Source organism: Mycobacterium sp. 852002-50816_SCH5313054-b (assembly GCF_001667185.1).
Lineage (GTDB): Bacteria > Actinomycetota > Actinomycetes > Mycobacteriales > Mycobacteriaceae > Mycobacterium.
In genome coordinates, this window is the sequence record NZ_LZIC01000011.1 from 1 (window position 1) to 57,671 (window position 57,671).

The 57,671-nt window shown below is 68.5% G+C and carries 46 protein-coding genes, 1 pseudogene and 3 riboswitches (1 of these 50 running past the window's edge); of the genes and pseudogenes, 35 read left to right on the forward strand and 12 right to left on the reverse strand.

The window, feature by feature from the left end; translation table 11 throughout:
* Window positions 1-55: 55 nt before the first annotated feature.
* The 9 genes and pseudogenes from A5787_RS01130 to A5787_RS01170 form a co-directional block, all read left to right on the forward strand.
* A pseudogene (locus A5787_RS01130) lies at window positions 56-1,060 on the forward strand (S8 family serine peptidase); the annotation flags it as partial.
* A gap of 19 nt (window positions 1,061-1,079) precedes the next feature.
* Window positions 1,080-2,285, forward strand: a complete 1,206-nt coding sequence (gene eccE / locus A5787_RS01135) for a type VII secretion protein EccE (RefSeq protein WP_066960395.1) — start codon at window positions 1,080-1,082, stop codon at window positions 2,283-2,285.
* A complete protein-coding gene (eccA, locus tag A5787_RS01140) occupies window positions 2,282-4,114 on the forward strand; it encodes a type VII secretion AAA-ATPase EccA (RefSeq protein ID WP_066960398.1) in 1,833 nt (610 codons plus the stop codon). The genes eccE and eccA overlap by 4 nt, the downstream gene beginning before the upstream one ends.
* 456 nt (window positions 4,115-4,570) lie before the next feature.
* A riboswitch (M-box (ykoK) riboswitch) is annotated at window positions 4,571-4,747 on the forward strand.
* 373 nt (window positions 4,748-5,120) lie between these two features.
* Complete coding sequence (locus A5787_RS01145; protein WP_066960401.1) at window positions 5,121-6,305, forward strand: PPE family protein; 1,185 nt, start codon at window positions 5,121-5,123, stop codon at window positions 6,303-6,305.
* A 944-nt stretch (window positions 6,306-7,249) separates the two neighbouring features.
* Window positions 7,250-8,431, forward strand: coding sequence for a PPE family protein (locus A5787_RS01150; RefSeq protein WP_066960405.1), 1,182 nt, complete (start codon window positions 7,250-7,252; stop codon window positions 8,429-8,431).
* A 944-nt stretch (window positions 8,432-9,375) separates the two neighbouring features.
* The gene (locus A5787_RS01155) at window positions 9,376-10,674 is read left to right on the forward strand and encodes a PPE family protein (RefSeq protein WP_066960408.1); all 1,299 of its coding nucleotides are present in this window, start codon (window positions 9,376-9,378) and stop codon (window positions 10,672-10,674) included.
* Window positions 10,675-10,739: 65 nt separating this feature from the next.
* Window positions 10,740-12,146 (forward strand): PPE family protein, encoded by a 1,407-nt coding sequence (locus A5787_RS01160; RefSeq protein WP_066960411.1) that lies wholly within the window; start codon window positions 10,740-10,742, stop codon window positions 12,144-12,146.
* 29 nt (window positions 12,147-12,175) lie between these two features.
* On the forward strand, window positions 12,176-12,499 hold the full coding sequence (locus A5787_RS01165) for a DUF732 domain-containing protein (RefSeq protein ID WP_066960414.1): 324 nt from the start codon (window positions 12,176-12,178) through the stop codon (window positions 12,497-12,499).
* Between the two features lie 118 nt (window positions 12,500-12,617).
* The gene (locus A5787_RS01170) at window positions 12,618-13,325 is read left to right on the forward strand and encodes an MgtC/SapB family protein (protein ID WP_066960417.1); all 708 of its coding nucleotides are present in this window, start codon (window positions 12,618-12,620) and stop codon (window positions 13,323-13,325) included.
* A 5-nt stretch (window positions 13,326-13,330) separates the two neighbouring features.
* Here A5787_RS01170 and A5787_RS01175 read toward each other — a convergent pair whose 3' ends face one another.
* Window positions 13,331-14,530 carry an NAD(P)/FAD-dependent oxidoreductase gene (locus A5787_RS01175; RefSeq protein ID WP_066960420.1) on the reverse strand — a complete coding sequence of 400 codons (1,200 nt, stop codon included), beginning with the start codon at window positions 14,528-14,530 and terminating at the stop codon, window positions 13,331-13,333.
* 63 nt (window positions 14,531-14,593) lie between these two features.
* Between A5787_RS01175 and A5787_RS01180 the strand changes: the two genes are divergently transcribed.
* Together A5787_RS01180 and A5787_RS01185 are read left to right on the forward strand one after the other, a co-directional pair.
* Window positions 14,594-15,538 carry a sterol desaturase family protein gene (locus A5787_RS01180; protein WP_066960423.1) on the forward strand — a complete coding sequence of 315 codons (945 nt, stop codon included), beginning with the start codon at window positions 14,594-14,596 and terminating at the stop codon, window positions 15,536-15,538.
* Window positions 15,539-15,635: 97 nt separating this feature from the next.
* Entirely contained in the window at window positions 15,636-16,310 is a 675-nt protein-coding gene (locus A5787_RS01185; RefSeq protein ID WP_066960425.1) for a hypothetical protein, read from the forward strand.
* A 6-nt stretch (window positions 16,311-16,316) separates the two neighbouring features.
* Here the strand turns inward: A5787_RS01185 and A5787_RS01190 are convergent, their stop codons facing one another.
* Window positions 16,317-16,763 (reverse strand): nitroreductase/quinone reductase family protein, encoded by a 447-nt coding sequence (locus A5787_RS01190; RefSeq protein ID WP_066960429.1) that lies wholly within the window; start codon window positions 16,761-16,763, stop codon window positions 16,317-16,319.
* A 110-nt stretch (window positions 16,764-16,873) separates the two neighbouring features.
* Between A5787_RS01190 and A5787_RS01195 the strand changes: the two genes are divergently transcribed.
* The 3 genes from A5787_RS01195 (at window position 16,874) to A5787_RS01205 (ending at window position 19,627) form a co-directional block, all read left to right on the forward strand.
* Window positions 16,874-17,557 carry a TetR/AcrR family transcriptional regulator gene (locus tag A5787_RS01195; RefSeq protein WP_197506935.1) on the forward strand — a complete coding sequence of 228 codons (684 nt, stop codon included), beginning with the start codon at window positions 16,874-16,876 and terminating at the stop codon, window positions 17,555-17,557.
* Between the two features lie 115 nt (window positions 17,558-17,672).
* Window positions 17,673-18,173 (forward strand): VOC family protein, encoded by a 501-nt coding sequence (locus A5787_RS01200; protein WP_066960435.1) that lies wholly within the window; start codon window positions 17,673-17,675, stop codon window positions 18,171-18,173.
* Window positions 18,170-19,627, forward strand: a complete 1,458-nt coding sequence (locus A5787_RS01205; RefSeq protein ID WP_066960438.1) for an FAD-binding protein — start codon at window positions 18,170-18,172, stop codon at window positions 19,625-19,627. The genes A5787_RS01200 and A5787_RS01205 overlap by 4 nt, the downstream gene beginning before the upstream one ends.
* On the opposite strand, the gene A5787_RS01210 is transcribed toward A5787_RS01205, so the two are convergent.
* Window positions 19,624-21,543, reverse strand: coding sequence for an ABC transporter ATP-binding protein/permease (locus A5787_RS01210; protein ID WP_066960441.1), 1,920 nt, complete (start codon window positions 21,541-21,543; stop codon window positions 19,624-19,626). The two genes, A5787_RS01205 and A5787_RS01210, sit on opposite strands and share 4 nt — an antisense overlap.
* Before the next feature lie 92 nt (window positions 21,544-21,635).
* Between A5787_RS01210 and A5787_RS01215 the strand changes: the two genes are divergently transcribed.
* From A5787_RS01215 to gcvP, 12 genes are all read left to right on the forward strand, one after another.
* Window positions 21,636-23,276, forward strand: coding sequence for an acetolactate synthase (locus tag A5787_RS01215; RefSeq protein WP_066960443.1), 1,641 nt, complete (start codon window positions 21,636-21,638; stop codon window positions 23,274-23,276).
* A 96-nt stretch (window positions 23,277-23,372) separates the two neighbouring features.
* Entirely contained in the window at window positions 23,373-25,697 is a 2,325-nt protein-coding gene (gene secA2, locus A5787_RS01220) for an accessory Sec system translocase SecA2 (protein WP_066960445.1), read from the forward strand.
* 124 nt (window positions 25,698-25,821) lie between these two features.
* On the forward strand, window positions 25,822-26,451 hold the full coding sequence (locus A5787_RS01225; protein ID WP_066960448.1) for a CDP-alcohol phosphatidyltransferase family protein: 630 nt from the start codon (window positions 25,822-25,824) through the stop codon (window positions 26,449-26,451).
* Window positions 26,444-27,367 carry a DUF881 domain-containing protein gene (locus tag A5787_RS01230; RefSeq protein ID WP_066960451.1) on the forward strand — a complete coding sequence of 308 codons (924 nt, stop codon included), beginning with the start codon at window positions 26,444-26,446 and terminating at the stop codon, window positions 27,365-27,367. The genes A5787_RS01225 and A5787_RS01230 overlap by 8 nt, the downstream gene beginning before the upstream one ends.
* Before the next feature lie 52 nt (window positions 27,368-27,419).
* On the forward strand, window positions 27,420-27,752 hold the full coding sequence (locus tag A5787_RS01235) for a small basic family protein (RefSeq protein ID WP_066960535.1): 333 nt from the start codon (window positions 27,420-27,422) through the stop codon (window positions 27,750-27,752).
* 100 nt (window positions 27,753-27,852) lie between these two features.
* On the forward strand, window positions 27,853-28,617 hold the full coding sequence (locus tag A5787_RS01240; protein ID WP_231993758.1) for a DUF881 domain-containing protein: 765 nt from the start codon (window positions 27,853-27,855) through the stop codon (window positions 28,615-28,617).
* Between the two features lie 37 nt (window positions 28,618-28,654).
* Complete coding sequence (gene gcvH / locus A5787_RS01245) at window positions 28,655-29,053, forward strand: glycine cleavage system protein GcvH (RefSeq protein WP_066960457.1); 399 nt, start codon at window positions 28,655-28,657, stop codon at window positions 29,051-29,053.
* A gap of 254 nt (window positions 29,054-29,307) precedes the next feature.
* The gene (garA, locus tag A5787_RS01250; protein ID WP_066912535.1) at window positions 29,308-29,793 is read left to right on the forward strand and encodes a glycogen accumulation regulator GarA; all 486 of its coding nucleotides are present in this window, start codon (window positions 29,308-29,310) and stop codon (window positions 29,791-29,793) included.
* A complete protein-coding gene (locus A5787_RS01255) occupies window positions 29,793-30,539 on the forward strand; it encodes a MerR family transcriptional regulator (protein WP_066960461.1) in 747 nt (248 codons plus the stop codon). The genes garA and A5787_RS01255 overlap by 1 nt, the downstream gene beginning before the upstream one ends.
* Window positions 30,540-30,603: 64 nt before the next feature.
* Window positions 30,604-31,098: a bifunctional nuclease family protein gene (locus tag A5787_RS01260; protein WP_066933175.1), complete on the forward strand. Its 495-nt coding sequence runs from the start codon at window positions 30,604-30,606 to the stop codon at window positions 31,096-31,098.
* Between the two features lie 240 nt (window positions 31,099-31,338).
* The gene (locus tag A5787_RS01265) at window positions 31,339-31,959 is read left to right on the forward strand and encodes a MerR family transcriptional regulator (RefSeq protein ID WP_066960464.1); all 621 of its coding nucleotides are present in this window, start codon (window positions 31,339-31,341) and stop codon (window positions 31,957-31,959) included.
* 113 nt (window positions 31,960-32,072) lie between these two features.
* Window positions 32,073-32,170, forward strand: a riboswitch (glycine riboswitch).
* 159 nt (window positions 32,171-32,329) lie between these two features.
* A complete protein-coding gene (gene gcvP / locus A5787_RS01270; RefSeq protein WP_066960467.1) occupies window positions 32,330-35,155 on the forward strand; it encodes an aminomethyl-transferring glycine dehydrogenase in 2,826 nt (941 codons plus the stop codon).
* A gap of 12 nt (window positions 35,156-35,167) precedes the next feature.
* Here gcvP and A5787_RS01275 read toward each other — a convergent pair whose 3' ends face one another.
* The 9 genes from A5787_RS01275 to A5787_RS01315 all read right to left on the reverse strand — a co-directional run bounded on the left by A5787_RS01275 (window position 35,168) and on the right by A5787_RS01315 (window position 47,797).
* On the reverse strand, window positions 35,168-36,028 hold the full coding sequence (locus A5787_RS01275) for a haloalkane dehalogenase (RefSeq protein WP_066960470.1): 861 nt from the start codon (window positions 36,026-36,028) through the stop codon (window positions 35,168-35,170).
* A gap of 52 nt (window positions 36,029-36,080) precedes the next feature.
* The gene (locus A5787_RS01280; RefSeq protein ID WP_066960472.1) at window positions 36,081-38,144 is read right to left on the reverse strand and encodes a substrate-binding domain-containing protein; all 2,064 of its coding nucleotides are present in this window, start codon (window positions 38,142-38,144) and stop codon (window positions 36,081-36,083) included.
* Window positions 38,145-38,248: 104 nt separating this feature from the next.
* Entirely contained in the window at window positions 38,249-40,456 is a 2,208-nt protein-coding gene (locus tag A5787_RS01285) for a malate synthase G (protein WP_066960474.1), read from the reverse strand.
* Between the two features lie 302 nt (window positions 40,457-40,758).
* Complete coding sequence (locus A5787_RS01290) at window positions 40,759-41,817, reverse strand: hemolysin family protein (RefSeq protein ID WP_066960477.1); 1,059 nt, start codon at window positions 41,815-41,817, stop codon at window positions 40,759-40,761.
* On the reverse strand, window positions 41,814-43,184 hold the full coding sequence (locus A5787_RS01295) for a hemolysin family protein (RefSeq protein WP_066960480.1): 1,371 nt from the start codon (window positions 43,182-43,184) through the stop codon (window positions 41,814-41,816). Before A5787_RS01295 ends, A5787_RS01290 begins: the two co-directional genes overlap by 4 nt.
* 174 nt (window positions 43,185-43,358) lie before the next feature.
* The gene (locus A5787_RS01300; protein WP_066960483.1) at window positions 43,359-44,807 is read right to left on the reverse strand and encodes a GuaB1 family IMP dehydrogenase-related protein; all 1,449 of its coding nucleotides are present in this window, start codon (window positions 44,805-44,807) and stop codon (window positions 43,359-43,361) included.
* A 42-nt stretch (window positions 44,808-44,849) separates the two neighbouring features.
* Window positions 44,850-46,316 (reverse strand): NADP-dependent phosphogluconate dehydrogenase, encoded by a 1,467-nt coding sequence (gene gndA / locus A5787_RS01305; protein WP_066960485.1) that lies wholly within the window; start codon window positions 46,314-46,316, stop codon window positions 44,850-44,852.
* Between the two features lie 99 nt (window positions 46,317-46,415).
* Window positions 46,416-47,366 (reverse strand): M56 family metallopeptidase, encoded by a 951-nt coding sequence (locus A5787_RS01310; RefSeq protein ID WP_066960489.1) that lies wholly within the window; start codon window positions 47,364-47,366, stop codon window positions 46,416-46,418.
* A 14-nt stretch (window positions 47,367-47,380) separates the two neighbouring features.
* Window positions 47,381-47,797, reverse strand: coding sequence for a BlaI/MecI/CopY family transcriptional regulator (locus tag A5787_RS01315; protein WP_066960492.1), 417 nt, complete (start codon window positions 47,795-47,797; stop codon window positions 47,381-47,383).
* A 294-nt stretch (window positions 47,798-48,091) separates the two neighbouring features.
* Here A5787_RS01315 and A5787_RS01320 point away from each other — a divergent pair, with 294 nt between their 5' ends.
* From A5787_RS01320 to A5787_RS01360, 9 genes are all read left to right on the forward strand, one after another.
* Complete coding sequence (locus A5787_RS01320; RefSeq protein WP_066960497.1) at window positions 48,092-48,508, forward strand: PaaI family thioesterase; 417 nt, start codon at window positions 48,092-48,094, stop codon at window positions 48,506-48,508.
* A gap of 354 nt (window positions 48,509-48,862) precedes the next feature.
* Window positions 48,863-48,930: riboswitch (guanidine-III (ykkC-III) riboswitch) on the forward strand.
* Between the two features lie 120 nt (window positions 48,931-49,050).
* The gene (locus tag A5787_RS01325; RefSeq protein ID WP_066960500.1) at window positions 49,051-50,214 is read left to right on the forward strand and encodes an agmatinase family protein; all 1,164 of its coding nucleotides are present in this window, start codon (window positions 49,051-49,053) and stop codon (window positions 50,212-50,214) included.
* Between the two features lie 625 nt (window positions 50,215-50,839).
* Window positions 50,840-52,204, forward strand: coding sequence for a PPE family protein (locus A5787_RS01330; protein WP_082977014.1), 1,365 nt, complete (start codon window positions 50,840-50,842; stop codon window positions 52,202-52,204).
* Entirely contained in the window at window positions 52,201-53,613 is a 1,413-nt protein-coding gene (locus A5787_RS01335; RefSeq protein WP_231993755.1) for a PPE family protein, read from the forward strand. Before A5787_RS01330 ends, A5787_RS01335 begins: the two co-directional genes overlap by 4 nt.
* Window positions 53,614-53,673: 60 nt before the next feature.
* Entirely contained in the window at window positions 53,674-55,263 is a 1,590-nt protein-coding gene (locus A5787_RS01340; protein ID WP_082977013.1) for an APC family permease, read from the forward strand.
* Between the two features lie 46 nt (window positions 55,264-55,309).
* Window positions 55,310-55,612 carry an urease subunit gamma gene (locus tag A5787_RS01345; protein ID WP_066912577.1) on the forward strand — a complete coding sequence of 101 codons (303 nt, stop codon included), beginning with the start codon at window positions 55,310-55,312 and terminating at the stop codon, window positions 55,610-55,612.
* Window positions 55,609-55,923: an urease subunit beta gene (locus A5787_RS01350; protein ID WP_066960507.1), complete on the forward strand. Its 315-nt coding sequence runs from the start codon at window positions 55,609-55,611 to the stop codon at window positions 55,921-55,923. Before A5787_RS01345 ends, A5787_RS01350 begins: the two co-directional genes overlap by 4 nt.
* Window positions 55,920-57,635, forward strand: a complete 1,716-nt coding sequence (locus A5787_RS01355; RefSeq protein ID WP_066960509.1) for an urease subunit alpha — start codon at window positions 55,920-55,922, stop codon at window positions 57,633-57,635. Before A5787_RS01350 ends, A5787_RS01355 begins: the two co-directional genes overlap by 4 nt.
* Window positions 57,635-57,671: the beginning of an urease accessory protein UreF gene (locus tag A5787_RS01360; protein ID WP_066960514.1), read on the forward strand. It continues 605 nt past the right edge of the window; the window shows 37 of its 642 coding nt (coding positions 1-37); it begins with the start codon at window positions 57,635-57,637; the stop codon falls past the right edge of the window. The genes A5787_RS01355 and A5787_RS01360 overlap by 1 nt, the downstream gene beginning before the upstream one ends.

Consider the following 57,671-nt stretch of genomic DNA (forward strand, 5'->3'; position numbering starts at 1 on the left):
GTCAACGCCGATCACCTGCCGGCCGCCGGAGTAGCTGGGAATCGTCACCGTGCCGCCGGGAGCCCCGTCGTCGCAGGCCCCCGACGCCTACAGCGGGATCGCCCCGGAGGTCGACATCATTTCGATCCGGCAGTCCAGCCAGGCGTTCGGCCTCAAGGACGCCTACACCGGTGACGAGGACCCGCAGACGCGGGCGAAGATCGACGACGTCGAGACCATGGCGCGGGCGATCGTGCACGCCGCGAACTTGGGCGCCACGGTGATCAACATTTCCGACGTGACCTGCATGAGCGCGCGCAACATCATCGACCAGCGCACGCTGGGCGCGGCCGTGCGCTACGCGGCGGTCGACAAAAACGTCGTCATCGTCGCCGCGGCCGGGGACACCAGCAAGAAGGACTGCAAACAAAATCCGGCCTTCGATCCCATGCAACCCAAGGACCCCCGCGGCTGGAGCGGTGTCAGCACGGTGGTGACGCCGTCCTGGTACAGCGACTACGTCCTGACGGTCGGCGCGGTCGACACCGAGGGCCGGCCGCTCACCCAGGGCGGCGGGCAGGGTTCGACGAGTGTCGCGGGACCGTGGGTTGGCATTGCCGCGCCGGGCACCGACGTCATCGGGCTCTCGCCCCGGGACGACGGTCTGATCAACGCGATCGACGGCCCGGACAACTCGCTGCTGGTCCCGGCCGGCACCAGCTTCTCGACCGCGATCGTGTCCGGCGTGGCCGCCCTCGTTCGCGCCAAATACCCGCAGCTGTCCGCGTACCAGATCATCAACCGGCTGGAGCGCACCGCCAGGGCACCGGCGCGCGGGGTGGACAACCAGGTCGGATACGGCGTGATCGACCCGGTGGCGGCGCTGACCTGGGATGTACCCGACGGTCCGGCAAAGCCGCCGCAGCAACTGTCGGCGCCACTGAACATCCCGAAGCCGGCCCCGCACCGAGATATGGTGCCAATATGGGTGGCAGCCGGAGGGTTGACCACGGCTCTGCTGATCGGCGGCGCCGTGTTCGGGATCGCGGTGTTCATCAAGCGAACACGCAAGCAGCAATGAGGTCGGAGCAGCGATAGTAATGAAGGCTCAACGCAGTTTTGGATTGTCCTTGTCGTGGCCGCGCGTCACCGCGGTGTTTCTCGTCGTCATCCTGATCCTGTTGGTGGCCAGCCACTGCCCGGCCTCCTGGCAGGGTGAACACCACATCGCGTTCTGGGTGGGTGTGGGCCTGGCGTCCATGGTGACGCTGCTCTCGCTCGTCACCCACCACGGGCTCACCGTGACCTCCGGCCTGGCCACGTGGCTGTGGGACTGGTCCGCCGACCCCGGCACCGCGCTGACGGCGGGATGCACGCCCGCGATCGACCACCAGCGCCGCTTCGGGCGTGACACGGTCGGCGTACGCCAGTACGAAGGACACCTGGTGAGCGTGATCGCTGTCGACGGCGGGGAGGAGGACGCCTCCGGGCGCCACCGGCACCGGACGACGGCCGGCATCCTGCCGGTGCAGGCCGTCGCTGATGGCTTGCGGCAGTTCGATATTCACCTCGACGGCATCGACATCGTCTCGATGAAGGTCCGCCGCGGCGGCCCCGAGGTCAGAGCCGCCGAGAAGTCGAAGCTGGATGACTGGGGGCCCGAAGAGTGGGGGCTGGTGAGCGACGAGCCCACCTCGTACGTGCGCCGCACCTGGCTGGTGTTGCGGATGAACCCGCAGCGCAACGTCGCCGCTGTGGCGGCCCGCGATTCGCTCGTGTCGACGTTGGCGGCGGCCACCGAGCGGCTTGCCCAGGATCTCGACGGACAATCGTGTGCGGCCAGGCCGTTGACGGCCGACGAGCTCGCCGAGGTCGACAGCGCCGTGCTGGCCGACCTGGAACCGACCTGGAGCCGCCCCGGATGGCGGCACCTCAAGCACTTCAACGGGTTCGCCACGAGCTTCTGGTTGACGCCGTCGGACATCTCCACCGAAACCCTCGAGAACTTGTTGCTGCCCGACGTCGGGGCCGCCGTGATCACGGTGCGGCTCGGCACCAGCGGCCGCCGGCCCCAGCTGGCGGCGTGGGTGCGCTACCACAGCGAAAGCCGGCTCTCCCGAAAGATTTCGTCCGGCCTCAACCGGCTCACCGGCCGCCAGCTGGCGGCCGTACGCGCCAGCTTGCCCGCCCCGGCGGCCCGCGCGCTCCTGGTCGTGCCCAGCCGTCCATTGCTCGATGACGAGGATCTCGTGCTGTCGCTCGGTCAGGTTCGGGAGAGCGCAGCGAGCGTATCCGCGGCGCAATGACGCGGTCTCAATCCACCGCCGAGGACGCCCGTAATGCAATGGTCGCCGGCCTTCTGGCGTCCGGAATATCGGTCAACGGGCTGCAGCCAAGCCACAACCCGCAGGTGGCTGCGCAGATGTTCACCACGGCGACCACGCTCGATCCGGGAATGTGCGACGGCTGGCTGGCGCGGATGCTGGCGGGGGACCAGAGCATCGATGTGCTTGCCGGCGCGTGGGCCTCGGTCCGGACGTTCGGCTGGGAAACCCGCCGTCTCGGCGTCACCGATCTGCAGTTCCGGCCAGAAGTGTCCGACGGGTTGTTTCTGCGCCTGGCCGTCACCAGTGTGGAGTCGCTGGCATGCGCCTATGCCGCCGTCCTCGCCGAGGCGAAACGGTACCAGGAGGCCGCGAAACTGCTCGACGGCGTCGAACCCCGGCACCCGTTTGACGAGGAAGTGGTCAACTACGTGCGGGGTGTGCTGTATTTCCGCACCGGGCGCTGGCCCGACGTGCTGGTGCAGTTCCCCGAGGGAAAGACCTGGCGGCACCCCGAGCTGAAGGCGGCGGGCGCGGCGATGGCGACCACCGCGCTGGCGTCCTTGGGCGTCTTCGAGGAGGCCTTCCGGCGCGGCGAGGCCGCAGTCGAGGGGGACCGGGTTCCCGGGGCGGCCAACATCGCCCTGTATACGCAGGGCATGTGCCTGCGGCACGTCGGCCGCGAGGAGGAGGCCGTCGAACTGTTGCGACGGGTGTACTCGCGGGATCCGAAGTTCGCCCCGGCCCGAGAAGCGCTCGACAACCCCAACTATCGGCTGGTGCTGACCGATCCGGAGACGATCGAGGCCCGCACCGACCCCTGGGACCCGGACAGCGCGCCGTCGCGCGCGGAGACGGAGGCCGCCCGCCACGCCCACGAGGCCGCCAAGTACCTGGCCGAAGGCGACGCCGAGCTCAACGCGATGCTGGGCATGGAACGGGCCAAGCGCGAGATCAAGCTCATCAAGTCCACCACCAAGGTGAACTTGGCGCGGGAAAAGATGGGCCTCCCGGTGCCGGTGACCTCGCGCCACACCTTGCTGCTGGGGCCCCCCGGGACCGGCAAGACGTCGGTGGCGCGCGCCTTCGCGAAGCAGCTGTGCGGGCTGACGGTGTTGCGCAAGCCGGTAGTGGTGGAGACGAGCCGCACCAAGCTGTTGGGCCGGTACATGGCCGACGCGGAAAAGAACACCGAGGAAATGCTCGAGGGCGCGTTGGGCGGCGCGGTGTTCTTCGACGAGATGCACACCCTGCACGAGACCGGGTATCACCAGGGCGACCCCTACGGCAACGCGATCATCAACACCCTCCTGCTCTACATGGAGAACCATCGCGACGAGTTGGTGGTTTTTGGTGCGGGCTATGCCAAGGCCATGGACAAGATGCTCGAGGTGAATCAGGGCCTGCGACGGCGCTTTTCGACCGTGATCGAGTTCTTCAGCTACACGCCGGACGAGCTGATCGCCCTGACCAAGCTGATGGCGCGCGATAACGAGGACATCGTCGCCGACTCCGAGGTCGAGGTGCTGTTGCCGTCGTACACCAAGTTCTACCTCGACGAGACCTTTTCGGAAGACGGGGACCTGATCCGCGGCATCGACACGCTTGGCAATGCCGGCTTCGTTCGCAACGTGGTGGAGAAGGCCCGCGATCACCGCAGCTTCCGCCTGGACGACGAGGACCTCGACGCGGTACTGGCGAGCGATCTCACCGACTTCAGCGAGGCCCAACTGCTCCGGTTCAAGGAACTGACCCGCGACGACCTGGCCGAGGGGCTGAAGGCGGCGGTGGCCGAGAAAAAAACCGGGTAATAGAAGCTTCTGCCCAGCCGCAGCAGTTAACCCGCACGGTTGTTCTTTATTCAATTTCTATGAGCTTTTTATTAATCGGCGACGGCTCAGCGCCTCGCGTTGCCGCCGGCCGACCCTGGTGCAAACATCAATTTGCGTGCTCATCGCCGAGTGCAGTTCCCCACGGAAATCGGTCTTGAGAAGGGGATTTAGGTAGATCGCCGCAAGCCGCCCGAGGCCAGGACGGCCCCTGCCCTCCGATGGGCTTCACCCGACCTCGTCGGTCACGCCTTTTCGCTCGCGCCCAGGTCGCCGAGGTGAGCAACCGCCATGGGCCATGGCCCTCGCTACGGGTTCCGCGTGACCGTCATGCCGCGCCCGCCGGCGGCCGGATGACCAGGGAAGGAAGCTGAATTCGTCCGAGTGGGTGGCAGCTAGCTTGACTGCCCTTGCGCTCGGATGCCACGATGGCCTCTGCAAGCACCTCGCTAGGTGAGGCGTCTGCACGGACACAGGCCACTGACCTCGAACGTCGAAAGACGCCCAGGGTCAGGACAGCTCCTCCCGGATTAAGGGTTGAGCCCAAGTGGCTTTCAGCTCGACTCGAGCCGGATACGCCGTGCGGTGCCGAAGCTCTGACGAGAGGGGTGCGGTGTCCGGGAGTTCTACCCTGGCCCCTCTCCGCTTGTGCAACAACGGCATCCCCGTGTGCCAAGGCCGTGAGGAGGTGAGAGCGAAATGAGTCCCGACGATAGTCCGTATTCCAGATCGACCATTTCGTTTCGATCCGGCCCCGGTCCCTTTCTGACAGTCTGAACGGCTCGCCCCGACAGGCCTCGTTCTCGCGAGTTCGCCTCGTGGACTCCGGCTTTGGCGTGCCCGGAAAGTAGCCAGTAACTCCCCGGGATCGGCCCCTTTCCGTGAGGAGAATCCCGATGTCGTTTATCAACGCGCGCGTATCAGCCTTGACTGCAACACAATTCGGTGTATACGCCCATGTCACAGCGAGCTGGGAGGAGGGCGGGAGATGACCCTGGACTTCGCGATGCTGCCGCCCGAAGTGAACTCCGGTCGGATGTATTCCGGGGCGGGTTCGGGCCCGATGCTGGCCGCCGCGTCCGGCTGGCATGGACTGGCAGCCGAGATGCGTTCCACCGCAATATCTTATGGCTCAGTGTTGGCGGCGCTGACCGGCGAAGAATGGCACGGCCCGGCGTCGGCGTCGATGGCGTCGGCCGCGGCGCCGTACGTGGCCTGGTTGAGCGTGACGGCCGAGCAGGCCCAGCAGGCCGCCACCCAGGCCGAGGCCGCGGCGGCGGCCTATGAGGCCGCGTTCGCCGCCACGGTGCCGCCGCCGGTGATCGCGGCGAACCGCACCCAGCTGATGGCGCTGATCGCCACCAACATCCTGGGTCAAAACACCCCGGCGATCGCGGCCACCGAGGCCCAGTACGCCGAGATGTGGGCCCAGGATGCCGCGGCGATGTACGGTTACGCCGCCTCCTCGGCGGTCGCCACGCAATTGAGTCAGTTCGCCGAGCCGCGCCAGACCACCAGCCCCGGCGGGCTGACCGCGCAGTCGACCGCGGTGGCCCAGGCCGTGGCCGCCCCGGCCGGGACCCAGCAGAACACGCTGTCGCAGCTGATGTCGGCGTTGCCCGGCACGCTGCAGGGCCTGTCCTCGCCGGCGTTGTCCTCCTCGCCGGCGGCGGAGATGATGGGCCTGCTGACGGGGTCCGGGTCGGGATCGTCGACGCTCGATAATCTCTGGGCGGAGTGGGGACCCAATGCCAACATCTGGAACACTGTCTTCTCTTCGGGGTTCTACATGCCCAGCAACACCATGGCCCCGTTCCTGGGATTGGCGGGCGCGCAAGCCGCGGGCGACGCGGCCGGGCAGGCCACCGGCGACGCGCTCGGTGAGGCCCTGGCCGGGCCGGTCGGCGGTCTCGGCAACGCGGTCTCGGCCGGCCTTGGTCGCGCCCCGATCATCGGCGCGATGTCGGTGCCGCCCAGCTGGACCGCACCCGCGCCACTGGCCGGCCCGCTCGCATCGGCACTGGTCGGCACGCCGATGGTGCCGCCCCCGGCCATGGCGGCCGGCATGCCAGGAATGCCGATCGGGGCGGCGAGCGCACAACCGTACGGGCGCGCCGTTCCCCAGTACGGCTTCCGTCCCACCTTCGTCGCGCGCCCGCCGGCCGCGGGATAGCGGCAAGCACGGTACGCCACCTCACAGCCGGTCGACCGGCGGATTGAGCATTCCGCAACTTTTCGGACACACACAGCGGACGCGGCGACGAGCCGGGCGGTGCCGCTGAGCACCACAAACGGCCTGCGTGCGGCTCACAGAGAACGTCCAGCAGCAAATCAGCGATCTGGCAGCGATCGATGAGTACGCTAGGTGAAATTCAGGGGAGCACCACATGACGATCAGCTGTCCATTCGGGGATGCCGCCGCACGCGGGCAAACGACGCGGGCCGCCGGCAGCAACATGGGCGACAACGACGGCGCCCGCCGCTCAGGCTGTGCGTAAATGGCACTTCGGCCAGAATAGCGAGCAGCGCACCACCTACATCATGACACATATTGGCAAACGCAAATGTGTCCATATCGCCGGGGTAATACCGTCGGCGGCGACTAAGTAATTTGGCGATCGTGTAATAGCTACCGCGTTCCATCGCAGTTATCAATCGCACCGGTCAAACGCCCGGCGATTAATGCTGTTCGCGCAAGCCATGATAAGTTATCGCATATTTCTGAGAGGTTGCTGGAGACCGCCTAACAGCCCGCTGTAGAAGATCTCTACCCCAGCGTGGCGTTAGCTGATGAGCAGCGTACTCACAGCGACAGTGACCTCTTGAGATATGTTTTTTACGTTAGCCTTACATCCCAGGAACCCGCGACAAATACATTTCGATCACGATGATCCTGACATTGGGCAGCGGGGCCCGACGATAGGGCAGTTGCGCGCCCAGCTTCATTTCCCACTAGCGGAACGGTGTCTGTTGTCGTCAAACAAGTCGTATCGATCCGTGGATCCGGAAACGGATTCCATGGATTCCATGGATTCCATTAGAGCTACGGGGCGATTGCGGCCGGAGCTACCGAGCCGCGCCTACCATGGCGGCCACTTAGGGGACCGGAGGGCATAGATGTTCGATTTCGGGGCGCTACCACCGGAGATCAACTCCGGCCGGATGTATGTCGGCGCCGGGGCGGGGCCGATGCTCGCAGCCGCGGCGGCCTGGGACGAATTGGCAACGGAGTTGCAGTCGACGGCGGCCGCCTACGGCGCGACGATCCAGGGCCTGGCGGCCGGACCCTGGACCGGGCCGTCGTCCATCGCGATGGCGGCGGCGGCCGCCCCGTACGTGGCATGGATGGGCGCGACGGGAGCCCAGGCGGAAGAAGCCGCCACCCAGGCCAAGATCGCCGCGGGTGCCTACGAGACGGCGTTCGCGGCCACGGTGCCCCCGCCGGTGATCGCAGCCAATCGCGCACTGCTCATGACGCTGATCGCGACCAACTTCCTGGGCCAGAACACCCCGGCGATCGCGGCCACCGAGGCCCAGTACGCCGAGATGTGGGCCCAGGATGCCGCGGCGATGTACGGTTACGCCGCCTCCTCGGCGGTCGCCACGCAATTGAGTCAGTTCGCCGAGCCGCGCCAGACCACCAGCCCCGGCGGGCTGACCGCGCAGTCGACCGCGGTGGCCCAGGCCGTGGCCGCCCCGGCCGGGACCCAGCAGAACACGCTGTCGCAGCTGATGTCGGCGTTGCCCGGCACGCTGCAGGGCCTGTCCTCGCCGGCGTTGTCCTCCTCGCCGGCGGCGGAGATGATGGGCCTGCTGACGGGGTCCGGGTCGGGATCGTCGACGCTCGATAATCTCTGGGCGGAGTGGGGACCCAATGCCAACATCTGGAACACTGTCTTCTCTTCGGGGTTCTACATGCCCAGCAACACCATGGCCCCGTTCCTGGGATTGGCGGGCGCGCAAGCCGCGGGCGACGCGGCCGGGCAGGCCACCGGCGACGCGCTCGGTGAGGCCCTGGCCGGGCCGGTCGGCGGTCTCGGCAACGCGGTCTCGGCCGGCCTTGGTCGCGCCCCGATCATCGGCGCGATGTCGGTGCCGCCCAGCTGGACCGCACCCGCGCCACTGGCCGGCCCGCTCGCATCGGCACTGGTCGGCACGCCGATGGTGCCGCCCCCGGCCATGGCGGCCGGCATGCCAGGAATGCCGATCGGGGCGGCGAGCGCACAACCGTACGGGCGCGCCGTTCCCCAGTACGGCTTCCGTCCCACCTTCGTCGCGCGCCCGCCGGCCGCGGGATAGCGGCAAGCACGGTACGCCACCTCACAGCCGGTCGACCGGCGGATTGAGCATTCCGCAACTTTTCGGACACACACAGCGGACGCGGCGACGAGCCGGGCGGTGCCGCTGAGCACCACAAACGGCCTGCGTGCGGCTCACAGAGAACGTCCAGCAGCAAATCAGCGATCTGGCAGCGATCGATGAGTACGCTAGGTGAAATTCAGGGGAGCACCACATGACGATCAGCTGTCCATTCGGGGATGCCGCCGCACGCGGGCAAACGACGCGGGCCGCCGGCAGCAACATGGGCGACAACGACGGCGCCCGCCGCTCAGGCTGTGCGTAAATGGCACTTCGGCCAGAATAGCGAGCAGCGCACCACCTACATCATGACACATATTGGCAAACGCAAATGTGTCCATATCGCCGGGGTAATACCGTCGGCGGCGACTAAGTAATTTGGCGATCGTGTAATAGCTACCGCGTTCCATCGCAGTTATCAATCGCACCGGTCAAACGCCCGGCGATTAATGCTGTTCGCGCAAGCCATGATAAGTTATCGCATATTTCTGAGAGGTTGCTGGAGACCGCCTAACAGCCCGCTGTAGAAGATCTCTACCCCAGCGTGGCGTTAGCTGATGAGCAGCGTACTCACAGCGACAGTGACCTCTTGAGATATGTTTTTTACGTTAGCCTTACATCCCAGGAACCCGCGACAAATACATTTCGATCACGATGATCCTGACATTGGGCAGCGGGGCCCGACGATAGGGCAGTTGCGCGCCCAGCTTCATTTCCCACTAGCGGAACGGTGTCTGTTGTCGTCAAACAAGTCGTATCGATCCGTGGATCCGGAAACGGATTCCATGGATTCCATGGATTCCATTAGAGCTACGGGGCGATTGCGGCCGGAGCTACCGAGCCGCGCCTACCATGGCGGCCACTTAGGGGACCGGAGGGCATAGATGTTCGATTTCGGGGCGCTACCACCGGAGATCAACTCCGGCCGGATGTATGTCGGCGCCGGGGCGGGGCCGATGCTCGCAGCCGCGGCGGCCTGGGACGAATTGGCAACGGAGTTGCAGTCGACGGCGGCCGCCTACGGCGCGACGATCCAGGGCCTGGCGGCCGGACCCTGGACCGGGCCGTCGTCCATCGCGATGGCGGCGGCGGCCGCCCCGTACGTGGCATGGATGGGCGCGACGGGAGCCCAGGCGGAAGAAGCCGCCACCCAGGCCAAGATCGCCGCGGGTGCCTACGAGACGGCGTTCGCGGCCACGGTGCCCCCGCCGGTGATCGCAGCCAATCGCGCACTGCTCATGACGCTGATCGCGACCAACTTCCTGGGCCAGAACACCCCGGCGATCGCGGCCACCGAGGCCCAGTACGCCGAGATGTGGGCCCAGGATGCCGCCGCCATGTACGCCTACGCGGCCTCGTCGGCGACCGCGTCACAACTGACGCCGTTCACCGAGCCGCCGCAGACCACCAGTGGCGCCGCACCTGTCGCGCAAGCTGCCGCGGTTTCTCAGTCCAGCGGCGCGAGCGGCCTGAACATCGGTTCGCAGCTGTCCCAGCTCACCAGCTCGCTGCCGACCGCGCTGCAGAGCCTCGGCACCGGCTTGCTGAACTCGCCGACGACGGGGTCGACCAACCTGTTGTCGGGACTTTCGTTGCCCCAATTGGCCAACGTATCCCTGCCGGCCGGGCTCTCCGGCGACCTGGCGAACTGGAACACGATCATGTCAACCGTCGCCTCCGGGCCGTACTCCCTGCAGGGCTTGACCTCCATACCGGGCGGTCCGTTCCTGTCCTTCGGCCAGGTTTACTCCTACGCGCAGAACGGCCAAGGCCTCGCGGCGTTCAACACCGTGAAACCCATCACCGGGGCGCTGGCGCCCCTGGCCAGCGGCGCCACCACCCACTTGAGCTCCGCGATGGGGGGAGCACCGGCGTCCGGGGCGATGGGCAAAGCCGCGCTCGTCGGGAGCATGTCCGTGCCGCAGGGCTGGACCCAGGCGGCCCCGGCGATCAGAACGCTCGCGCAAGTGCTGCCGGCCAATGCGGCCGCGCCGGCCGCCGCCTCACTCGTCGGCGAGGAAGGCGTGTTCAGCCAGATGGCACTGTCCAGTCTGGCAGGGCGGGCGGTGGCCGCGGCCGGGGTCGGCTCCACCGGCGGCAGCGCGGCCGGTTCGCTGGGCGGTGTGGTCGCGGCGGACGCCGGCACAGCCACCATCATCGTGATCCCGGCGCTCGACGAATGACCGCGATGAAATCCGCAGTGGCCCGCACCACGCAGGTGTGCTTGACCAGGCAAGGGGACTAGACGATGTTTTACGCAGCTTTTCCGCCGGAGTTCAATTCGGGCAGGATGTACGCCGGCCCCGGTTCGGCGTCGATGCGGGCGGCCGCTGCAGCGTGGGAGGGGCTGGCCAGCGAATTGCAGTCGACGGTCTCCTCCTATTCCTCGGTGATCGACGGCCTGACCACCGGGATGTGGACGGGCCCATCGTCGGTCAGCATGGCCGCGGCCGTCACGCCCTACCTGAGCTGGATGCAGGCCACCGCCGCGCAGGCCGCCGAAGCCGCAACCCAGGCCACCGCGGCGGCGACCGCCTATGAGGCCGCATTCGCCGCCCACGTGCCACCGGAGGAAATCGCCGCCAACCGCAGCCAACTGGCGTCGTTGGTGGCAACCAACGTCTTCGGGCAGAACACTGCCGCAATCGCGGCGACCGAGATCCAGTACGCCGAGATGTGGGCGCAGGACGCCGTGGCGATGGACACGTACGCCAGTTCGTCGGCGGCCGCCTCCAACGTGACACCGTTCACCGAGGCGCCACAGATCACCAACGCCGGCGGGCTGGCCAGCCAGGCGGCCGCGGTTAGCCAGGCCGCCGCCACTCCGGCCGGCAGCGTGGGCTCACTCGTGTCGGCGGCGGCCCAACCGCTGACAACGGCCAACCCCTTGCTGCAGACATTGGCCAACCTCAGCACCGACTACACCAGCACGATGAACGGGCTGGTGAATTCGGTCTTCGGGCCAAGCGGGGCATCGACATATGCCGCCCTGTACAACGCCATCAAGGGTCCGCTCGGCTTCACCACCGGGTTCAACGACATCGGGTTGCTGATCAACCTGCCCGCATCCCAGTTCCTCAAGTTCGCTCCGCACGCAGCAGCGGCGGGCGGGCTGCCGAGAGATGCGCTGGGAGCCGGACTCGGGGCGGCCAACTTTGGCCGCGGCACGCTGTTCAACTCGGTGTCGGGAGGCATGGGGAACGCGGGCACGCTGGTCGGCAACCTGTCGGTCCCGCCGAGCTGGGCGACGGCCACCCCGGCAGTCAGGATGGTTGCTTCCGCGCTGTCGGCCGCCGGGCCCGACGCGGTGCCGGCGGCCGCGCTCGGCGAGGGCGGGCTGCTCAGCTCGATGTCCGTGGCGGGGATGCTTGGCAGTGCGCTCGGCGCGGGGGCCCCCACGGTGGTCGGCGGTGCCGGGGTTCGCGGGCGCGTCAAACCGATCAAGGAGCTCAAAGACGCCAACTCGCCGGAGCACCTCAAGCGCCTGGTGGCGCAGATATCCGAGAAGCCCGAAAGCGTGCAGCACCACAACGTCGATCAAGAGGGGCTGGACGCCCTGCTCGATCAGCTGTCCAAGAAACCCGGCATTCACGCGGTGCACCTGAGAAAGGGCGACAAACCGCAAGTGCTGCCCTCCGACGCGCAAATGGGTTAGGGCGCAAAGTGATTGGGAGAGTGAGGAAAATGAAACTGCTACTGGCAGCCGTCGGCGCTGCGGCCGCACTGGGGTTCGCCGCGCCCGCATACGCGGATCCGCCGCCTCCGCCGCAAGGTGACGACGGGGGATTCCTCGCCGCGTTGCAGCAGGTCGGCATCCACTATTCCAGTCCCGACGCGGCGGTCACGTCGGGCAAGGCGGTGTGCACCTGCCTGAACAACGGCGAGTCCGGGCTGGAGCTCGTCCACGACGTCAAGACCCACAACCCCGGGATGGACATGGAGAACGCGTCCAACTTCGCGATGATCGCCGCGAGGTTCTACTGCCCGCACCAACTCTCGAAGGCATAGCCAACCTTTCGTGGGCGTGGCCACCGGGCAACGGCATTGGCGCGGGTCCACCTGCCGTTCACCTGCGCGTGGTTAGCTGCCGCCGACCAGCGCGCGGGCGGGGAAGGAGGGCGCTGCCATGCAGACGTTGACCGTCGCGGACTTCGCCCTCCGCCTTGCCGTCGGGGTCGGCTGTGGCGCCTTGATCGGCCTGGAGCGGCAATGGCGAGCCCGGCGCGCGGGCCTGCGCACCAACGCGCTGGTCGCCGCGGGAGCGACGCTGTTCGTGCTGTACGCGGCCGCCACCGAGGACACCAGCCCGACACGAGTCGCGTCGTATGTGGTGTCCGGCATCGGATTCCTGGGCGGCGGGGTGATCCTGCGCGACGGGGTCAATGTCCGTGGCCTCAACACCGCGGCCACCCTGTGGTGCTCGGCGGCGATAGGTGTGCTGGCCGCGTCGGGACACCTGGTCTTCACGTTGATCGGCACCGGCGTCGTCATCGCCATTCACCTGTTCGGGCGCCCACTCGGTCGGGTGATCGATCGCGACAACACCGAGGATGAAGACGAAAGCCTGCAGCCCTTCCTGGTGCAGGTGCTTTGCCGGCCGAAAACGGAGAAGTACGCCCGCGCGCAGATCGTGCAACACGCCAGCGGCAACGACATGACGTTGCGCGGCATCCACACGGGGCCGCCCGGCGACGACGAGATCACGTTGACCGCGCATCTGCTGATGGACGGCCACACGCCGACCAAGCTGGAGCGATTGGTCGCGGAACTGTCGCTGCAGCCGGGCGTGCGGGCGGTGCACTGGTACGCCGGCGATCAAGTGCAGTCGGACTGACCCGATCAGGGACGGGCCTGCAGCTCAGGCGCGGCGGCCGCCAGCAGCTCGGCGCGGTCGCGGGTCAGCGGCGGGTAAATCCGGCGGGTATTGATCGTCTGCTTGGTGGCCTTGGCCTGCGCGCCCGTCGAGACCACCACCCGGTCCCACCCTTCGGTGTAGACGGCACCGGCCGGACCCAGATCGAGAACCGTGACGTACCAAGGTATTCGAAGGGCCAGCATCGGCTCGCCGAGCAGGTCGCTGATGACGTTGTAGCCGGCATAACGGCCCATCGGGCGCCCGTGTTGACACGACATCACCGACAGATGCTCGTCGTCCATGCGGGCCGCGGCCACGTCACCCGCGGCGAAGACCGAGGGCACGCCGACCACGCGCAGGTAGTCGTCGACCTGCACCCGGCCCAGCCGGTCGCGCGGCACCGGTAGCTGCTCGGTCATCGAGCTGGCCCGCATGCCCGCGCACCACACCACCGTGGCCGCCTCGAGCCGTTCGCCCGAGGACAGCGACACCCCGCGCCGCGTGACCTCCGTGACGCCGACCGCCGTCCGAATCTCAACGCCGTTGCGCAACAGGGCTTCTTCGATCGCCGGACGCGCTTGGGTACCCATGTCGGACCCCACCGCGGCGTTGCGGTCGATCAGAATCACCTGCGGGGTGACATTTCCGCGAGAGAACAAGGTGCGCAACCGCTTTGGCAGTTCGCAGGCCGCCTCGACGCCGGTCAGCCCGGCCCCGACCACCACGACGGAGGCGGCCGCCGGCGCCGGCGCGCCGTCGGCAAGCTTGCTCAGGTGGCGCTGCAGCGCCAGCGCCCCATCGTGGGTGTCGACGTCGAAGCCGAACTCCCGCAGGCCCGGTATGCCGGGTTTGAGGACGTGGCTACCCGACGCCAGCACCAGCCGGTCATAGCCGAACAGCGCACCGCCCGTTGTGGCGACCGAGCGGGCGCCGGTGTCGATGGCGGTCACTTCGGCGGCGACGTGCGCGACGCCGACGGGATCGAGGAGGTCGGCGAGTGGGATGCGGCAGGCGCTCAAGTCGGTCTCGTAGTTGCGCACCCGGATGTCGTGGAAGGGCTGGGCGCTCAACACGGTGATGTCGACCGTGCCCGCCGGCACGCCGAGCTCGTCGAGGCGCCGGGCGGCGCCGAGTGCCGCCCACAGCCCCGCAAACCCGGAGCCGATCACCACCACCGCCGTCACGTGCTCAACACCTCTTTGGTACGGGCCGTTACCGGCATCGGCCGGTGGACGTAATCTATCCGTGTGAATGCTCTCACCGGGGTCTGGTTCGCGCTGCCACCGCAGATGCGAGATCCCGTGCTGTTCGCCATTCCGTTTTTCCTGTTATTGCTGACCCTCGAGTGGACCGCGGCCCGCAAGCTGCAACGCATCGAGGCAGCGGAGTCGGGCACGCCACGGCCACCTTTGGGCGCGTATCTGACCCGCGATTCCTGGACCAGCGTCTCGATGGGCCTGGTCTCGATAGCCACCAGCGCCGGCTGGAAGGCCCTGGCCCTACTGGGTTATACCGCGATCTATGCCTATGTGGCGCCCTGGCACCTTTCGCCGGCCAAGTGGTACACCTGGGTCGTCGCGCTCGTCGGCGTCGACCTGCTGTACTACGGCTACCACCGCATGGCCCACCGGGTCCGGCTGATCTGGGCGACGCACCAGGCCCACCACTCCAGCCAGTACTACAACCTCGCCACGGCGGTGCGCCAGAAGTGGAACAACAGCGGCGAGATCCTGATGTGGGCCCCCTTGCCGCTGCTGGGGCTCCCGCCCTGGATGGTGTACTTCAGCTGGTCGCTGAACCTGATCTACCAGTTCTGGATCCACACCGAGCGCATCGGCACGCTGCCGCGGCCCGTCGAATTCGTCTTCAACACCCCGTCGCATCACCGCGTACACCACGGCATGGACGCGTTGTATCTGGACAAGAACTACGGCGGCATCCTGATCATCTGGGACCGGCTGTTCGGCAGCTTCCAGCCCGAGCTGTTCCGCCCCCATTACGGCCTCACCAAGCAGGTCGACACGTTCAACATCTGGAAGCTGCAGACCCACGAATATGTTGCCATCGCCCGCGACTGGCGATCGGCAAAGCGCCTGCGCGATCGGCTGGGCTTCGTCTTCGGGCCCCCGGGGTGGGCCCCGCGCGCGGCGAGCCGGCCCGCCGGCGCCGTCTCGTTGGTCACGCCCGGGTAACGCCAGCGCCGTCACGTGCGAAAAGATCAACGAGGGGTGAGACTAAGTCGTAACGTCACCCTTCGGATCGGCATTCTTCACGGACGGATGGGGGCTCATGGTGCACCGCCTGGTAATGCGCGCATTCGCCGCGTCGGCTTCCGTTGCGGCCCTGGCATCGTGGCTACCGCCGGTGCCCGCCAAAGCGGACCCGGTGGTATTTCCCGGGATGGAAATCCATCAGGACAACCGTGTGTGCACGCTGGGCTACGTCGACCCGGCGCTGAAGATCGCGTTCACCGCTGGGCATTGCCGGGGTAGCGGGGTCGTTTACGACCGGGAACACAACGTCATCGGCCGCCTCGCCACTTTCCGCGACAACACGCCGAGCGGCACCACCGTGGCCACCGACCAGGTGATCAACGACTACGAGGCGATCGTGCTGGACAGCGGCGTCACGGCCAACAACGTCCTGCCGGGCGGGCGTCCGCTGGAATCCAACCCCGCCGCGACGCTGCAGCCGGGCGAAGCGGTGTGCCATTTCGGCGTCATCACCGGTGAGACGTGCGGGACCGTGGAAAGCGTGAACAACGGGTGGTTCACCATGTCGCACGGCGTCCAGAGCCAGCGGGGCGACTCCGGGGGACCGGTGTACCTGGCACCCAACGGCGGGCCGGGGGAGATCGTCGGAATTTTCAACAGCGTGTGGGGAGACCTGCCGGCGGCGGTGTCGTGGCGGGCCGCCTCCGACCAGGTCCGTCAGGACCTCGGTTCGACGACCAACCCGCGTTGACGCGTCCTACCCGGCGGGTGCGAGCACGAACACGGGGATCGCCGGCGCGCCGGCGAGCAGCTGCTCATCGGTGGAGTCCGGCGTCAGGCCGCCGACATACTCCTTGACCTGCCAGTACCACCGCGCCAGATAGCGCCTCAGCAGTTCGGGCTTGGCGGCGTCGTCGACCTCGCTGACCCGGGCGCGTCGCCTGCGCCAGCGCGGGCCGACCTCGATGACGCCCGCGGCCCTGACGTTGCGCGCCCACTGCGTGTTCCCCCGCGGTGACACGAGATAGTCGACACCGCCGACGGTCAACAGGTTGATCACCACCGCCCGCGGTTTTCCGCTTTTACGGCCACGCACGCGCAACGCCCGGGTCCCGGCGATGCTGATTCCCAGCTCGGCAAGCCAGCGGATCACGGTGTTGGCGGCGCGGGCCGCCCGGTTCGGTTCTTCGTAGCGCGTGGCCATGGTGACTCCTCTCGAAGCATCGCGAGAGCGGTGCTCTCCTTGTCCGACACGCTGCCACAGCCCCCGACAAAAAGCAAGAGCGGTGATCTCGGTTGTGCGAGACTGGTCACGTGGGCAAACGCCAGGAATCGCGGGAGCACATCGAGGCGCGGATCGTCGAACTGGGCCGTCGCCAGTTGGTGGATCGCGGTGCGGCGGGGTTGTCGGTGCGTGCCATCGCCCGCGATTTGGGCATGGTGTCCTCGGCCGTGTACCGGTACGTGTCCAGCCGCGACGAGTTGCTGACCTTGCTGCTGATCGACGCGTATTCCGACCTCGCCGACGCCGTGGACCGGGCCCGCGAGACGGTGGGCGACCTGTGGAGCGACGATGTCATCGCCATCGCGCGGGCGGCGCGGCGGTGGGCCGTCGCCCATCCGGCCCAGTGGGCACTGCTCTACGGCAGCCCGGTGCCCGGGTATCACGCGCCCGCGGAGCGCACGGTCCCGGCAGGCACCCGCGTGGTGGGAGCCATCTTCGACGCCGTCGCCTCCGGAATCGCCACCGGGGACATTCGGTTGACCAATGACCTTGCGCCACAACCGATGTCGTCGGACTTCGAACGCATTCGCCACGAGTTCGGTTTTCCGGGGGACGACCAGGTCATCGCCAAGTGCTTTCTGTTATGGGCCGGCGTGCTCGGCGCCATCAGCCTCGAGGTGTTCGGGCAATACGGCGCCGATACCCTGACCGACCCATCGGCGGTGTTCGACACGCAGCTTCGGCTGCTGGTCGACGTGTTGAGCCAGCATTGACCGGCGGCGAATTAGAACGTGTTCACTACGCCGTTGCAGGCCTGAGGCGGCCGCTCACGGCAAAGTTTCGTTGGCCCTTTCTGGCCGCCGCCGTCCTGGGCTATTCTGCGAGACGATGCCCCCTCCTCCTCAAACGCCGACGCAGATCGCATGGGTCACCCCGGACCTGGACGCCACCGAAACGGCCCTCACCGGCCTGTTAGGCGTTCGGAAGTGGGTGCGGATACCCGACGTGCACTTTGCTCCGGAGACGTGCAGCTATCTCGGCAAGCCGGCCGATTTCGTCGCCAGCATCTCCCTGAGCTACCTCGGGGACATGCAACTGGAGCTGATCCAACCGGTCCGCGGGGAGAACATCTATAGTGACTTCCTCCGGGAATCGGGGGCGGGGTTGCACCACATCTGCGTGGAGGCGGCCAGCCCCGAACAGTTCGACGCGGCGTTGGCCGAGGCCGCGGGCCAGGGGGCGCCGGTCGTGCAGCAGGGCATGATGGCCGGCGGCATCCAATTCGCCTACGTGTCGGCGCGGCAGGCGGGAGTGCCGTTTCTTGAAATCGCCTACATCGCGCCCGAGATGAGGGCCTTCTACGACTACATCAAACAGGAGCAAAGGTGAGCACCGAGATCCCCACGACGATCGATGCGGACACGGTGGCGTCGTGGTCGGACGACGTCGATGTCGTGGTGATCGGTTTCGGCATCGCTGGCGGATGCGCGGCGGTCAGTGCGGCCGCCGCGGGCGCGCGGGTGCTGGTGCTCGAGCGTGCGGCCGCTGCGGGCGGCACCACTTCCCTTGCGGGAGGCCACTTTTACCTCGGGGGCGGGACCGCGGTGCAGCAGGCGACCGGGCATCCCGATTCGCCGGAAGAGATGTACAAGTATTTGGTCGCCGTGTCGCGGCAGCCCGACCACGCCAAGATTCGCGCGTATTGCGAGGGCAGCGTCGAGCACTTCGATTGGCTGGAAGACTTGGGCTTTCAGTTCGAGCGCAGCTACTTCCCGGGCAAGGCGGTGATCCAGCCCAACACCGAGGGGCTGATGTTCACCGGCAACGAGAAGGTGTGGCCCTTCCTGGACAAGGCCGTGCCGGCGCCGCGCGGCCACAAGGTGCCCGTACCGGGCGACACCGGCGGTGCCAGCATGGTGATCGACCTGCTTCTCAAGCGCGCCGCGAGCCTCGGCGTGCAAGTCCGCTACGAGACCGGCGCCACCCAGCTCATCGCGGACGATTCCGGCGCGGTGACCGGCGTGGCCTGGAAGCACTTCACCGAAACCGGTGCGATCAAGGCAAACTCGGTGATCATCGCTGCCGGGGGATTCGTGATGAATCCGGAGATGGTAGCCAAGTACACCCCGAAGCTGGGGGAGAAGCCGTTCGTGCTCGGCAACACCTATGACGACGGCCTGGGCATCCGGATGGGGGAATCGGCCGGCGGCGCCACCCAGCACATGGATCAAATCTTCATCACGGCTCCGCCGTACCCGCCGTCGATCCTGCTGACCGGGATCATCGTGAACAAGCTGGGCCAACGGTTCGTCGCCGAGGACTGCTACCACTCCCGGACCGCCGGCTTCATCATGGATCAGCCGGACAGTGCGGCGTTTTTGATCGTCGACGAGGCGCACCTGGAGCATCCCAAGATGCCGCTGGTGCCACTGATCGACGGCTGGGAGACCGTCCCCGAGATGGAAGCCGCTCTCGGCATCCCACGAGGCAACCTGGTCGCGACGCTGGAGCGCTACAACACCCATGCCGCGCGCGGGGAGGACCCCGACTTCCACAAGCAACCGGAATTCCTTGCGGCGCAAGACAAGGGGCCGTGGGGCGCGTTCGACATGTCATTGGGCAAGGCGATGTACGCCGGTTTCACCGTCGGCGGGCTGGCCACCTCCGTGGACGGCCAGGTGCTGCGCGAGGACGGCTCGGCGGTGCCCGGCCTGTACGCGGTGGGGGCGTGCGCGTCCAACATCGCCCAGGACGGCAAGGGTTATGCCAGCGGCACGCAACTTGGGGAGGGTTCATTCTTCGGTCGCCGCGCCGGAGCGCACGCGGCCCGAGGCGCCGGCTAAACCGGCGCCGGCGCCTTCTCGACCGGGCCCAGCCGCCATTCGCCGCCGCCCAGCAGGTGGAGCTGTTGGTCGTGGTGCTGTTCGACGGTGGGCCGGTGGCTCACACTGACCAGGACGGTGTCCGGCATTTCGGTGCGCACCAGCTGATAGAGCGCGAATTCGAGCCCCTCGTCCAGCGCCGAGGTGGCCTCATCGAGGAAGACGGCCTTCGGCTTGGTGAGCAGGATGCGCGCGAATGCAACCCGCTGCTGCTCACCGGGGGAAAGCACCTTGGCCCAGTCCTGCTCTTCGTCGAGCCGGCCAATCAGTGGCGCGAGGGCCACTTTGGTCAATACGTCGCGGAGCGCATCGTCGGAGACCTCGTCCGGCGAGTTCGGGTAGCAGACGACCGTGCGCAGATTGCCCAGCGGCACGTAGGGCAACTGCGACAGGAACATCGTCGCGTTGTCGCCGTCGGGTCGGCAGAGCGTCCCCGAGGCGTAGGGCCACAGTTCGGCCAGGCTGCGCAGCAGCGTGGTCTTTCCGGCGCCGGAGCGCCCGGTGATCACGAGTGCGTCACCCTCGTCCAAGTGCACATCGAGCGGATCGATCAGTTGGTCGCCGCCCGGCGTGCGCACCTCGATACCACGCAGCTCGACCGTCGCCTCCTCGCTCGGCTTGACCAGAATGGTCGGCAGCGCGCGGCCCTGAGTATTGGCGTCGACCAGCCCGTGCAACCGGATGATCGCCGCCCGGAAGGCCGCGAACGCGTCGTAGTTGTTGCGGAAGAACGACAGCGAATCCTGAATATTGCCAAAGGCGGTCGCGCTCTGACCGACATCGCCGAAGTCGATCCGGCCCGCGAACAGCCGGGGCGCCTGAATCACCCACGGCAGCGGAACAATGATCTGCGACACCGACCAGTTCCACCCGTTGAAGATGATCGTGCGGCGCACGAACTTGCGGTAGTTGCCGATGATCGGCGTGAAGCGCCGCCAGAGCTGCGCGCGCTCGACGCGTTCACCGCGATAGAAACCCACCGCCTCGGCAGCGTCGCGCAACCGCACCAGGGCATAACGGAATGCGGCGTTGAGTTTCTCGTTGTTGAAGCTCAGCTGGATCAGCGGATGGCCCAACCAGATCGCGACCAGGGTCGCGACCAGCACGTAGACGAGGACCGTCCAGAACATCGCCCGCGGCAGCACCAGGCCGAACACATCCAGATCCCCTGAGAGCTGCCACAGGATCGCCGTGAACGAGATCACCGAGGCCACCGCGTTGACGGCCCCGAACAGCAACGTGCTGCCCGTCCCGTTCGACGGGATGTTCGGGGTGCCTCCGGCATTGGCGGTGAAGATGTCGACGTCCTGCTGGATGCGCTGATCCGGGTTGTCGATGGTGTTGTCGATGAACAGGTCCCGGTAATAGGCCTTGCCGTCCAGCCAGTCATCGGTGAGGTGGGCGGTCAGCCAGATGCGCCAGGCAATGATGAACCGCTGGGTCAGATAGATGTCGATCATGAACCGGATGACATACAGGGTCGCCAGCACGGAAAAGATGGCGATCGACATCCAAAAGCCATGAATCCCTGACTGTTTCACGTTGTCGTCGTCCGCCGCGATGCCCTGGACCGCTTTCTGCACCCCGGTGTAGAGGTCATTGCCCTGATAGCTGAGCAACACCGTGAGACGCACCGACAGGAGCACCGAGAGCAACAGCACGGCGAGCATCAGCCACACCTTGATGCTCGCCGGGCCGACGAAATATCCGCGGGTGATCCGCCAGAACTGCCGGCCCCACGGTGTCAGAAACCGGAATGCGACGAGCACCGCCAGCAGGCACACGGCCCCGATCGCCCACGCGATGGCGATCCAGCGCAGCGAATCCATGGGTGCCGTCGCCCAGTCGATCGACGGCTTGAATGGCTTTGGGCCCATGGTCGAGGTCTCCTTACGGCCGAGGTGTCCAGCCTGTGCTCAACAAAAATCCTTCGGCGAAGGTACCCGAAGGATCTGGATAGGCTGCGGTCATGAGTACCGACGCCATCCCCACACAAACATTGCACGCCGGCCGGCTCATCGCGCGGCGGCTCAAAGCCAGCGGCGTCGACACCGTCTTCACGTTGTCGGGCGGCCACCTGTTTTCCATTTACGACGGGTGCCGTGACGAGGGTATCCGGCTGATCGACACCCGGCACGAGCAGACCGCGACCTTCGCCGCCGAGGGCTGGTCGAAAGTGACGAGGCGGCCGGGCGTGGCCGCGCTCACCGCCGGGCCGGGCGTGACCAACGGGATGAGCGCGATGGCGGCGGCGCAGCAGAACCAGTCGCCCTTGGTAGTCCTGGCGGGCCGGGCTCCAGCGGGGCGCTGGGGCATGGGCTCGCTGCAGGAGATCGACCATGTGCCGTTCGTGGCCCCCCTGGCGCGATTCGCCGCGACGGCGCAGTCGGCGGGGGAGGCCAGCCGGTTGGTCGACGAAGCGTTGCGGGCGGCGGTGGGCGCCCCGTCCGGGGTTGCCTTCGTCGACTTCCCGATGGATCACGCCTTTTCGATGTCGGAGGACGACGACCGCCCCGGCGCCCTCACTGACCTGCCGCCGGGGCCGGGCGCCGACGGCCAGGCCCTCGACCGCGCCGCCGGCCTGCTGGCCGCCGCGAAGCGGCCGGTGATCATGGCGGGCACCAACGTCTGGTGGAGACACGCGGAGATGGCGCTGCTGCGCCTGGCCGAGGAACGACAAATCCCGGTGCTGATGAACGGGATGGCCCGCGGCGTCGTGCCCGCCGACCACCCGATGGCGTTTTCGCGCGTCCGGGCCAAAGCGCTGGGGGAGGCCGACGTGGCGCTGATCGTCGGCGTGCCAATGGATTTCCGGCTGGGCTTCGGCAAGGTCTTCGGCGCCGAGACCCAGCTCGTCGTGGTCGACCGCGCCGAACCCGGCCGCGAACATCCGCGCCCCATCGCGGCCGGGCTCTACGGGGACCTCACCTCCATCCTGGCCGCGCTGACGGCGGGCGGCGCCGGTCACCAGGCCTGGGTCGACGAGCTCCGCGCGGCCGAGACGGCGGCCCGCGCGCAGGAAAAGGGCGAGCTCGCCGACGATCGGGTCCCGCTGCATCCGATGCGGGTGTACGCCGAGCTGGCGCCGATGCTGAACCGCGACGCCATCGTCGTCATCGACGCCGGCGACTTCGGGTCCTACGCCGGCCGGGTGATCGACAGCTATCTGCCGGGCTGCTGGCTGGACAGCGGCCCGTTCGGCTGCCTCGGCTCGGGCCCCGGTTATGCCCTGGCCGCCAAGCTCGCCCGACCCGATCGTCAGGTGGTGCTGCTGCAGGGCGACGGGGCGTTCGGCTTCAGCGGCATGGAGTGGGACACCCTGGCGAGGCACAACGTGCCGGTCGTGTCCGTGATCGGCAACAACGGGATCTGGGCCCTCGAAAAGCACCCCATGGAGGCGCTGTACGGCTACTCGGTGGTGGCGGAGTTGCGGCCCGGCACCCGCTACGACGAGGTGGCGCGCGCCCTGGGCTGCCACGGCGAGCTGGTCTCCGCGCCGGCCGAGCTGCGGCCCGCGCTGGAACGCGCCTTCGGCGGCGGGTCGCCGGCCGTCGTCAACGTGCTCACCGACCCGGCGGTCGCCTACCCACGCCGCTCCAACCTCGCCTGACCGGCCGCGAGGGTGCGCAGTTGTACATCGGCGCCCGGCGCGTCGCGTACAAACACGCGCGCTCGCGCCGGACGTCGGCTCGCGTACCGTTGACCTGTGCCAAAGACCACGCGGACCCAACCCGGACGCCTGAGTAGCCGGTTCTGGCGACTGCTGGGCGCCAGCACCGAAAAAAACCGCAGCCGGTCCCTCACGGACGTCACCGCCTCGTCGGAGTACGACAAGGAAGCCGCCGACCTCAGCGACGAGAAGCTGCGCAAGGCGACCGGGCTGCTCAAACTCGACGACCTCGCGGAGTCCAGCGACATCCCGCAGTTTCTCGCGATCGCCCGAGAGGCCGCGGAGCGGACGACCGGGTTGCGGCCGTTCGACGTGCAGTTGCTGGGTGCGCTGCGCATGCTTGCCGGCGACGTGATCGAGATGGCCACCGGTGAGGGCAAAACCCTGTCGGGGGCGATCGCGGCCGCCGGATACGCCCTCGCCGGGCGGCACGTGCACGTCGTGACCATCAACGACTATCTGGCCCGCCGCGACGCTGAGTGGATGGGCCCGCTGCTTCAGGCCATGGGGCTGACCGTCGGCTGGATCACCGCGGACTCGACGAGCGAGGAGCGCCGGGCCGCCTACGGCTGCGACGTCACCTACGCCTCGGTCAACGAGATCGGCTTCGACGTGCTGCGCGATCAGCTGGTGACCGACGTCGACGACCTGGTCTCGCCCAACCCCGACGTGGCCCTGATCGACGAGGCCGACTCGGTGCTGGTCGACGAGGCGCTGGTGCCGCTGGTGCTGGCCGGCACCACGCATCGCGAGACGCCGCGGCTGGAGATCATCAAGCTGGTCGGCGAGCTGGACGCCGGCACGGACTACGACACGGACTCCGACAGCCGCAACGTGCACCTGACCGACGTCGGCGCCCGCAAGGTGGAAAAGGCGCTCGGCGGCATCGATCTGTACTCCGAAGAACACGTCGGCACCACCCTGACCGAGGTCAATGTGGCACTGCACGCGCACGTGCTGTTGCATCGCGACGTGCACTACATCGTGCGGGACGACGCGGTGCACCTGATCAACTCCGCCCGCGGGCGCATCGCGCAACTGCAGCGCTGGCCCGACGGCCTGCAGGCCGCCGTCGAGGCGAAGGAGGGCATCGAGACCACCGAGACCGGCGAGGTGCTCGACACGATCACGGTGCAGGCGCTGATCAACCGCTACGCCACCGTGTGCGGCATGACCGGCACCGCGCTGGCCGCCGGTGAGCAGCTGCGCCAGTTCTACAAGCTCGGCGTGTCGCCAATCCCGCCGAACGAGCCCAACATTCGCGAGGACGAGTCCGACCGCGTCTACATCACCGCCGCCGCCAAGAACGACGCCATCATCGAGCACATCGCCGAGGTGCACGAGACCGGGCAGCCGGTGCTGGTCGGCACCCGCGACGTGGCCGAGTCCGAGGAGCTGCACGAGCGGCTGCTGCGCCGCGGCGTGCCGGCGGTGGTGCTCAACGCGAAGAACGACGCCGAAGAGGCCAAGGTGATCGCCGAGGCCGGCGAATTCGGCACCATCACGGTGTCCACCCAGATGGCCGGGCGGGGCACCGACATCCGCCTGGGCGGGTCCGACGAGGCCGATCACGACCGGGTGGCCGAACTGGGCGGGCTGCACGTGGTCGGCACGGGCCGGCATCACACCGAGCGGCTCGACAACCAGCTGCGCGGCCGAGCCGGGCGCCAGGGCGATCCGGGGTCGTCGGTGTACTTCTCGAGCTGGGAGGACGACGTCGTCGCCGCCAACCTCGACCGCAACAAGCTGCCGATGCAGACCGACGAGGACGGCCGGATCGTGAGCCCCAAGGCGGCGGGGATGCTCGACCATGCACAGCGGGTCGCCGAGGGCCGGATGCTGGACGTGCACGCCAACACCTGGCGCTACAACCACCTGATCGCCCAGCAGCGCGCCATCATCGTCGATCGGCGAAACACGTTGCTGCGCACCGCAACCGCACGCGAGGAGCTCGCAGAGCTGGCGCCGGATCGGTACGAGGAACTGGCCAAGGAGATCTCCGAGGAGGGTCTCGAGAAGATCTGCAGGCTGATCATGCTGTATCACCTCGACCGGGGCTGGGCGGATCATCTGGCGTACCTGGCCGACATCCGCGAAAGCATCCACCTGCGCGCACTGGGCCGGCAGAATCCGCTCGACGAATTCCACCGGCTGGCGGTCGACGCCTTCGCATCGCTGGCCGCCGACGCCATCGAGGCGGCCCAGCAGACGTTCGAAACCGCGAACGTGCTCGAAGAGGAGCCGGGCCTGGACCTGTCCAAGCTGGCACGGCCGACGTCGACGTGGACGTACATGGTCAACGACAACCCGCTCTCGGACGACACCCTGTCGACCCTGAGCCTGCCCGGGGTGTTCCGCTAGGGCGATGGCGGCGACCCGCTGCGCCCGGCTCCGCCGCGCTTGCGATCGCTGCTAGGCGCTAGGGCGTTGGGCCGCCGCCGCCGCGGTCAGCTTCGGGACCGGCGTTCGACTAATGTCACGGCTCATGGAGCAGGTGCTTCCGCCCGATCGGGTGCTGACAGTGCCCAACGCCCTGAGCGCCATCCGCCTGGTGCTCATTCCGGTATTCATCTACGTCCTGCTGTTCGCGCACGCCAATGGCTGGGCGGTGGCGATCCTGATGTTCAGCGGGGCCTCCGACTGGGCTGACGGCAAGATCGCCCGCACGCTCAACCAGTCCTCGCGGCTTGGCGTTCTGCTGGACCCGGCGGTGGACCGCCTCTACATGGTGACCGTCCCGATCGTCCTGGCGGTCGACGGAATCGTGCCCTGGTGGTTTGTCATCACGCTGCTGGTGCGGGACGGACTGCTCGCGGCAACGCTGCCGCTGCTGCGAGGTCGCGGGCTGTCGGCGCTGCCGGTGACCTACATCGGCAAGGCCGCCACCTTCGCGTTGATGTCCGGTTTCCCGTTGGTGCTGCTGGGCACCGGGGGCGCGGTGTGGAGCCGGGTGCTGAGGGCCTGCGGTTGGGGCTTTTTGGGTTGGGGTTTGTATTCCTACCTGTGGGCTTTCGTGTTGTATGCGGTGCAGATGGCTTTGGTGGTGCGCCGCATGCCCAAGCTGAAACATGGTGCCCCCCAGCCGGTCGCGCCCAAGGCGGGTGAGCATGGCTGACGCCGACCGCCTGCTCGGTGGCTATGACCCGAACGCCGGCCGCAGCGCCCATGCCGCGGCCCGCCCGCAGCTGATCCCGGTTCCCTCGCTACTGCGCGCCCTGCTGTCGGAGCACCTGGATCCGGGCTATGCCGCGGCCGCCGCCAGACGTGGCAGCTCTGACGCATCGCGGCGCGGGCGGGAACGGGCTGTCGGCCGGCTGTGGGAGGCGCTGGCGGCGCTGTTGATCGCCACGGTATTCGCCGCCGCGGTCGCCCAGGCCCGCTCGGTTGCCCCCGGCGTCCGCGACGCGCAGCAGCTGCTGTTGCAAAGCGTGCGTTCGTCGGAAACCACCGCGGCCAGGCTGGGTAAGGAACGCGGCGCGTTGTCCGCGCGGGTCGACGACGTGCAACGACGAGCGCTGGCCGACAACGCCCAGGGCCAGCGGCTGCTGAACCGTCTCGACGCCCTGAGCCTGGCGGCGGCCAGCACCGCGGTCATCGGTCCGGGTCTGACGGTGACCGTCACCGATCCCGGTGCCGGGCCGAACCTTTCCGACGTGTCCAAACAGCGCGTCAACGGCAGCAGGCAGATCATCCTGGACCGCGATCTGCAGCTGGTCGTCAACTCGTTGTGGGCCAGCGGTGCCGAGGCCATCTCCGTCGGTGGCGTCCGGATCGGGCCGAACGTGACCATCCGGCAGGCCGGCGGGGCGATCCTCGTCGACAACAACCCCACCAGCAGCCCCTACCAGATCCTGGCGGTCGGGGCGCCGCACGCGATGCGAGACGTCTTCGATGCCAGCCCCGGCCTGCAGCGCCTGCGGCTGCTGGAGGCCTCCTACGGTGTCGTCGTCACCGTGGACGTCGCCGACGGTCTGTCGCTGCCCGCCGGATCAATCCGGGATGTCAAGTTCGCCAAACAGATTGGGCCCTAGTGAGACAACTTCTCCCAAGACCGATCCCGCTTGCCGGCCTGGAGTGCCGCGCGTGATCGGCATCGCGGCCCTCGCCGTCGGCATCGTGCTCGGCTTGATCTTCCACCCCGCCGTCCCCGAGGCCATCCAGCCCTACCTGCCGATCGCGGTGGTGGCCGCGCTCGACGCGGTGTTCGGCGGGCTGCGCGCCTACCTCGAACGGATCTTTGACCCCAAGGTCTTCGTCGTGTCGTTCGTGTTCAACGTCTTCGTGGCCGCCCTGATCGTCTACGTCGGCGACCAGCTGGGCGTCGGCACGCAGCTGTCCACGGCCATCATCGTCGTGCTGGGCATCCGCATCTTCGGCAACGCGGCCGCGCTGCGGCGCCGGCTGTTCGGGGCGTGAGGCCAGCGTGAGCCAGGACCCGCCCGATCACCCCGACCCCCACGACGGGGAAAGCCGTGAACCCACGGCGGGCGAAGGTGCGCCGCACGGGCGCCACGAACTGCCCGCCAAACGCCCGCGGCCCGAAATCGGGCCGGTTCGCCGCACGGGGCTGTCCGGCCTGCTGCGAGGCGGTCGCTCCCGGCTGGGCTTCGGGATCCTGGCGACCGTGCTGTGCCTCGTCCTCGGGATCGCGATCGTCACCCAGGTGCGCCAGACCAAGTCGGGCGATGCGCTGGACACCGCCCGCCCCGCCGACCTGTTGGTGCTGCTGGATTCGCTGCGGCAGCGCGAGGCCACACTGAACACCGAGGTCGGGGAACTGCAGAACACGCTGAATTCCCTGCAGGCCTCCGGCAACACCGACCAGGCCGCCATCCAGAGCGCCCAGGCCAGGCTGGCCGCGCTGTCCATCCTGGTCGGAGCCGTGGGCGCCACCGGGCCGGGTGTCACGATCACGATCGATGACCCCGGCCCAGGGGTGTCACCCGAAACGATGCTCGACGTGGTCAACGAGTTGCGCGCCGCCGGCGCCGAAGCGATCGAGGTCAACGACGCGCACCAGTCGGTGCGGGTGGGTGTCGACACCTGGATCGTGGGGACGCCTGGCTCGTTGACCGTCGACACCAAGAACCTGTCGCCCCCGTATTCGATTCTGGCGATTGGCGATCCGCCCACGCTCGCCGCGGCCATGAACATCCCGGGCGGCGCACAGGACAGCATCAAGCGCGTCGGGGCGCGGATGTCCGTGCAGCAGTCCGACCGCGTGGAGGTGACCACCTTGCGACAACCAAAACCGCACCAATACGCTCAGCCGGTCAAGTGAACTCGCCGTGTGCGAAGCGACCAGAACAGGATCCCCCGTGAGCGATATTCCGTCCGATCTGCACTACACCGCCGAACACGAGTGGGTTCGACGCAGCGGTGAGGACACCGTCCGGGTCGGGATCACCGACTTTGCGCAGTCGGCCCTGGGCGACGTGGTTTTCGTCCAGCTGCCCGACGTGGGCAGCCAGGTGAGCGCGGGCGAATCGTTCGGCGAGGTGGAATCGACGAAATCGGTGTCGGACCTGTTCGCCCCCGTCTCGGGCACGGTGTCGGCGGTCAACGGCGACCTGGAGGGCAGTCCGCAGCTGGTGAACTCCGACCCGTACGGCGCCGGCTGGCTGGTGGACGTCCAGGTTTCCGACGGCGCCGAGCTCCAGTCCGCCATTTCCACGCTGCTCGACGCCGAGGCCTACCGAGGGACGCTGACCGAATGACGGTTGCTAATGTGCCTGCCAGCCCCGTCGCCGACGCGGGCGGCGCACCCGGTCGGGATTTCGATCGTCAGGCGGTGGGGGCATCGCGGACCGGTGCGCGGTACGGTCGACAGATCGACACTTGATCGACACTCGAACGCACTAGACAGTCAAGTAGTACGCAATACGGGGCCGAGAAAACTCAGGAAACCCAGAGGAGAACCGGGCGCGCCGCCCGGTCGGATAACGCCACAGCGGCCAGTGAGGAGCAGCGCGTGACGGACATGGACTCGGATATGGGGAAAGACCAGACCTCTGACGAAGTCACGGTGGAGACGACTTCGGTCTTCCGTGCCGACTTCCTCAACGAGCTCGACGCCCCCGCCCAGGCGGGGACCGAGAGCGCGGTATCGGGGGTCGAGGGGCTCCCGGCCGGCTCGGCGCTGCTGGTCGTCAAGCGGGGACCGAACGCCGGATCGCGGTTCCTGCTCGACCAGCCCATCACGTCCGCCGGTCGGCATCCCGACAGCGACATCTTCCTCGACGACGTCACCGTGAGCCGCCGCCACGCCGAATTCAGGTTGGAAAACAACGAATTTCACGTCGTGGATGTCGGTAGCCTGAACGGCACGTACGTCAACCGCGAGCCCGTCGATTCGGCGGTGCTGGCCAACGGCGACGAAGTGCAGATCGGCAAGTTCCGGTTGGTGTTTTTGACCGGACCCAAGCAGGGTGACGACGATGGAGGTTCCGGAGGGTAGTGAGCGCGCCCGATAGCCCGGCTCTCGCCGGGATGTCGATTGGGGCGGTCCTGGATCTGTTGAGGCCGGATTTCCCCGATGTCACCATCTCCAAGATTCGCTTTTTGGAGGCCGAGGGGCTGGTGACGCCGCAGCGCGCCGCGTCGGGATATCGGAGATTCACGGCGTACGACTGCGCGCGGCTGCGGTTCATCCTCACCGCCCAGCGCGACCACTACCTACCGCTGAAGGTGATCCGGGCGCAGCTGGACGCCCAGCCCGACGGTGAGCTGCCCCCGATCGGATCGCCTTACGGCGTACCGCGATTGGTATCGGTGCCGGACAGCGGGGAAGAGACCGAGGCCGGGCCCGACCCGGCGGCCGTGGCCCCGACCCGGATCCGGCTGAGCCGCGAAGACCTGCTCGAACGCTCCGGTGTGGACGACGACCTGCTGACGGCGCTGCTCAAGGCCGGCGTGATCACCACGGGTCCGGGCGGCTTCTTCGACGAGCACGCCGTGGTGATCCTGCAATGCGCGCGGGCGCTGGCCGAATACGGCGTCGAGCCGCGGCACCTGCGCGCCTTCCGCAACGCCGCCGACCGGCAGTCCGACCTGATCGCCCAAATCGCCGGGCCGGTAGTCAAAGCGGGCAAGACCGGCGCCCGCGACCGCGCCGACGACCTGGCGCGTGAGGTGGCCGCCCTCGCTATCACACTGCATACCTCGCTGATCAAGTCTGCCGTTCGCGACGTTCTGCATCGCTGAGGATTAGACTTCGTTGGACAGCTTGGTGTTCGACGGGCTGACGAGATGCGGAGGGCACACACAGATGGGTGAAGTTCGTGTTGTCGGCATTCGCGTCGAGCAGCCGCAGAACCAACCGGTGCTGCTGCTGCGCGAAGCCAACGGTGACCGATACCTGCCAATCTGGATCGGTCAGTCCGAAGCCGCCGCCATCGCGCTGGAGCAGCAAGGTGTCGAACCGCCTCGCCCGCTGACGCACGACCTGATCAGGGATCTCATTGCCGCACTTGGGCATTCGCTGAAAGAGGTGCGGATCGTCGATCTCCAGGAGGGCACCTTCTACGCCGACCTGGTCTTCGACCGCAACATCACCGTGTCGGCTCGCCCTTCGGACTCGGTCGCGATCGCGCTGCGGGTCGGCGTCCCGATCTACGTGGAGGAAGCGGTGCTCGCCCAGGCCGGACTGCTCATCCCCGACGAGAGCGACGAAGAGGCCAACACCGCCGTCCGCGAGGACGAGGTGGAGAAGTTCAAGGAGTTCCTCGACAGCGTCTCTCCGGACGACTTCAAGGCCACCTGACCCCCGGCGAACCCCGACCACTACGCTGGGTCCCGACATCACGGATCCATCTCATCTGGCACCGCGATGTCGACACGCTGGCCGATAGTGCGGCCACACAGCCCCGCAGCGGCCATACTTTCATTACGACTTAAAGGCGCGGCGGCTATCGAAAAGCGTAAGCTCTCTAGCACTCGGGCCTGAACAAACGTGGCTGCGGTGCAGCCCATGAGGACAGCGCGATCGGCGAGAGGAACCACCGTGAGCGAGCAGCCACGTCAAGAGCAGCTGGATCTAGCTGACGCCGCGAGCAGCGACCAGGCCGTCACCGCCGCGAGCGCGCCCGTGCAGCCGGGGCTGTTTCCCGACGATTCCGTGCCCGACGAGCTGGTGGGTTACCGCGGGCCGAGCGCGTGCCAGATCGCCGGGATCACCTACCGGCAGCTGGACTACTGGGCGCGCACGTCGCTGGTGGTCCCGTCGATCCGCAGTGCGGCCGGCTCCGGCAGCCAGCGGCTCTACTCGTTCAAGGACATCCTGGTCCTCAAGATCGTCAAGCGGTTGCTCGACACCGGCATCTCGCTGCACAACATCCGCGTCGCGGTCGAACATCTGCGCCAGCGCGGCGTCCAGGACCTGGCCAACATCACCTTGTTCTCCGACGGCACCACCGTTTACGAGTGCACCTCGGCCGAAGAGGTCGTCGACCTCTTGCAGGGCGGCCAGGGCGTGTTCGGCATCGCCGTCTCCGGGGCCATGCGCGAGCTGACCGGCGTCATCGCCGACTTCCATGGTGAGCGCGCCGACGGCGGCGAATCGATCGCCGCCCCGGAAGACGAGCTGGCCTCCCGGCGCAAGCACCGCGACCGCAAGATCGGCTAGCGGCCCTTTCGTCTGCGCGAGCGCCCGCGGTTGTACACGTTTTGCGGCGCGTCGGTGTGCAAACACGCGCGCTCGCCGTGAACTGGGGCGGCCGAGTAAACTGGCGTGCGCGTCGCACTCGAGCGGGAGAGTTCCGTGATCGCCAGTCACGGACGCCGAAGGAGCAATACCTCTCCGTCAACCTCTCAGGCACCCGGACCGCGCGAGTTAACGACGCCTCTGGAAAGCGGTGGAGACCCGTAGCGGTCCACACCCGCCGATGGGGAAAGGCGTGCGGGCAGCACCCGGCGCCGAATCTCTCAGGCGCCCGGCGAACGGGTGAAGACAGAGGGAGAGGGCCGCTAGTCCCTCGACCTCAGGAGTTCGCCTCGTGCCCGACCAATCAACGTTCGCAGCCCGGCACATCGGCCCGGACGGCCAAGCCGTCGCGGCGATGCTCAACGTCATCGGTGTGGCCTCGTTAGACGAGCTGGCATCGAAGGCGGTTCCCACCGGCATCCTCGACCAGCTCGTCGACGGCGGCGCCGCGCCGGGTCTGCAGGAGTTGCCGCCGCCGGCCAGCGAGGCCGAGGCGCTGACCGAACTGCGGCGGCTGGCCGACGCCAACACCGTGGCCGTGTCGATGATCGGGCAGGGCTACTACGACACGCTCACGCCGCCGGTGTTGTTGCGCAACATCATGGAAAACCCGGCCTGGTACACCGCCTACACGCCGTATCAGCCGGAGATCAGCCAGGGCCGGCTGGAGGCGCTGCTGAACTTCCAGACGATGGTGGCCGACCTCACCGGCCTCGAGGTCGCCAACGCGTCGATGCTCGACGAGGGCACCGCGGCGGCCGAAGCGATGACCCTGATGCACCGCGCCAGCCGCGGCGGCTCGAGCCGGCTCGCGGTGGACACCGACGTCTTCGCACAGACCGCGGCCGTGCTGGCCACCCGGGCCAAGCCGCTGGGCATCGAGATCGTCGCGGCGGACCTGCGCGAGGGCCTGCCGGACGGCGACTTCTTCGGCGTCATCACGCAGCTGCCCGGCGCGAGCGGGCGGGTCACCGACTGGTCGGCGTTGGTGTCCGAAGCGCACGACCGGGGCGCGCTGGTCGCCGTCGGGGCGGATCTGCTTGCTCTGACGCTGATCACGCCGCCGGGGGAGATCGGTGCCGACGTCGCGTTCGGTACCACCCAAAGGTTCGGTGTGCCAATGGGATTCGGCGGCCCACACGCCGGCTACCTGGCGGTCCACGCCAACCACGCGCGCCAGTTACCGGGGCGGCTGGTCGGGGTGTCGCTGGATGCCGACGGTTCGCCGGCCTACCGGCTGGCGCTGCAGACGCGCGAGCAGCACATCCGTCGCGACAAGGCGACCAGCAACATCTGCACCGCGCAGGTGCTGCTGGCCGTGATGGCCGCGATGTACGCCAGCTACCACGGCGCCGACGGCCTGACCGCGATCGCGCGCCGGGTGCACGGTCACGCCGAGGCGATCGCCGCCGCACTCGGCGACGCGCTGGTGCACGACAAGTACTTCGACACGGTGCTGGCCCGGGTGCCAGGGCGCGCCGGGGAGGTCGTCGCCGCGGCCAAGGCCAACGGCATCAACCTCTGGCGCGTGGACGACGATCACGTGTCGGTGGCCTGCGACGAGGTCACCACCGACGAGCACGTCGCCGCGGTGCTCGAGGCGTTTGGCGTCCGAGCCGCCGAGCCGGCCGGGGTCGACATCGCTACCCGGACGTCGGAGTTCCTGACCCATCCCGCGTTCACGCAGTACCGCACCGAAACGGCGATGATGCGTTACCTGCGCACGCTCGCGGACAAGGATATTGCCTTGGACCGCAGCATGATTCCGCTCGGCTCCTGCACGATGAAACTCAACGCCGCCGCCGAGATGGAACCGATCACGTGGCCGGAATTCGCCCGCCTGCATCCGTTCGCGCCGGCGTCCGACACCGCGGGAGTGCGCCGTCTCATCGCCGATCTGGAGAACTGGCTGGTGCAGATCACCGGCTACGACGCCGTCTCGCTGCAGCCCAACGCCGGCTCCCAGGGCGAGTACGCCGGCCTGCTGGCGATCCGCGACTACCACGCCAGCCGGGGTGAACCACACCGTGACATCTGCCTGATTCCGTCCAGCGCGCACGGCACCAACGCGGCGTCGGCCGCGCTGGCCGGGCTGCGGGTGGCCGTGGTCGCCTGCCGCGACAACGGCGACGTCGACCTCGACGATCTGCGTGCCAAGGTGGCCGAACACGCCGACCGGCTGGCGGCGCTGATGATCACCTACCCATCCACGCACGGCGTCTACGAGCACGACATCGCCGAAATCTGTGCGGCCACCCACGACGCCGGCGGCCAGGTCTACATCGACGGCGCCAACCTCAACGCGCTGGTCGGGCTGGCCCGCCCGGGCAAGTTCGGCGGCGACATCAGCCACCTGAACCTGCACAAGACGTTCTGCATCCCGCACGGCGGCGGCGGCCCCGGCGTCGGCCCCGTGGCGGCGCGCGCCCACCTGGCGCCGTTCCTGCCGGGGCACCCGTACGCCCCGGAATTGCCCGGGGGCCACCCGGTGTCGTCCGCGCCCTACGGGTCCGCCTCGATCCTGCCGATCACATGGGCCTACATCAGGATGATGGGCGCCGAGGGCCTGCGGGCCGCGTCACTGACCGCGATCGCGTCGGCCAACTACATCGCCCGCCGACTCGACGAGTACTTCCCGGTGCTCTACGCCGGCGAGAACGGCATGGTCGCCCACGAGTGCATCCTGGACTTGCGCGGCATCACCAAGTCGACCGGGGTGACCGTCGACGATGTGGCAAAACGGTTGGCGGACTATGGCTTTCACGCGCCCACCATGAGCTTCCCGGTGGCCGGCACTCTCATGGTGGAGCCCACCGAGAGCGAGACTCTGACCGAAGTCGACGCCTTCTGCGAGGCCATGATCGCCATCCGCCGCGAGATCGACCGCGTCGGCGCGGGGGAGTGGCCCGCCGACGACAACCCGCTGCGGGGCGCGCCGCACACCGCGGAGTGTCTGCTGGTCTCCGAGTGGGACCACCCGTACAGCCGGGAGGAGGCGGCCTACCCGCTGGGCAAGGACTTCCGGCCCAAGGTGTGGCCGCCGGTGCGCCGCATCGACGGCGCCTACGGCGACCGCAACCTCGTCTGTTCCTGCCCGCCGGTGGAGGCCTTCGCCTAGCGCGACTGGCCCTCAGCCGAAGCGCTCGATGATCGCCGCCGCGATCCGATCCGGCGCGTCCTCCTGGATGAAGTGCTTGGCCTCGGGCAGCTCGACGACGACGTGATCGGGAAACGTCGCGCGCATCCGCGGGAGCGTCGGGCCCGGCCGGAACGCGAAGTCCTTCATGCCCCAGACGAACAGCGCGGGCTTGGCGCCCAGTTTGGCGGGCACCTCGCGGGCGAGCCGGCCCAGCAACCGATGGGCGGCCAGGATCTGCTTGGGCATCTCGGCCACGCCCTTGCGCGCCTCCGCGCTGGGCTGCACGGCCCGATAGTGCTCCATCACCACCGCGCTCGGCCGGTGCTGGGTGCCCGCCGGGATCAGCCGTTCGACGAAGAAATTCCGGTGCAGGACGGCGTATTGCATCGGCGGGCTGGACATGACCCGGCTGAACGCCTTGGTCGAGAAAGTGTCCGCCGGCCAGAACCACGTGTTGCCCAACACGACGCCGCGCACCCGCTCGGCGCGCTCGACGGCGACGGCCATGCTGATGGGGCCGCCCCAGTCCTGGCCCATCGTCAGGTAGCCGTCGAGCCCGAGGTGGTCGACGAACTCGCCGACCACCTGGGCGTGCTCGTCGATCTTGTAGCCGAACCCCGCGGGCCGCTCCGACAGGCCGAAGCCGAGGTAATCGGGTGCGATGCAACGGAACCGGTCGCGCAGCGCGACGATGATGTTCCGGTACAGGAAGCTCCACGTCGGGTTGCCGTGGCACAACAGGAACGGCGGGCCGTCACCCTCGTCGACGTAATGGACGCGCCCGCGCGAGCTGTCGAACCAGCGCGACTGGAACGGGTAGAGCTGGGGATCCGGGGTGAAATCGATGTTCATGGCGCTCCCTTCGGCAACGCCCACGATGCTATGCCCGAGGGGTGACAGCGCCTCAGCTCAAGAACGTGTTGAGGGCCGCGGCAAGGTCGGGGGACGCCGACGTTCCCAGGTTCTGGTAGCCGCCGCCGCTGAGTTGGGCGACGGCCTCCCACGCCGACCGGTCCGGGTCGCCGCCGAAGTCGATGACGTTGACCGCGATCGGCTTGGCCGGGTCGGCGCTCTTACGGATGAAGTCCTGCAGGCCCGCGCCGTCCAGGCTCTGGTCGGTGTGCGGCCCCGAGGTGATCACCAAGATCGAGTTCGCCTGCCCCGCATGATAATTGGCCTGCAGCTCCTGGTAGATCATGCGCAGGGTGGTGAACGACACCGCGCCGCCGGCCGACGAATACTGCTTGTCCAGCGCCGCGGCCAGCGCCGCCGAGCGCGGCTGGCCGTTGACGGGGTCGCCCAGCGGTCCGCCGGGCACCTCCGAGCGGCCCTCGTGGCCGTCGAAGGTCCACAGCCCCACGCTGGCGGTCGGCGGCAATGACTTGATCTTGTCCCGCAGCGCCCCGATGACGTTGGCTAGCCGGGTCTTTCCGCCTTCGTCGGCGGGCATCGACTGGTCGAGCATGATGGTCGCGGCCAGTCCGCTCGTCGGGGCGGACATGGCTTCGGCCAGCGTGGCGCGCATCGCGTCGTCACCCACCGACAGGGTGGCGGGCAGCGCCGGGAAACCGGTGACCGGGCTGCTCGGCGGCTTGACGCCGTTGACCCGGAAGCCGGCCTTGGCCAGCTTCGCGAGTTGCTCGGGCTTCTGCAGGAAGCGGGCGAACCCGCTGGCCGCGGAGGTCTGCTCCTGCGTCAGCCACGAGCCACTGAGCAGCACCGCGGGAAAATCGGCGACGGGCGCGGGCCCCGGCGGCAGCCAGGAGGCCAGGGTGCTCTTGGCGTCGGACAGCGACTGGCCGCGCGCGAACAGCTGCTGCTCGGTGGTGACCACGGCGTGCACCGGCGCGCCCGCCGCGTCGCCTGGCCTCAGCAGCGCGTTCATTGCCTCGGTCAGCGAGTTGTCGGCCAGCTTGGGCTGCGCGCTCAACAACGTGCGCACGGCGCCGGTGCCCTGCGTCGGGGGCGCGCCGGCCGGAACCGACGCGGCCGCGACGGCCTCGCCGGCCAACAGCGCGGCGTCGGCGTTCCCGTTCGTGGGCAGCGCCAGCCGCAGCGATCCCCAGGCCGGCAAGTTCAGGCCGGCCAGTGCGTTCGGATTGGTTTGCAGGCCCGGCAGCGCCGCCCAGGTCTGGTTGGTCAGGGCCTGCCCGAGTTCGGGACGGACGGCCAGCATGACCGGCGACGTCACCAGCGAATGGCTTTCGGTGATGGTTTTCTGGCCTGCGGTGGCGGCGAGCCGCGCGGCGGACACGGAGCTGCCCGGGATCCACAATGCCGGCTGGCCGCCCAAATCGGCCGGCCACTTGCCGACGAATCCGTTCAGCACCGCGTCGGAACCGGCCGGTTTGACGGTCACCACCATGCAGTGATCGCCGACCGGGCCGGCCGTGGAGTTGTAGCTCTCGGCGAGCTGCTGCACCGGCTCGGAGATCGACGGGTCGGCGATGACGGCCACCGACTCCTTGCCGCCGACGCAGCGCGCGGCGGCGCTGTGCGAGCGGTGCGACAAGGCGTCACCGAAGAAGCTCCACAGGATCACGGTGCCCACCACGACGACCACGGCGACGAGCGCGACGATCACCCCGATGCTGACCCCGCGGCGCCCGCCGTCGCTGCGGTGGCCGCCGAGGCGCTCGCCGAGGCCCCGGTGCCCGCCCCGGAACCGGGACGACAGCGTCGGCGGGGAGGCCGGCGGCTCGGCGCCCGCCGAACCCGGGGTGCGCGGCGGGAATTCGGGATAGTCGTCGGCGGTGGGCGCGAACGTGTCATTGACGGGGTAGGGGTGATCGCCCTCGCCGGGAAAGGCCTCGTCGACGTCATCGTCCGCGCGCCAATCGAGGCCATCGGCCGCGGCATCGCGGTGGTGGTGACCCGTGTCGTCGGTAGCGTCCGGCTCGTCGGCGAAGTACTCGTCAGCCGGCTGGTCGACGGCATCATCCGGGTCGGGCATGCTGTGCCTACCCATACCGGTGCCCGCCGCCTTTCCGTCGACTCATCGGGTGAAACGTTGTGGACTCGGCCCAGATTCTAGTCATCGGCCGCGCTACTTACCGCATTGTCGAGCCGGTGTCACCCACCGGCGGCGCGGGCTTTGAACTCGCGCCGGCGCCGATGCAGGATCGGCTCGGTGTAGCCATTGGGCTGCTGCGTTCCGGACAAGATCAGGTCCTGGGCGGCCAGGAAGGCGATGCTGTCGTCGAAGTTGGGCGCCATCGGCCGGTACGCCGAGTCGCCCCCGTTCTGCCGATCCACCAACGGCGCCATCCGTTCCAGGCTGGCACGCACATCCTCGCTGGTGATCACGCCGTGGCGCAGCCAGTTGGCCAGCAGCTGGCTGGAGATCCGCAGGGTGGCGCGGTCCTCCATCAGCGCCGTGTCGTGGATGTCGGGCACCTTCGAGCATCCGACGCCATGCTCCACCCAGCGCACCACGTAGCCGAGGATGGACTGGCAGTTGTTGTCGAGCTCCTCGCGGATCTCCTCGGGGGCCCAGGCCAGCTCCTTGGCCAGCGGAATGGTCAGCAGCTCGTCGATGGTGGTGCGCTTCTGGCCCGCGAGTTCCTCCTGCACGGCGCCCACGTCCACATAGTGGTAGTGCATCGCGTGCAGGGTGGCCGCCGTCGGCGAGGGCACCCACGCGGTGGTGGCGCCCGCCTTCGGCTGGCCGATCTTCTGCTCGACCATGTCGGCCATCAGCTCGGTCATCGCCCACATGCCCTTGCCGATCTGGGCCTTGCCCTTGAAGCCGGCAGCCAACCCGATGTCGACGTTGGCGTCCTCGTAGGCCTTGATCCAGGTGCTGTTCTTCATCGCACCCTTGCGGATCATCGGACCGGCCTCCATCGAGGTGTGGATCTCGTCGCCCGTGCGGTCCAGGAACCCGGTGTTGATGAACACCACCCGGTCGGCGGCGGCTTTGATGCAAGCCTTGAGGTTGACCGTGGTGCGGCGCTCCTCGTCCATGATGCCGACCTTGAGGGTGCCCTGCGGCAACCCCAGCACGTCTTCGACGCGGCTGAACAGCTCGCAGGTGAAGGCCACCTCGGCCGGGCCGTGCATCTTGGGCTTCACGATGTAGATGGACCCGGTGCGGCTGTTGGTGAGCGGGCCGTTGCCCTCGCCGGTCTTGAGGCCGTGGATCGCAGTGACGCCGGTGAACAGCGCGTCCATGATGCCCTCGAAAACCTCTTTTTCTTCCTGACCGTCGCCGACGGAGACGATCGCGTCGTTGGTCATCAGATGGCCCACGTTGCGCACGAACAACAGGCTGCGTCCGGGCAGGGTCAACTCGCCCCCGTCGGGTGTGCTGTACGTGCGGTCCTGGTTAAGCGCCCGGGTGAACGTCTTGCCGCCCTTGCTGACTTCCTCGACGAGGTCACCCTTGTTCAGCCCGAGCCAGTTGCGGTAGCCCAGCACCTTGTCATCGGCGTCGACCGCGGTGACGGAGTCCTCGAAGTCCATGATCGTGGTGACCGCCGACTCCAGGACGACGTCCTTGATGCCGGCGCGGTCGGTCTTGCCGACCGGTGACTCCGGGTCGATCAGGATCTCGATGTGCAGGCCATGGTTGACCAGCAGCACCGACCAGTCGGGGGAGCCGAGCTCGCCGCTGTATCCGAGGAACTTCTCGGGCTGGACAAGCCCGACGGGCTCCGACTCGCCGCCGAGGGCGACCTGCAGCTGCCCGTCGGCGATGCTCAGGCCCGTCGCGTCCGCCCACGAGCCCGACGCCAGCGGCACCGCCTCGTCGAGGAATTTGCGCGCGTAGGCGATCACCTTGTCGCCGCGCACCCTGTTGTAGCTGGTGCCCTTCTCGGCCCCGTCGGTTTCCGGGATCACGTCCGTGCCGTAGAGGGCGTCGTAGAGCGAACCCCAGCGAGCGTTGGCCGCGTTCAGCGCGAAGCGGGCATTGAGCACCGGCACCACCAGCTGCGGGCCCGCCGTCGTGGTGATCTCGTCGTCGACACCGGAGGTGGTGATGGTGAAGTCCTCCGGCTCGGGCAGCAGGTAGCCGATCTCACCGAGGAACTCGCGGTAGGCCTCCGTGTCGATCGGCTCGATGACCCGCTGCCGGTGCCACTTGTCGATCTGGGCCTGCAATTGATCGCGGCGGGCCAGCAGATCCTGGTTCTGCGGAGTGAGGTCGGCGACGACTTTGTCGACGCCCGCCCAGAAGGTGTCCGGGTCGATATCGGTGCCAGGTAGGGCCTCGTTGTTGACGAAGTCGTAGAGCACTCGGGCGACGCGTAGGTTCCCGACCGACACGCGATCAGTCATCTTTCTCCTCCATAATGGGCTCCGTAACGGGCTCCCTAAAGCGCCGAGCGGGACCTCACTGGCCTCAACAGGTATTGACGTCAGCCTACCGACCGGCAGCCTGACGACCGTCACCCGGCCGACCCACAACTGCAGGTCACGCCGGGCTGCAGCCACCACGATGGCGCCGCGGCGGGCCCTGAGGGTCGCTGCTGGCACGCATGTTCGGCGGACCGGGACCCTCTGCTTTCCAGCAGTTCCTTGACTGGTAGCCGTTGGAGATCATACGGCCTCCGTCGGGCCTCACCCGCCGGCCAGGCCGACTACGCGTCGCGCATGGCGCCGACGAGGTCCTCCACCAGATCTTCCATCGCCACCATCGCCACCACGGCGCCGGCGGCCCCGTTGGCCCCGTTATCAGCGGTCACCAGTGCCAGGTGGCTGTTGCTGCGACGCATTCGCGACAGCGCGTCGGCCAGCGGCAGCGACCGGGGAACGCGGGGCAGCGGTCGCACCAGCGCCAGGTCGATCACCGCCTGCGGGTCGTCGCCGAGCGTCAGCACATCCTTGATGTGCACGTAGCCGATGAACTCCGCGTCGACGTTCACGACGGGAAACCGGGAGTACCCCGTCCGGGCCAGGGCGCGTTCGACCGCGGCCACGGTCGGCCCGGAGCCCGCCGCGGCCACCGGTACCGCCTGGATCTCGGCCAGCGGCCGCGCCACCTGGCCGACCGTGCGGTGGCGCAGCTGCAGCGCCCGGGTCAGCCTGCCGTGCTCCTCGGCGTCCAGCAGGCCTTCCGACACCGATTCGCTGATCATCACACTCAGCTCCGTGGTCGAAACCGCCAGGCTGAGTTGCGATTTGGGCTCGACACGCAGCGCGCGCAGCACCACGTTGGCGCACTTGTCGTAGAACGCGATGAACGGCCGCGCCGCGCGCACGTAGGCCAGGTAGGGCGGAACCAGCAGCATCGCGGCGCGCTCGGGGCCGGCCAGCGCGATGTTCTTCGGCACCATCTCGCCCAGCAGCACATGCAGCGTCACCACGATCGCCAGCGCGATCACCAGCGACACGGTGTGCAGCAACGCCGGTGGCATACTCGTCAGCCCCAACGCGCCGCGCAGCAGGTCCGCGACCGCGGCCTCCCCGATCCGGCCCAGCAGCAGCGAGGCGACCGTCACCCCGAGCTGCACGCCGGCCAGCATCGACGGGAGGTTCTGACCGGCGCGGATCACCGTGACCGCGCGCGCCTTGCCCTGCTCGGCCAGCGCTTCGAGGCGGTCGCGCCGGGCCGAGATCAACGCGAACTCGGCTCCGACGAAGAACGCGTTCACCCCGATCAGCAGGATCGCCAGCAGAATTCCCAGCGCGTCGTTCATCGGGGGCCTCGTCCCGCGGCGGTTTCGGTCCGACTGTCCTGCTCCTGCAGCTCGAGCACATCGATCCGGCGACCGTCCATCCGAACCACCGTCGCCCGCCAGCGCATCGACGAATCCGACAGGCCGTCGGCGTCCAGGCCGGTCAGCTCCACCGTTTCGCCGGCCACCGGGATGTGGCCGATCTCGCGCAGCACCAGGCCGCCGATCGTCTCGTAGGGGCCTTCGGGCGCGCGAAACCCGGTGGCGGCGGCGACCTCGTCGATGCGCAGCAGCCCGTTCACCCGCCAGCCGGCGCCGGCCGCGACGACGTCGGGGGTGGCGTCGTCGTGTTCGTCGCGGACATCGCCGACGATCTCCTCGATCAGATCCTCGACGGTCACCATGCCGGCCGTGCCGCCGTATTCGTCGACGACCATCGCGGTTTGCAGCGGGTTGGCGCGGATTTCGGCCATCACCGCATCGCCATCCAGCGTCGACGGCACCACCGGAACGTGCTGCGCGAGCGTGGTCAGCAGGGTTTTCGGGCGGTCGGCCGGCGGAATGGCGAACACCTGCTTGACGTGCACGATGCCGACGGTCTCGTCGAGGTCGCCGTCGACGATGGGGAACCGGGAGAAGCCGGACTCGGCGGCGGCGGTAACCAGGTCGGCGACGGTGTCGTCGGTTTGCAGCGCAACGATCTTCGACCTCGGCGTCATCAGCTCCTCGGCCGTCAGTTCGCCGAACTCCAGCGATCGCCGCAGCAGGACGGCCGTCGCCGCGTCCATGGTGCCGCTGCGGGCCGAGCTGCGCACCAGGGACGCCAGTTCCTGCGCCGACCGGGCCGAGCGCAGCTCCTCGGCCGGCTCGATGCCCAGCTCGCGGACGATCCAGTTGGCCACGCCGTTCGTCAACCGGATGGCCGGGGTGAAGAGCAGGGAGAACAGCAACTGAAAGCCCGCGACGGCGCGGGCGCTCGACAGCGGGCGCGCCACGGCGAGGTACTTCGGAACCAGCTCACCGAACACCATCGACACCGACGTCACGACCACCAGCGCCAGGAACGCGATGATCCCCTCGGCCAGCCGGTCCGGGACGCCGATCGAGCTCAACGCCGGATGCGGCAGGTCGGCCACCAGCGGCTCGGTCAGGTACCCCGTCGCCAGCGTGGCGGTGGAAATCCCCAGTTGGGCCCCCGACAGCTGAAACGACAGCCGCTGCTGGGCGCGTTGGATGAAGCGGTCGCGGCGGCCACCGGCGCGCGCGTTGGCGTCCACCACGCTGCGGTCCAGCGCGGTCAGCGAAAACTCGGCCGCGACGAAAACCCCGTTGGCGAAGATCAGCAGCGCGATGGCCAGCACGCTGACCGCGGTGAGGGCGACGTTCACGACCGCTTCCTGCGGAAGGCCGGGGCCGGTGGTGGGGCCTTGACGCGTGCCTGCGGCACGTCATCCCTTTCCTCGATGCGGCGCAGCGCTTTGCTGCCAGCCGATAATTCACGTGAATTCACATGGTAGCCAAGACGTCCAGCGGGCAGCACGACCGTCGGCGACTTAGCGCGCTCACCAGCCCAGCGGCAGCGGATGACCCTCGGCGAACCCCGCGGCCGACTGCACACCCACGACGGCGCGCTCGTGCAGCTCGGCCAGGCTGGAGGCGCCCACGTAGGTGCAGGTGCTACGCACTCCGGACGTGATGTGGTCGATCAGGTCCTCGACACCGCCGCGGTCGGGGTCCAGCCCCATCCGCGCGGTCGAGATGCCCTCCTCGAACAATGCCTTGCGCGCGCGATCGAAGGCGGTCTCCTCGCCGCTGCGCGCGACCACCGCCCGCTTGGACGCCATGCCGTAGCTCTCCTTGTAGGGCTGGTCGTCGCGGTCGCGCATCAGGTCGCCGGGCGACTCGTACGTCCCGGCGAACCACGACCCGATCATCACGTTCGACGCCCCGGCCGCCAGTGCCAGCGCCACGTCGCGGGGATGGCGGATGCCGCCGTCGGCCCACACATGGCCACCGACTTCCCTTGCGGCGGAAGCGCATTCGAGCACGGCGGAGAATTGCGGGCGGCCCACGCCGGTCATCATCCGGGTGGTGCACATCGCGCCGGGCCCGACGCCGACCTTGACGATGGTCGCGCCGGCGTCCAACAGATCCCGGGTGCCCTCCGCCGACACCACGTTCCCCGCCGCCAGTGGCACGCCGAGCCCCAGCTCGGAGAGCACCTCCGCCACCACCTTGATCGCGTCCAGCGTCTTGGCCTGATGCCCGTGCGCGGTGTCGATCACCAGCACGTCGACACCGGCCTCGGCCAGCGACCGGGCCTTGGCGCCCACGTCGCCGCTGATGCCGACGGCCGCGCCGACCCGCAGCCGCCCGCGGGCGTCGGTGGCCGGGGCGTACAGGCCCGCGCGGATCGCCCCGGTGCGCGTGAGCACCCCGGCCAGCGTTCCGTCCGCGTTGGTCACCGCCGCGACGCCGATCGCCGAGTGCTCGAGCAGGTCGAAGATCTTGCGGGGCTCGGTGCCGACCGGGGCGGTGACGAAGTCGGTCGCGACCACGTCGCGCACCCTGGTGAACCGGTCCACGCCCAGGCAGGAGGCTTCGCTGACCACACCGATGGGACGGCCCTCGAACAACACCACGGCCACGCCGTGCGCGCGCTTGTGGATCAGCGCCATGGCGTCGGACACCGAGTCGTCGGGCTCCAGCACCACCGGGGTGTCGAGGATCAGGTCGCGGCTCTTGACGAACTGCACCGTCTGCTGCACCGCGGTGATCGGTAGGTCCTGGGGCAGGATCACGAGGCCGCCCCGCCGCGCAACCGTCTCGGCCATCCGCCGGCCGGCCACCGCGGTCATGTTGGCGACCACCACCGGAATGGTGGTGCCGGAGCCGTCGGTGCTGGACAGGTCGACGTCGAAGCGCGACGCCACCTCGGACCGGTTCGGCACGATGAAGACGTCGTTGTAGGTCAGGTCATAGCCCGGCCGATTCCCGTCCAAGAACCTCATGTCAGTTGGCTTGCCCCCTTTGCGCCCTCTTACACCCGGCCGCTACGCGGGCACTTCGCTGCGGTCACCGCTCCACAGCGTATGGAAGCGCTTGTCCGGGTCGTCGTCGATGCGGCCGTAGGTGTGCGCGCCGAAGAAGTCGCGCAGCCCCTGGGTGAGTGCCGCGGGCAGCCGCTCGGTGCGCAGCGCGTCATAGTAGGACAGCGCCGAGGAGAAGCCCGGGATCGGGATGCCCAGCTCGGTGGCGGTCACCACGACGCGACGCCAGCCGTCGATCGCGGCCTCGATCGCGCTGCGGAAGTACGGCGCGACGACCAAAGTCGGCAGGTCGGCGTCCTCGTCGAACGCCTCCTTGATGCGGTTGAGGAACTTCGCCCGGATGATGCAGCCGCCGCGCCAGATCGTGGCCAGGTCGCCCGGCGTGATGCCCCAGTCGTATTCGGCGCTGCCGGCCTGAATCTGGTTGAACCCCTGGGCGTAGGCGATGATCTTCGACGCATAGAGCGCCTGCCGGACGTCTTCGACAAATTGCGTTGCATCGCTTGGCTTTTCACCGAGCGATCCGGAAGCAAGCCCGGTGGTCGCCTTGCGCTGGGTCACCGAACCCGACAGCGCGCGGGCGAACACGGCCTCGGCGATCCCGGTCACCGGGACGCCGAGGTCCAGGGCCGACTTCACCGTCCAGCGGCCGGTGCCCTTCTGCTCGGCCTCGTCGAGGATGACGTCGACGAGCGGCTTGCCCGTCTTGCCGTCCTTCTGGCGCAGGACCTGCGCGGTGATCTCGACCAGGAAGCTGTCCAGGTCACCGGAGTTCCACTCGTCGAACACGTCGGCGATCTCGTCGGCGGTCTTGCCGAGCCCGTCGCGCAGCAGCTGGTAGGCCTCGCCGATCAGCTGCATGTCGGAGTACTCGATGCCGTTGTGCACCATCTTGACGAAGTGGCCGGCGCCGTCGGGCCCGATGTGCGTGCAGCACGGCACCCCGTCGACGTGTGCGGAGATCTCCTCGAGCAGCGGGCCCAGCGACTTGTACGACTCGGCCGGACCGCCCGGCATGATCGACGGCCCGTTGAGCGCGCCCTCTTCGCCGCCGGAGATGCCGGCGCCGACGAAGTGCAGGCCCCGCTCGCGCATCGCCTTCTCGCGGCGAATGGTGTCGGTGTAGAGGGCGTTGCCGCCGTCGATGATGATGTCGCCTTCCTCCATGGCGTCGGCGAGTTCGTTGATGACGGCGTCGGTGGGGTCGCCGGCCTTGACCATGATCAGCACCCGCCGCGGTTTCTCCAGCGCGTCGAGGAACTCGGCGATGGTCTCCGAGCGCACGAACTTGCCCTCGTCGCCGTGCTCTTCGAGCAACGCGTCGGTCTTGGCGACCGATCGGTTGTGCAACGCGACCGTGTAGCCGTGGTGGGCGAAGTTGCGGGCGATGTTCGATCCCATTACCGCCAGGCCGGTGACGCCGATCTGCGCGGTACCGGTCTTCGCGTCCTTGGAAGTCGGGGCACTCATCTGTTGGCCTCCCAGTGTCGGGGAACTACTTCCGAAAAGCTCTCGGTCACACTGTGGCACAGCGGTCACGCCTTCGCCCGGGGTGCTTGGCTCCGCGCGTCAGACGTTGAACAGCCGGCGCAGCTCGGTGAGCCACGGGACGACCAGCGCGATGGTGGGCACCACCATGACGGCCGCGGCGGCGAGGTACGCGGCCGCCGAGAGCTTCAGGCTGTTGCCGCGCCCGGAGAGCCTCCGCACCCGGACCACGGTGCTGGGGCCGCCGACGGCCAGCGCGCCCGAGGGCGCCCGTCCCGACGCGCAGGCCACCAGCGCGCGGGCCAGGGGAGTGCGACCGGTTGCGCGCACCGCCGCGTCGTCGGCCAAGAGCTCGACGAGCAGTTGCACCGCGCCCAGCGCGCTGGTGCTGCGCACCAGCCGCGGGAAGGCGGCACGCACGGCGGTGAACGCCTCCAGCACCAAGTCGTGGCGGGCCCGCAGGTGGGCTCGCTCGTGCGTGAGTATCGCGGCGACTTCCTCGTCGGCGAGCGCGCTCAGCGCTCCTTCGCTGACCACGACCCGGCTCCGGACGCCGGGCAGACAGTAGGCGAGCGGCTGCCGGACATCCAGGATGCGGAGGTCGCGCGTGCGGGCGCACGGCTGGGCGGTGGCCGCGTCGTGCCCCACCCCGACCAGGTCGACGACCATGCGGTGATGCGCCCGCCGGCGGCGGTTGGCGATGGCCACCCGCAGGACGGCGACCATCAGCCGGGCGCCGACCACCACCGTCAACGCGAAGACTGCGATGTAGGCCGTCCAGAGCGGCCAGCCGAGCCGGCCGGCGGCGCCGATGACGCTGGCCGTGGGCCGGCCGTCGGGGCCGGGCACGAGCAGCCTGCTGGCGATCGCGATCCCGGCGCTGAACGCGGATAGCACCGCGGCCAGTGCGACGGCCTGCCACAGCACCATCGCGGCGCGGGGCGCGCGCAACGGCCACGTCGCTCGCGCCAAGAGGGCCGGCGCCGGGCCGACCAACAGCACCGCGAGGAGGGTGAAGGCCAGCGCTGACACGCTGCTAGTCTCTCTCAGTCCTCCGCCGCTGCGCCAGCCGACGGCGTGTTGCGTTGATTGGCTTCCAGTTCGGCGAGCGCGCGCCGCAGCGCCTCGGCCTCGTCGGCGCCCACCCGCTCGACGAAGTGCACCAGCGCCGCCTGCCGGTCCCCGGAGTCCTCAGCCTGCGCCAGCGCATCGACCATGAGCCCAGCGACCAGCTCGTCGCGACCGTGCACCGGCGCGTAGCGGTGGGCGCGGTCGTCGCGGATCTGGGAGACCAGGTTCTTCTTGGCCAGCCGCTGCAGGACGGTCATGATCGTCGTGTAGGCGAGGTCACGTCGCGCCGACAGCGCTTCGTGGACTTGGCGGACGGTTTGGGGTTCGGCCGTGGACCACAAGTGATCCATCACCGCGCGTTCCAGATCCCCCAGCCGGGTCAGCTTGGCCATAGTGCGTTCATCTCCTGAGCGTCGAAATAAGCGTACTCCGCTTACTACTCACGGTCGTACCAACACGATCCCGATGCGACTTGTTTCGGTGAAAACATACCTTGCAAAATTAGGGCAGCCTTGCCTATGCTGATGTCGGTCGAGCGACAATGACCGCGGTAGAGTCCTGAGGGCTGCAGTGACCCCCGGTCTACTCGATCGGCGAGCCCCGCGCCCAGCGCGGGGCTCGCCCGTTTTTGCGGACGGGCGTTCCGCCCCGGCGGCGCCGGGTCGCCGATGGTGTAGACACATAACGTGCCACCGCCGCCCGACCCGACGTTGCCGCCGAACTTCACCGCGCCGTTCGACACCGAGTTGGGGCTGCGGTTCACCGAGCTGGGTCCCGACGGCGCCCGCGCGCACCTCGAGGTCGCACCGAAACTGTTGCAGCCGATGGGCCTCGTGCACGGCGGCGTCTACTGCTCGATGATCGAGAGCATGGCGAGCGTGTCCGCCTACACCTGGCTCAACGCGAAAGGCGACGGCGGCAACGTCGTGGGCGTCAACAACAACACGGACTTCCTGCGCTCGATCGGATCCGGGACGGTGTACGGCAGCGCCGAACCGATTCATCGCGGCCGGCGCCAGCAGCTGTGGCTCGTCACGATCACCGACGACAACGACCGGGTGGTGGCCCGCGGCCAGGTGCGGCTGCAGAACCTCGCCATGTAATTCCCAGCGTAATTCTCAGCAAGTTCCCAGCTGTCGGCCAGTCGTTACCGAGGCTTCCCGCCTCGCGAGGCCCGGCTCCCGAAAATGCCTGTTCCGCAAGGGAATCTCGGCGCCCTGAATCGGGTTCCCGGCCGGGCGCGCGTTGGTTCCGTTGGGTGGCTGCCTCGCGCACGCCTCGAGCCCGCCAGCGGATGCTCGCCTGCGCCCTCCGCGAATCACATTGCGCTGCAATGCCTTTCAAGCACGTAAAAGGGGGCGCAGGCGCATGGGCCACCGCGCTCGGGCGGGGCCGATCGCCGCGGCGCGACACGACCGCCGCCGAAGTTGCAGTCGCCGAGCGAGCCGGTACCTTCAATAGCGGCGCGCCGCAGGGGCCGCCCGGACGAGTTCGCCGTACCCGGAAAGCGACAAGACGGCGACCGCGGGACGATGCCTGGCGCCCCGGGTCATTTCAAAGATGGCTCCTGTGTTTGCCTTCCGCTTAGACTCCGGTCGCCGGGGCATCCTCCGCCGTGGATTCATTCGCGACGAGAGGAAATTTGATGTTCAATCCGTTCGCCGGACAAGCTGACATCCCCAACCGGGAAGGCAGCTGGGCGCAGCAGGCCGAGGCGGAATTGTCCACCCGCCGCCATCGCGAAGAGATCGAGCGCTGCCTCGCCCACGGCCTGGAAGCGGCCCCGACGATCAACGACCGCACGTTGTCGACCTTTTCCCGCGGCGAGCTGCCGCACTTCGCCGGGGAGCGCGGGACATTCCTGAAGTGCCCGTTCCTGGAAGACGTGAACGACGTGGGCGACGCCGAGGTGGCGGTGTTCGGGGCGCCGCTGGACGCCGGGACCACCTACCGACCCGGCACGCGGTTCGGGCCGATGGGAATCCGCCGCTCCACCAACCTGTTCGGCACCTACTGCTACGAGCTCGGGGTGGACCTGCGCGAACAACTCAACATCGTCGACATCGGCGACGTGGTCACCATTCCCGCCAACATCGAGAAGTCGTTCGACCAGATCAGCACGGCCATGTCCCACGTGGTTTCGAAGGGCGTGTTCCCGGTGATCCTGGGCGGCGACCACTCGATCGGGTTCCCGACGGTGCGAGGCCTGGCCCCGCACATGGACGGCAACGTCGGCATCATCCACTTCGACCGCCACGTCGACACCCAGGAAACCGATCTCGACGAGCGGATGCACACCACGCCGTGGTTCCACGCCACCAACATCAAGAACGCGCCGGCCACCAACCTGGTCCAGATCGGCATCGGCGGATGGCAGGCCCCGCGCGCCGGCGTGCAAGTGGGCCGGCAGCGCGGCAGCACCGTCATCACGGTTGGCGACGTCGAACGCGTCGGGATCGAAAAGATCGCCGAGATCGCGCTGGAGACCGCGTGGAAGGACGCCAAGGCGGTCTATCTGTCGTTCGACATCGACGTCATCGACGCGGGTTTCGTGCCCGGCACCGGCTGGCCCGAGCCCGGCGGCCTGTTGCCGCGCGAGGCGCTGAACCTGATCCGGATGATTTCCGAGCCGGGACTCAACGGCATCGAGGTAGTCGAGTGCTCACCGCCCTACGACTGGGCCGAGCAGACCGCCCTGATGAGCAGCCGGGTCATTCTGGACAGCCTCGCCGTCATGGTGCGGGCCGGGAAGCTCGGCAAGAAACCGGCCGCCATGAAGCGTCACGCGTGGGGGCCGTTTAACGACTAGCCCCCGCGTTCGCGAAGCCCGCCCCCGAATGGCGTTTGTTACTTGCTGCTCGAGTCAATGGCAAAGCCATCTGGTCGGATGGCGTTGGCGCCGACACCGTCGGCTTGGGGGCGGGGCAGCGGCCACCGCGTGCCGGTTGCGTAACGGGGGATTGCGACTGTGGGGACCGGGCCTAGCGGCGCGGCGCTCGGCGACGCAGCGGCTTGTGAGTCGCAGTAACTCCTTGCGGTACAGCCTTTTCCGCGACACCGTGGCCCGCAGTCGCGCTGCCAACACCACGGGGGCGGGCTGGCTGCCACGGCTCCGGCCGAGGCGCGCCACCACCGAAAAATCCCTCGACGGATTGGGGCCGCCGTCGGCAGATCAATTGAGTTTTCAGCTAATCCTCAGTAATTAGCCAGCCTGGTGACAGCGAGCTGCGTCACCATGTAGTAATTGTGCGGCGATCTGGACGCTGGTATGGCGAAGTGCACATCGGTGCGGTGCTGTACACGTCGCGGGGGACACCATGTCGCGCGCATAGCCGGGCGTTCAGAAGCGTGCGCCCAACCATCGTCCGCGCAGGCCTGGCAGCCGGGACAGCGCGCGCTTGCGTCGGGTGGGCCTACCAGGGGGACTTGTGACGCTGGATTTTGCGGGATTGCCGCCCGAAGTCAATTCGGGGCGCATGTATGCGGGGCCGGGTTCGGGGCCGATGGTGGCCGCCGCGGCGGCGTGGGATGGGTTGGCCGCGGAACTCACTATCGCGGCAGGTTCGTATCGCTCGGCGATGTCCGAGCTCACGGGCGGTCCGTGGGTGGGTCCGTCGTCGACCACGATGCTCGCTGCGGTGACGCCGTACATGTCCTGGATGAGCGCCACGGCCGCGCAGGCCGAACAGACTGCCGGCCAGCTCAAGTCGGCGATCGCGGCTTACGAGGCCGCGTTTGCGGCGACCGTGCCGCCACCGGCGATCGAGGTGAATCGGGCCCTGTTGGCCGCGCTGGTGGCCACCAACTTCCTGGCGCAGAACACCCCCGCGATCATGGCCACCGAGGCGCAGTACGCCGAGATGTGGGCCCAGGATGCCGCCGCGATGTACGGCTACGCCGGCGCGTCGGCGGCGGCCACCAAGCTGATTCCCTTCGGCGCACCGCCGCAGACCACCAACCAGGGCGGTACCGCCACTCAAGCCGCCGCGGTCAGTCGGGCCGCCGCGTCGGCGGCCGGGCCGAGCGCGCAATCCGGCCTGACCCAGGCGATGAACCTGGTGCCGGCCGCGCTGCAGGGCCTCGGGTCCGGGGGATCGTTCGACCCGATCTCGTTCGTGGAGGACGTCCTCGGCACCACGACCGGCCAGGCGCTCAACACCTTCACCACGGATGCGGGCAACTGGGCGCTCGTTATCAGCGGGCCGTTGTTCACGGCTTCCGGTATCACGCCGCTGCTGGGCGGTCTGTACGGGCTTGCGCTGCCGCAGGCCGCGGCGGTGGCCGGCGACGTGGTGCCCGACGCGGGCCTCGGGGCGCTGGCGGGTTCGGTCAATTCGGGGGCCGGCGGAGCCGTTTCGGCTGGCGCGGGCGGGGCGGCCACGATCGGCAAGCTCTCGGTGCCGCAGTCGTGGGCTTCCGCGGCGGGGATCCGGCTGGCCAGCAGCGCGTCGCCGTTGCCGGGCGCCGCGCTGGGTGGCGTGCCCCAGGCCGGGCCGGCCGAACCGGGGGGCTTCTTCGGCGGCATCCCGCCGATCGGCAGCCTGGTCAACGCGCCGCGGGGCGAGCAGACCCGGGCACGATCCGGACCGGGTCAGAAAGTCATCCCCGCGATGCCCGGGGAGCAGAACGCCGACGAAGCGGCCGCCCGCACCGCGCCGGCGCAACCGGTTCGCCAGCACGTCGCCAGCGCACTGAGCGACCGTGAGCGCGAAGAGCTGAGCAAGCTGCGCAAGGAGATCTCCGAGGCCGCGATGGAGCGCGATGCGGCAGCCCGGCTGATCAAGGAGGCGATGCTGTGATCGGCGTCCTGGATTTCGCGGAGCTGCCGCCGGAGGTCAACTCCGCCCGGATGTACGCGGGGCCGGGGGCGGAATCGCTGACGGCGGCCGCGGCGGCCTGGCAGGCGTTGGCGGCGGAGTTGGGTTCGACGGCGAGTTCGTATCGGGCGGTGGTGTCCGGGCTCACCAGCGGACCCTGGGTGGGTCCGTCGTCTGGATCGATGGCCGCGGCGGTCGCTCCGTACCTGACGTGGATGACAGCGACCGCGGCGCAGGCCGCGCACACCGCCGGTCAGCTCGGCGCGGCGGCCGCGGCCTACGAGGCGGCGTTTGCGGCCACGGTGCCTCCGGTGGAGATCGAGGTGAACCGGGCGCTGTTGGCGTCGTTGTTGGCCACCAACACTTTTGGGCAGAACACCCCGGCGATCGCGAGCACCGAGGCGCAGTACGCCGAGATGTGGGCGCAGGATGCCGCGGCGATGTACGGCTATGCCGGGGCGTCGGCGGCCGCGACGAGGCTGACGGCCTTCGGCACGCCGCCGCCGACCACCAATCAGGCCGGCACGACCAGTCAGGGCCCCGCAGTCGGCAACGCTGCCGCCGCCGCGACCGGCTCGAGCACCCAATCAACGCTCGCCAACGTGCCGAACCTGCTGCAGGGCATGTCGGCGCCGGCGGCCTCGGCCCCTGCGGCCAACCCGATCATCGACTACCTCAACGGGCCGAATCCGATCCTGAACACGCTGAACAGCTATCCGTTCCAAACGTTCCACACGCTGAGCGCCGGGACGGTGGGATACCAGATCCTGTCCGAGGGTCTGAACTTCGACGCTTCCGGCGCCATGCTGACCCTCGCGCCGCCGGTGGCCGCGGCCTGGAATCCGTTGGTGAACTCGCTGTCGGCACCGGCGGCGGCCGCCCCGGCAGCCGGAGCGGCGGCCGGCGCCGGGCTCGCGTCCAACGTCGCTGGCACGTCCGGCGCGGGCGCCTCGGCGGGCCTGGGCGAGGCGGCCACGGTCGGCAACCTGTCGGTGCCGCCATCGTGGGGCGGCTCCCCGGCGATCCGGTTGGCGGCGACGGCATTGCCGGCCACCGCCCTGGACGGCTCGCCGCTGGCCGGGCTTGCCGCGCCGGGAACCTTTTACGGCGGCATGCCCCCAATGGGCCCGGTGGCCAGCGTCGTCAACGCGCCACGCGGCGAGGGGCCACGAGCCCGGTCGCGCCACAAGGTGGTCGCGGCGCTGCCCGGCGAGCAGGAGGATCCCGCGGCCCCGTGGGTCAAGCCGGGCGCGCCCGCGGACGGTGACGGCGCGGTCAGCGAACGTGACGAACTCAACCAGCTCCGCAAGGCGGTCGCCGACGTGACCAGGCAGCGCGATGTGCTCAAGCGCACGGCCGCGACGCTGATTAAGGAGGGCACGCAGAAGTAGGCGCGAAAACCGGATTGTTACAACAGGTTTCGACGATTGGGGTCGGTTCAATTGATTTTCATGAAGTTTGCCGGGTCTGACCAACGTTTAGCGGGCGACCCGGCCGTCGACGTGGGTCCAACGGTCGTGCACGACGGTGCGGAGCAGGCTCCGACGCGCCCGGCCACGGCAACCGAGGTGGCGCCCGGCATCACGCACGAGGACGAGGACCTCGCCCAGCTGAAGGCGTTGGGATTCTCCTCGGAGTTCAAACGCGACATGAGCCCGTGGGCCAACTTCTCGCTGGGCTTTACCTACCTGTCGCCCGTGGTCGGCATCTACACGGTATTCGCGTTCGCCTTGGCCACCGCCGGCCCGCCGATGATCTGGAGTCTGCTGATCGTCGGCGCGGGGCAGATGCTGGTGGCGCTGGTGTTCAGCGAGGTGGTCGCGCAGTTCCCGGTGGCCGGCGGCGTCTACCCGTGGGCGCGACGGCTGTGGGGGCGCAAATGGGCATGGATGACCGGTTGGGTCTACATGTTCTGCCTGCTAGCGCTGATCGCGGATGCGGCCTTCGGCGCGGGCCCGTACCTGGCGGCCATGGTCGGCTTCCGTCCGACCGCACTGGCCAAGATCTTTTGCGCGCTGGCGGTTTTGGCGGTGGCCACGCTCATCAATCTCACCGGGACGAAGATCCTCGGCTACTTCGCGATCTTCGGCTTTACCGCGGAGCTGATCGGCGCGCTCGTTGTCGGCGTCTGGTTGCTGATCACCCACCGGGCCCACGGCCTGGGTGTGCTGTTTAACAGCTTCAACGCCCAGGGCAGTCACAGCTTCCTGTACGCGTTCCTGGCCGCCAGCCTCATCGGCTTCTATCAGTTTTTCGGTTTCGAGGCGTGCGGCGACGTGGCCGAGGAGGTCCGCAACCCCGGCATCCAGATCCCGAAAGCGATGCGCCGCACCATCTATGTCGGCGGGGCGGCATCGACGTTCGTGTGCCTGAGCCTGATCCTGTCGGTGACCGACTTCGGGGCGGTCATCCGCGGTGAGGACACCAACCCGATCTCGACCGTCCTGCAAAGCGCCTTCGGCGACATCGGATCCCGGGTCGTGCTGGGCATCGTGCTGATCTCGTTCGTCTCGTGCGCGCTGAGCCTGCAGGCGGCCGCCAGCCGGTTGATCTTTTCCTACGGTCGCGACGGGATGATCTTCGGCTCCAAGTTGTTGGCGCGCTTCGATCACAAGAGGCACGTGCCACCGTTCGCCCTGCTGGCCGCGGTCCTCGTCCCGGGCGGGCTGATCATCGGGACCATCGTCTCCGAGCACCCCCTCAACAAGCTGGTCAGCTTCGGCACGGTCGGCGTCTACCTCGGGTTCCAGATGGTGGTGCTGGCCGCCCTGCGGGCGAGGCTGAAGGGCTGGAAGCCGTCCGGCAAGTACCGGCTGGGCCGGTGGGGGATGCTCGTCAATATCAGCGCCCTGGTCTACGGCGTCGCGGCCATCGTCAACATCTGCTGGCCGCGCACGCCCGATGCCCCCTGGTACGACAACTACGTCGTTCTCCTGATGGCGGGCATCATCATCGGCGTCGGCCTGCTCTACATGGTCTCGGCCCGGGCCTACGCCAACAGCGAGGCGGCCCACGCCGACGCCATTCCGCAACGGGCCTGACTCGAGGTGTCACCTACCGCCGCGCAATGGCAGGATCTACCACGACATGCTTCTCACGCCGCACGAGCAAGAGCGACTGCTGTTGTCCTACGCCGCCGAGCTGGCCCGGCGGCGTAGGGCGCGGGGGTTGCGGCTGAATGTCCCCGAGGCCACCGCCGTCATCACCGACCACATTCTCGAAGGCGCGCGGGACGGCCGCAGCGTCGCCGAGCTGATGGCCAGCGGATGTGAGGTGCTGAGCCGCGACGACGTGATGGAGGGCGTGCCGGAGATGATCGACGACGTGCACGTGGAAGCGACGTTCCCGGACGGCACCAAACTGGTCACCGTCCATCACCCGATCGCATGATTCCCGGCGAGATTCTATACGGCGCAGGCGATATCGAGATCAACGCCGGCGCGCAACGGCTCGAGATGCAGATCGTCAACACCGGCGACCGCCCGGTGCAGGTCGGCAGCCACGTCCATTTGCCACAGACCAACGCGGCGCTGTCGTTCGACCGTGCCGCGGCCCACGGGTACCGGCTCGATGTCCCGGCGGCCACCGCGGTCCGCTTCGAACCCGGCATTCCCCAGACGGTCCGGCTGGTCCCGCTGCGCGGGCGGCGCGAAGTGCACGGCCTGGACCTGAACCCACCCGGACGGCTCGACCCGTCATGACACGGCTGTCCAGGGAGCGCTACGCCGATCTGTTCGGCCCCACCACGGGGGACCGGATCAGGCTGGCCGACACCGATCTGCTGGTGGAGATCACCGAAGACCGCAGTGGCGGACCGGGTTTGGCGGGTGACGAAGCCGTGTTCGGCGGCGGCAAGGTGCTGCGCGAATCGATGGGCCAGGGTCGCGCCAGCCGGGCCGACGGCGCACCCGACACCGTGGTCACCGGCGCGGTGATCATTGACTACTGGGGAATCATCAAGGCCGACATCGGGATTCGCGACGGCCGCATCGTCGCCATCGGCAAGGCGGGCAACCCCGACATCATGTCGGGCGTGCATCCGGACCTGGTGGTCGGGCCCTCCACCGAAATCATTGGCGGCAACGGGAAAATCGTCACCGCGGGCGCCATCGACTGTCACGTGCACTTGATCTGTCCGCAGCTGATGCCCGAGGCGCTGGGGTCCGGCATCACCACCATCATCGGCGGCGGCACCGGGCCCGCCGAGGGCACCAAGGCCACCACCGTCACCCCCGGCGAATGGCACCTGGCCCGGATGCTGGAGGCGCTGGATTCCTGGCCGGTGAACTTCGCGCTGCTCGGCAAGGGAAACACGGTCAACGCCGAGGGCTTGTGGGAGCAATTGAGGGGTGGCGCTTCGGGTTTCAAGCTGCACGAGGATTGGGGGTCGACGCCCGCGGCCATCGACGCGTGCCTGACCGTGGCCGACGCGGCCGGCGTGCAGGTGGCGCTGCACACCGACACCCTCAACGAGATGGGGTTCGTCGAGAACACCCTGGGCGCCATCGCCGGCCGTTCGATCCACACCTATCACACCGAGGGCGCCGGCGGCGGGCACGCACCCGACATCATGCGGGTCGCCGCCGAACCGAACGTGTTGCCCAGTTCCACCAACCCGACGCGCCCGCACACGGTCAACACGCTCGACGAGCACCTGGACATGCTCATGGTCTGCCATCACCTCAATCCCGCGGTGCCCGAGGATCTGGCGTTCGCCGAGAGCCGGATCAGGCCGTCGACGATGGCCGCCGAGGACCTGCTGCACGACATGGGCGCGATCTCGATGATCGGCAGCGATTCGCAGGCGATGGGCCGCATCGGCGAGGTGGTGATCCGCACCTGGCAGACCGCGCACGTGATGAAGCGCCGCCGCGGCGCGCTGCCCGGCGACGGCGCCGCGGACAACAACCGGGCGCGGCGTTACGTCGCGAAATACACGATCTGCCCGGCCATCACGCACGGCCTCGATCACGAGATCGGTTCCGTGGAGGTGGGCAAGCTCGCCGACCTGGTGTTGTGGGAGCCCGCGTTCTTCGGCGTGCGCCCGCACGCCGTGCTCAAGGGCGGCATGATCGCCTGGGCGGCGATGGGGGACGCCAACGCGTCGATCCCCACCCCGCAGCCGGTGCTCCCGCGGCCGATGTTCGGCGCCGCGACGGCCCCGGCCACGTCGGTGCACTTCGTGGCGCCGCAGGCGATCGAAGCGGGCCTGACCGAAAGGCTGGCCATCGGTCGGCGACTGGTCCCCGTCCAGGACGTCGGCTCCGTCGGCAAGGCCGACCTGCCGCTCAACGACGCCATGCCGAGCATCGCGATCGATCCCGACACGTTCACCGTGCGCATCGACGGAGAGGTCTGGCAGGAGCAGCCGGCGACGGAACTTCCCATGGCACAACGATATTTCCTGTTCTGATGGTCCAGCCCCCCTTGGCCACGCTGCTCGCACTGG

Coding starts and splice junctions, on each gene's coding strand:
- A5787_RS01350 (WP_066960507.1), top strand. CDS start 55,609: ATGATTCCCGGCGAGATTCTATACGGCGCAGGCGATATCGAGATCAAC.
- eccE (WP_066960395.1), top strand. CDS start 1,080: ATGAAGGCTCAACGCAGTTTTGGATTGTCCTTGTCGTGGCCGCGCGTC.
- A5787_RS01315 (WP_066960492.1), bottom strand. CDS start 47,797: ATGGCCAAGCTGACCCGGCTGGGGGATCTGGAACGCGCGGTGATGGAT.
- A5787_RS01340 (WP_082977013.1), top strand. CDS start 53,674: ATGAAGTTTGCCGGGTCTGACCAACGTTTAGCGGGCGACCCGGCCGTC.
- eccA (WP_066960398.1), top strand. CDS start 2,282: ATGACGCGGTCTCAATCCACCGCCGAGGACGCCCGTAATGCAATGGTC.
- A5787_RS01145 (WP_066960401.1), top strand. CDS start 5,121: ATGACCCTGGACTTCGCGATGCTGCCGCCCGAAGTGAACTCCGGTCGG.
- A5787_RS01225 (WP_066960448.1), top strand. CDS start 25,822: ATGGAGCAGGTGCTTCCGCCCGATCGGGTGCTGACAGTGCCCAACGCC.
- A5787_RS01275 (WP_066960470.1), bottom strand. CDS start 36,028: ATGAACATCGATTTCACCCCGGATCCCCAGCTCTACCCGTTCCAGTCG.
- A5787_RS01285 (WP_066960474.1), bottom strand. CDS start 40,456: ATGACTGATCGCGTGTCGGTCGGGAACCTACGCGTCGCCCGAGTGCTC.
- A5787_RS01345 (WP_066912577.1), top strand. CDS start 55,310: ATGCTTCTCACGCCGCACGAGCAAGAGCGACTGCTGTTGTCCTACGCC.
- A5787_RS01155 (WP_066960408.1), top strand. CDS start 9,376: ATGTTCGATTTCGGGGCGCTACCACCGGAGATCAACTCCGGCCGGATG.
- A5787_RS01170 (WP_066960417.1), top strand. CDS start 12,618: ATGCAGACGTTGACCGTCGCGGACTTCGCCCTCCGCCTTGCCGTCGGG.
- A5787_RS01200 (WP_066960435.1), top strand. CDS start 17,673: ATGCCCCCTCCTCCTCAAACGCCGACGCAGATCGCATGGGTCACCCCG.
- A5787_RS01160 (WP_066960411.1), top strand. CDS start 10,740: ATGTTTTACGCAGCTTTTCCGCCGGAGTTCAATTCGGGCAGGATGTAC.
- A5787_RS01185 (WP_066960425.1), top strand. CDS start 15,636: ATGGTGCACCGCCTGGTAATGCGCGCATTCGCCGCGTCGGCTTCCGTT.
- A5787_RS01150 (WP_066960405.1), top strand. CDS start 7,250: ATGTTCGATTTCGGGGCGCTACCACCGGAGATCAACTCCGGCCGGATG.
- A5787_RS01280 (WP_066960472.1), bottom strand. CDS start 38,144: ATGGGTAGGCACAGCATGCCCGACCCGGATGATGCCGTCGACCAGCCG.
- A5787_RS01290 (WP_066960477.1), bottom strand. CDS start 41,817: ATGAACGACGCGCTGGGAATTCTGCTGGCGATCCTGCTGATCGGGGTG.
- A5787_RS01190 (WP_066960429.1), bottom strand. CDS start 16,763: ATGGCCACGCGCTACGAAGAACCGAACCGGGCGGCCCGCGCCGCCAAC.
- A5787_RS01300 (WP_066960483.1), bottom strand. CDS start 44,807: ATGAGGTTCTTGGACGGGAATCGGCCGGGCTATGACCTGACCTACAAC.
- A5787_RS01215 (WP_066960443.1), top strand. CDS start 21,636: ATGAGTACCGACGCCATCCCCACACAAACATTGCACGCCGGCCGGCTC.
- gndA (WP_066960485.1), bottom strand. CDS start 46,316: ATGAGTGCCCCGACTTCCAAGGACGCGAAGACCGGTACCGCGCAGATC.
- A5787_RS01355 (WP_066960509.1), top strand. CDS start 55,920: ATGACACGGCTGTCCAGGGAGCGCTACGCCGATCTGTTCGGCCCCACC.
- A5787_RS01260 (WP_066933175.1), top strand. CDS start 30,604: ATGGGTGAAGTTCGTGTTGTCGGCATTCGCGTCGAGCAGCCGCAGAAC.
- A5787_RS01230 (WP_066960451.1), top strand. CDS start 26,444: ATGGCTGACGCCGACCGCCTGCTCGGTGGCTATGACCCGAACGCCGGC.
- A5787_RS01165 (WP_066960414.1), top strand. CDS start 12,176: ATGAAACTGCTACTGGCAGCCGTCGGCGCTGCGGCCGCACTGGGGTTC.
- A5787_RS01325 (WP_066960500.1), top strand. CDS start 49,051: ATGTTCAATCCGTTCGCCGGACAAGCTGACATCCCCAACCGGGAAGGC.
- A5787_RS01210 (WP_066960441.1), bottom strand. CDS start 21,543: ATGGGCCCAAAGCCATTCAAGCCGTCGATCGACTGGGCGACGGCACCC.